Annotated in this window: 50 protein-coding genes and 1 pseudogene (1 of these 51 only partly in view); 28 read left to right on the top strand and 23 right to left on the bottom strand. The window is 71.4% G+C overall.

Annotated elements, in window-relative coordinates:
- Nucleotides 1-427 precede the first annotated feature (427 nt).
- Both ACWCQK_RS23425 and ACWCQK_RS23420 read right to left on the bottom strand, forming a co-directional pair.
- Nucleotides 428-535, bottom strand: coding sequence for a hypothetical protein (locus ACWCQK_RS23425; RefSeq protein WP_451157841.1), 108 nt, complete (start codon nt 533-535; stop codon nt 428-430).
- 360 nt (nt 536-895) lie between these two features.
- Complete coding sequence (locus ACWCQK_RS23420) at nt 896-3,025, bottom strand: zinc ribbon domain-containing protein (RefSeq protein ID WP_451157808.1); 2,130 nt, start codon at nt 3,023-3,025, stop codon at nt 896-898.
- Nucleotides 3,026-3,229: 204 nt separating this feature from the next.
- On the opposite strand from ACWCQK_RS23420, the gene ACWCQK_RS23415 reads away from it, so the two are divergent.
- The 4 genes from ACWCQK_RS23415 (at nt 3,230) to ACWCQK_RS23400 (ending at nt 6,725) form a co-directional block, all read left to right on the top strand.
- On the top strand, nt 3,230-3,478 hold the full coding sequence (locus ACWCQK_RS23415) for a hypothetical protein (RefSeq protein WP_451157806.1): 249 nt from the start codon (nt 3,230-3,232) through the stop codon (nt 3,476-3,478).
- Nucleotides 3,475-3,717 (top strand): hypothetical protein, encoded by a 243-nt coding sequence (locus ACWCQK_RS23410; RefSeq protein WP_451157804.1) that lies wholly within the window; start codon nt 3,475-3,477, stop codon nt 3,715-3,717. Before ACWCQK_RS23415 ends, ACWCQK_RS23410 begins: the two co-directional genes overlap by 4 nt.
- 423 nt (nt 3,718-4,140) lie before the next feature.
- Complete coding sequence (locus ACWCQK_RS23405; RefSeq protein WP_451157802.1) at nt 4,141-5,844, top strand: NAD-dependent malic enzyme; 1,704 nt, start codon at nt 4,141-4,143, stop codon at nt 5,842-5,844.
- 170 nt (nt 5,845-6,014) lie between these two features.
- Nucleotides 6,015-6,725 (top strand): DUF1275 family protein, encoded by a 711-nt coding sequence (locus ACWCQK_RS23400; RefSeq protein ID WP_451157800.1) that lies wholly within the window; start codon nt 6,015-6,017, stop codon nt 6,723-6,725.
- A 49-nt stretch (nt 6,726-6,774) separates the two neighbouring features.
- Here the strand turns inward: ACWCQK_RS23400 and ACWCQK_RS23395 are convergent, their stop codons facing one another.
- Together ACWCQK_RS23395 and ACWCQK_RS23390 are read right to left on the bottom strand one after the other, a co-directional pair.
- Entirely contained in the window at nt 6,775-7,626 is an 852-nt protein-coding gene (locus ACWCQK_RS23395) for an alpha/beta hydrolase (RefSeq protein WP_451157798.1), read from the bottom strand.
- Between the two features lie 204 nt (nt 7,627-7,830).
- Entirely contained in the window at nt 7,831-8,520 is a 690-nt protein-coding gene (locus ACWCQK_RS23390; protein ID WP_451157796.1) for an alpha/beta hydrolase, read from the bottom strand.
- A gap of 179 nt (nt 8,521-8,699) precedes the next feature.
- Here ACWCQK_RS23390 and ACWCQK_RS23385 point away from each other — a divergent pair, with 179 nt between their 5' ends.
- The 7 genes from ACWCQK_RS23385 to ACWCQK_RS23355 all read left to right on the top strand — a co-directional run bounded on the left by ACWCQK_RS23385 (nt 8,700) and on the right by ACWCQK_RS23355 (nt 15,203).
- Nucleotides 8,700-9,593, top strand: coding sequence for a phosphorothioated DNA-binding restriction endonuclease (locus ACWCQK_RS23385; RefSeq protein ID WP_451157794.1), 894 nt, complete (start codon nt 8,700-8,702; stop codon nt 9,591-9,593).
- A 20-nt stretch (nt 9,594-9,613) separates the two neighbouring features.
- Nucleotides 9,614-10,111, top strand: coding sequence for an N-acetyltransferase family protein (locus ACWCQK_RS23380; protein WP_451157792.1), 498 nt, complete (start codon nt 9,614-9,616; stop codon nt 10,109-10,111).
- Between the two features lie 110 nt (nt 10,112-10,221).
- Entirely contained in the window at nt 10,222-10,995 is a 774-nt protein-coding gene (locus tag ACWCQK_RS23375; protein WP_451157790.1) for a PIG-L deacetylase family protein, read from the top strand.
- A 233-nt stretch (nt 10,996-11,228) separates the two neighbouring features.
- Entirely contained in the window at nt 11,229-12,092 is an 864-nt protein-coding gene (hchA, locus tag ACWCQK_RS23370) for a glyoxalase III HchA (RefSeq protein ID WP_451157788.1), read from the top strand.
- A 124-nt stretch (nt 12,093-12,216) separates the two neighbouring features.
- Nucleotides 12,217-12,924, top strand: a complete 708-nt coding sequence (locus ACWCQK_RS23365; protein ID WP_451157786.1) for a LuxR C-terminal-related transcriptional regulator — start codon at nt 12,217-12,219, stop codon at nt 12,922-12,924.
- A gap of 179 nt (nt 12,925-13,103) precedes the next feature.
- Nucleotides 13,104-14,279, top strand: a complete 1,176-nt coding sequence (locus ACWCQK_RS23360; protein WP_451157784.1) for a M48 family metallopeptidase — start codon at nt 13,104-13,106, stop codon at nt 14,277-14,279.
- A gap of 300 nt (nt 14,280-14,579) precedes the next feature.
- The gene (locus ACWCQK_RS23355) at nt 14,580-15,203 is read left to right on the top strand and encodes a hypothetical protein (protein WP_451157782.1); all 624 of its coding nucleotides are present in this window, start codon (nt 14,580-14,582) and stop codon (nt 15,201-15,203) included.
- 46 nt (nt 15,204-15,249) lie between these two features.
- Here the strand turns inward: ACWCQK_RS23355 and ACWCQK_RS23350 are convergent, their stop codons facing one another.
- From ACWCQK_RS23350 to ACWCQK_RS23340, 3 genes are all read right to left on the bottom strand, one after another.
- Nucleotides 15,250-16,221, bottom strand: a complete 972-nt coding sequence (locus ACWCQK_RS23350; protein WP_451157780.1) for an NAD(P)H-dependent flavin oxidoreductase — start codon at nt 16,219-16,221, stop codon at nt 15,250-15,252.
- A gap of 78 nt (nt 16,222-16,299) precedes the next feature.
- Complete coding sequence (locus tag ACWCQK_RS23345; RefSeq protein WP_451157778.1) at nt 16,300-17,553, bottom strand: PP2C family protein-serine/threonine phosphatase; 1,254 nt, start codon at nt 17,551-17,553, stop codon at nt 16,300-16,302.
- A complete protein-coding gene (locus ACWCQK_RS23340) occupies nt 17,550-19,094 on the bottom strand; it encodes a sensor histidine kinase (protein WP_451157839.1) in 1,545 nt (514 codons plus the stop codon). The genes ACWCQK_RS23345 and ACWCQK_RS23340 overlap by 4 nt, the downstream gene beginning before the upstream one ends.
- A 308-nt stretch (nt 19,095-19,402) precedes the next feature.
- Between ACWCQK_RS23340 and ACWCQK_RS23335 the strand changes: the two genes are divergently transcribed.
- The 4 genes from ACWCQK_RS23335 to ACWCQK_RS23320 all read left to right on the top strand — a co-directional run bounded on the left by ACWCQK_RS23335 (nt 19,403) and on the right by ACWCQK_RS23320 (nt 24,766).
- Nucleotides 19,403-19,834, top strand: coding sequence for a response regulator (locus ACWCQK_RS23335; RefSeq protein ID WP_451157776.1), 432 nt, complete (start codon nt 19,403-19,405; stop codon nt 19,832-19,834).
- Nucleotides 19,835-20,577: 743 nt separating this feature from the next.
- A complete protein-coding gene (locus ACWCQK_RS23330; RefSeq protein ID WP_451157774.1) occupies nt 20,578-21,546 on the top strand; it encodes a Ppx/GppA phosphatase family protein in 969 nt (322 codons plus the stop codon).
- Nucleotides 21,547-21,825: 279 nt separating this feature from the next.
- Nucleotides 21,826-23,274 (top strand): MFS transporter, encoded by a 1,449-nt coding sequence (locus ACWCQK_RS23325; RefSeq protein WP_451157772.1) that lies wholly within the window; start codon nt 21,826-21,828, stop codon nt 23,272-23,274.
- A 13-nt stretch (nt 23,275-23,287) separates the two neighbouring features.
- Nucleotides 23,288-24,766, top strand: a complete 1,479-nt coding sequence (locus ACWCQK_RS23320; RefSeq protein WP_451157770.1) for a pyridoxal phosphate-dependent decarboxylase family protein — start codon at nt 23,288-23,290, stop codon at nt 24,764-24,766.
- A gap of 148 nt (nt 24,767-24,914) precedes the next feature.
- Here the strand turns inward: ACWCQK_RS23320 and ACWCQK_RS23315 are convergent, their stop codons facing one another.
- Together ACWCQK_RS23315 and ACWCQK_RS23310 are read right to left on the bottom strand one after the other, a co-directional pair.
- Nucleotides 24,915-26,504 (bottom strand): phytoene desaturase family protein, encoded by a 1,590-nt coding sequence (locus tag ACWCQK_RS23315; RefSeq protein WP_451157768.1) that lies wholly within the window; start codon nt 26,502-26,504, stop codon nt 24,915-24,917.
- A complete protein-coding gene (locus ACWCQK_RS23310) occupies nt 26,497-26,949 on the bottom strand; it encodes an SRPBCC family protein (protein WP_451157766.1) in 453 nt (150 codons plus the stop codon). The genes ACWCQK_RS23315 and ACWCQK_RS23310 overlap by 8 nt, the downstream gene beginning before the upstream one ends.
- 506 nt (nt 26,950-27,455) lie before the next feature.
- Between ACWCQK_RS23310 and ACWCQK_RS23305 the strand changes: the two genes are divergently transcribed.
- Nucleotides 27,456-28,238, top strand: a complete 783-nt coding sequence (locus tag ACWCQK_RS23305) for a ribonuclease BN (protein ID WP_451157764.1) — start codon at nt 27,456-27,458, stop codon at nt 28,236-28,238.
- 160 nt (nt 28,239-28,398) lie between these two features.
- Nucleotides 28,399-28,587 carry a DUF6381 family protein gene (locus ACWCQK_RS23300; RefSeq protein WP_451157762.1) on the top strand — a complete coding sequence of 63 codons (189 nt, stop codon included), beginning with the start codon at nt 28,399-28,401 and terminating at the stop codon, nt 28,585-28,587.
- A 186-nt stretch (nt 28,588-28,773) separates the two neighbouring features.
- On the opposite strand, the pseudogene ACWCQK_RS23295 reads toward ACWCQK_RS23300, so the two are convergent.
- A pseudogene (locus ACWCQK_RS23295) lies at nt 28,774-28,978 on the bottom strand (LLM class F420-dependent oxidoreductase); the annotation flags it as partial.
- 165 nt (nt 28,979-29,143) lie between these two features.
- Here ACWCQK_RS23295 and ACWCQK_RS23290 point away from each other — a divergent pair.
- From ACWCQK_RS23290 to ACWCQK_RS23270, 5 genes are all read left to right on the top strand, one after another.
- Nucleotides 29,144-29,662 carry a hypothetical protein gene (locus ACWCQK_RS23290; RefSeq protein WP_451157760.1) on the top strand — a complete coding sequence of 173 codons (519 nt, stop codon included), beginning with the start codon at nt 29,144-29,146 and terminating at the stop codon, nt 29,660-29,662.
- 612 nt (nt 29,663-30,274) lie between these two features.
- Nucleotides 30,275-30,463, top strand: a complete 189-nt coding sequence (locus tag ACWCQK_RS23285) for a CsbD family protein (protein WP_385780783.1) — start codon at nt 30,275-30,277, stop codon at nt 30,461-30,463.
- A 243-nt stretch (nt 30,464-30,706) separates the two neighbouring features.
- Entirely contained in the window at nt 30,707-31,099 is a 393-nt protein-coding gene (locus ACWCQK_RS23280) for a nuclear transport factor 2 family protein (RefSeq protein WP_451157758.1), read from the top strand.
- A 136-nt stretch (nt 31,100-31,235) separates the two neighbouring features.
- Nucleotides 31,236-32,495 carry an SLC13 family permease gene (locus ACWCQK_RS23275; RefSeq protein WP_451157836.1) on the top strand — a complete coding sequence of 420 codons (1,260 nt, stop codon included), beginning with the start codon at nt 31,236-31,238 and terminating at the stop codon, nt 32,493-32,495.
- A 5-nt stretch (nt 32,496-32,500) separates the two neighbouring features.
- A complete protein-coding gene (locus ACWCQK_RS23270; protein WP_451157756.1) occupies nt 32,501-32,989 on the top strand; it encodes a universal stress protein in 489 nt (162 codons plus the stop codon).
- Between the two features lie 120 nt (nt 32,990-33,109).
- Here the strand turns inward: ACWCQK_RS23270 and ACWCQK_RS23265 are convergent, their stop codons facing one another.
- From ACWCQK_RS23265 to ACWCQK_RS23250, 4 genes are all read right to left on the bottom strand, one after another.
- Nucleotides 33,110-34,099 carry a cytochrome d ubiquinol oxidase subunit II gene (locus tag ACWCQK_RS23265; RefSeq protein ID WP_451157754.1) on the bottom strand — a complete coding sequence of 330 codons (990 nt, stop codon included), beginning with the start codon at nt 34,097-34,099 and terminating at the stop codon, nt 33,110-33,112.
- Entirely contained in the window at nt 34,096-35,511 is a 1,416-nt protein-coding gene (locus ACWCQK_RS23260) for a cytochrome ubiquinol oxidase subunit I (protein ID WP_451157752.1), read from the bottom strand. Before ACWCQK_RS23260 ends, ACWCQK_RS23265 begins: the two co-directional genes overlap by 4 nt.
- 180 nt (nt 35,512-35,691) lie before the next feature.
- On the bottom strand, nt 35,692-37,095 hold the full coding sequence (locus tag ACWCQK_RS23255; protein ID WP_451157750.1) for an MFS transporter: 1,404 nt from the start codon (nt 37,093-37,095) through the stop codon (nt 35,692-35,694).
- A gap of 516 nt (nt 37,096-37,611) precedes the next feature.
- Nucleotides 37,612-38,058, bottom strand: coding sequence for a winged helix-turn-helix transcriptional regulator (locus tag ACWCQK_RS23250; RefSeq protein WP_451157748.1), 447 nt, complete (start codon nt 38,056-38,058; stop codon nt 37,612-37,614).
- A gap of 486 nt (nt 38,059-38,544) precedes the next feature.
- On the opposite strand from ACWCQK_RS23250, the gene ACWCQK_RS23245 reads away from it, so the two are divergent.
- Nucleotides 38,545-39,243 (top strand): SDR family oxidoreductase, encoded by a 699-nt coding sequence (locus ACWCQK_RS23245; protein WP_451157746.1) that lies wholly within the window; start codon nt 38,545-38,547, stop codon nt 39,241-39,243.
- A gap of 158 nt (nt 39,244-39,401) precedes the next feature.
- The gene (locus ACWCQK_RS23240; RefSeq protein ID WP_451157744.1) at nt 39,402-41,882 is read left to right on the top strand and encodes a SpoIIE family protein phosphatase; all 2,481 of its coding nucleotides are present in this window, start codon (nt 39,402-39,404) and stop codon (nt 41,880-41,882) included.
- 294 nt (nt 41,883-42,176) lie between these two features.
- Here the strand turns inward: ACWCQK_RS23240 and ACWCQK_RS23235 are convergent, their stop codons facing one another.
- A complete protein-coding gene (locus ACWCQK_RS23235; RefSeq protein ID WP_451157742.1) occupies nt 42,177-42,773 on the bottom strand; it encodes a TetR/AcrR family transcriptional regulator in 597 nt (198 codons plus the stop codon).
- Between the two features lie 213 nt (nt 42,774-42,986).
- Here ACWCQK_RS23235 and ACWCQK_RS23230 point away from each other — a divergent pair, with 213 nt between their 5' ends.
- The 3 genes from ACWCQK_RS23230 (at nt 42,987) to ACWCQK_RS23220 (ending at nt 45,820) form a co-directional block, all read left to right on the top strand.
- On the top strand, nt 42,987-43,616 hold the full coding sequence (locus ACWCQK_RS23230; RefSeq protein WP_451157740.1) for a cysteine hydrolase family protein: 630 nt from the start codon (nt 42,987-42,989) through the stop codon (nt 43,614-43,616).
- On the top strand, nt 43,613-45,190 hold the full coding sequence (locus tag ACWCQK_RS23225; protein WP_451157738.1) for an aldehyde dehydrogenase (NADP(+)): 1,578 nt from the start codon (nt 43,613-43,615) through the stop codon (nt 45,188-45,190). Before ACWCQK_RS23230 ends, ACWCQK_RS23225 begins: the two co-directional genes overlap by 4 nt.
- Nucleotides 45,191-45,334: 144 nt before the next feature.
- Nucleotides 45,335-45,820: a lipocalin-like domain-containing protein gene (locus ACWCQK_RS23220; protein ID WP_451157736.1), complete on the top strand. Its 486-nt coding sequence runs from the start codon at nt 45,335-45,337 to the stop codon at nt 45,818-45,820.
- Between the two features lie 78 nt (nt 45,821-45,898).
- Here the strand turns inward: ACWCQK_RS23220 and ACWCQK_RS23215 are convergent, their stop codons facing one another.
- The 3 genes from ACWCQK_RS23215 to ACWCQK_RS23205 form a co-directional block, all read right to left on the bottom strand.
- Nucleotides 45,899-47,179 (bottom strand): 4-hydroxybenzoate 3-monooxygenase, encoded by a 1,281-nt coding sequence (locus tag ACWCQK_RS23215; RefSeq protein WP_451157834.1) that lies wholly within the window; start codon nt 47,177-47,179, stop codon nt 45,899-45,901.
- Nucleotides 47,180-47,433: 254 nt separating this feature from the next.
- Complete coding sequence (locus tag ACWCQK_RS23210; protein WP_451157734.1) at nt 47,434-48,654, bottom strand: hypothetical protein; 1,221 nt, start codon at nt 48,652-48,654, stop codon at nt 47,434-47,436.
- Between the two features lie 577 nt (nt 48,655-49,231).
- Complete coding sequence (locus ACWCQK_RS23205; protein ID WP_451157832.1) at nt 49,232-49,876, bottom strand: TetR/AcrR family transcriptional regulator; 645 nt, start codon at nt 49,874-49,876, stop codon at nt 49,232-49,234.
- Nucleotides 49,877-50,241: 365 nt separating this feature from the next.
- On the opposite strand from ACWCQK_RS23205, the gene ACWCQK_RS23200 reads away from it, so the two are divergent.
- A complete protein-coding gene (locus ACWCQK_RS23200; protein ID WP_451157830.1) occupies nt 50,242-51,642 on the top strand; it encodes a lipase family protein in 1,401 nt (466 codons plus the stop codon).
- A gap of 172 nt (nt 51,643-51,814) precedes the next feature.
- Here the strand turns inward: ACWCQK_RS23200 and ACWCQK_RS23195 are convergent, their stop codons facing one another.
- The 5 genes from ACWCQK_RS23195 to ACWCQK_RS23175 all read right to left on the bottom strand — a co-directional run.
- The gene (locus tag ACWCQK_RS23195) at nt 51,815-53,266 is read right to left on the bottom strand and encodes a DEAD/DEAH box helicase (RefSeq protein WP_451157732.1); all 1,452 of its coding nucleotides are present in this window, start codon (nt 53,264-53,266) and stop codon (nt 51,815-51,817) included.
- Between the two features lie 176 nt (nt 53,267-53,442).
- Nucleotides 53,443-53,646 (bottom strand): cold-shock protein, encoded by a 204-nt coding sequence (locus ACWCQK_RS23190; RefSeq protein ID WP_152889447.1) that lies wholly within the window; start codon nt 53,644-53,646, stop codon nt 53,443-53,445.
- A 311-nt stretch (nt 53,647-53,957) separates the two neighbouring features.
- Nucleotides 53,958-54,305: a PRC-barrel domain containing protein gene (locus ACWCQK_RS23185; protein WP_451157729.1), complete on the bottom strand. Its 348-nt coding sequence runs from the start codon at nt 54,303-54,305 to the stop codon at nt 53,958-53,960.
- A gap of 139 nt (nt 54,306-54,444) precedes the next feature.
- Nucleotides 54,445-55,512, bottom strand: a complete 1,068-nt coding sequence (locus ACWCQK_RS23180; protein ID WP_451157727.1) for a dipeptidase — start codon at nt 55,510-55,512, stop codon at nt 54,445-54,447.
- Nucleotides 55,509-55,742 carry the 3' end of an amidohydrolase family protein gene (locus ACWCQK_RS23175; RefSeq protein ID WP_451157725.1) on the bottom strand. It continues 1,098 nt past the right edge of the window, so 234 of the gene's 1,332 nt are visible here — the last part of the coding sequence; the start codon falls outside the window, past its right edge; the stop codon is at nt 55,509-55,511. The genes ACWCQK_RS23180 and ACWCQK_RS23175 overlap by 4 nt, the downstream gene beginning before the upstream one ends.

Here is a 55,742-nt window from a genome sequence, read left to right as displayed (position 1 = left end):
GTCAGGTTCGTATGGGTGTGGGTATGTTGCGGTGGCAGGTGGGGCAGGCGCCGGTCCAGAGGGCGAGGAGTGTCTGCAGCTCGCGGACGACCTGGCACGGAGTGAAAGACCAGTGTCGGTCAGCGCATGCACCACCTCGAACAGTCGCTTCGCATGGCGGCGGGCTGAGGTGTCGGCCTGGTCGGACAGTCCCGTCGGGGACGTCGGTGACCCTGCCCATTCAGGCTGGCGTACTGCGGCGAGTAGGCACTCGCGGTGGTCGACGGCGATGTCCCCGACCCGCCTCGACAACCCCTGCAGCAACAGTGGTACACCCGGGACAGTGTCATCGGCAGCTGGTTCAACGGCTACTGGAACATGGCCTCCTCGCGGGTCCAGGGCGCGCCCGCGCAGAGCTTCCCGAACCCGCCGTACACCACTCTCCACATCACGCAGGTCTCCCGCTGCGGAATTTCTCCGGGGAAATACGGCCGTCGCCGTTGGTGTCCGACGCGTCGAAGACGGTCTCGGCGGTCGTGGTGACGTCCGCGGTCATGGCGGGCAACTCGTCGACGAGCGCGAACTCGCTCATGTCGACTGCTCCGTCACCGCCTGCGTCCCCGACTTCGAGCAGCGCCGCCCACCAGCCCATCAGCAGTGCCTCGGCCCGCGCCCGCAGATCCTTCCCGGGACCCACTCCAGGCAGTCAGCTCCAGCGGGCGACGAGCGCCCTGAAGTCCTCCTCGCGCAGATAGCCGTCACTGTCCGCGTCGAACGCGGTGAACATCCCCTTGAGCTTGCGCTCCTGAAACGCACTGCCCATGAACCGCCTCCCTCGACGCCAAACCAAACCATGTCCCGCCAGCGATTGCCCTACGAGGCGGGCGGCGCGGCGTACAGCGTGCAACTCTAAGAGTCATCCCGTGGTGGGATGCCATCCGTCCGGTTCCTGTTCGGGTGTGCCGCCTGTGGGCGGGGTGTTCCCTATTGGGGCGGCTGTTCCGACGTGGGCCTTGTGCCGCCGGGGTGCGGGTCGGGTCTCATTCGGGGTGGGCCGGTACTGGTCGGTGGTGTTTTGCCGAGCAGAGGCCCGCCGGCCGAGGGTTCCCGGGTGGCGGGCTGCCGTGTGGGTGCGGCCCCGGGTGGGGATGGCACCGCGCTGCGGTTGACTCGACAGGGCTTCTTGCAGCCCTTCTGAGAAAAGTGTCTGTGTGGTGCGGGCCTGGACTTTGTCCAGGCCCGCGGTGCCGGGGTCGGCCAGGTCGATGAGGCGGACGTGTGCGGCGAGGGCAGCGGAGACCAGGTCCCGGTCGGCGACGAGACCGCACACGCCGCAGCGGTGAATGCGTTCGGCGAGCGTCTTGTTGACATCGGTGCCGCACAGGCAAGTTTGGGACAGTTTCGTGGTGAACGTCGACGCGCGCAGCAGGCGTCCGCCGGTCTTCTCGCATTCGCGGCTGATCGCGGTGATGAGGCGACCGGGGGTGGTGGTCTGGAGGGTCTTGCCCCACAGGCGGTACCAGGTGCGGACGTCGCAGTCCTCGACGGTGAGGCGGGCACCGTGGTCGGCGACGATCTGTCCGGCGATGCGCCGTGCGCGATGGTCTTTCGCCGCGGCCGCAGTCGCAGCGGCTTCGGCGAGCTTGGCCCGGTTGAGGCGGTAGCCCGCCGACAGGTCATCGCGCCGGTACGCCTGATGAGGCACACCGGCCCTGTTCGCGGCCCGGGCCCCGCCGCGGACCTGGACGGTGCGCGCAGGCAGGCCGGCTCCTGAACGGCGCTCGTTGCGGGCCTGCTGCCGTTTCGACGGCCCGTACTGGGCCGGGTTGGCTGCCCGGCGAGACCGGTCGAGAGCGCGTCTACGGCCCTGCTCCTTCCGGCGGTCTTTCTCCAGCGCGGCGCGTTCCGTGTCGGTGAGCTCAACCCGACCGGTCTCTATTGCGCCGTCGGCGGGGTCAAGGCTTTCCGGGAAGGAGACGACGGACAGGTTGGAAACGTTGACGTCGATGCCCCCGACCCGGCCCAGCTGGGCCGCAGCGTTACGGCGGGAGCGGGTTGCCGGGGATGCGTAGCCGCCGGCGAGCACCATCAGATGCGCCTCGTACGCCCACCCGCCCGGCGCGGACGTGTCGCGGCGGCGGACTAGATCGACCTTGTGCCACGTGTCCGGGTTGTTCAGGAAGTGCACCAGGCGCGGCCAGCGTCCAGCACCGGACGGCAGTCGGACCGGGAGGACCAGGTCGCCGCGCTGCGAGCCGGCACCGCCGGCGAACACTATGGCAAGAGGGCCGATGTGGTCCCACCACGTCGCGGCCCGGGTCCTCGGCGTACCGTTCGCCGTAAACTCATCGGTCGGCACACGACCCGACGGCCGGATCGGAGCCGGCAGCCGCCGAGGCTGCTCAAGAACCTGCGTCCCCGACGGCAGCACGGCCGCCTGCTCCGGCGTCAGCGCCTCGGGGCCGAGATCCCGGTGCTGGTAGGCGGCGAGGTGCCCAGCGAGGGTGCCGTGCAGCCGAAACGTCTCCCACTTACGGACCGTCGTGTGTGACCGGGCACGTCCGGGTATCCGTGTGTAGTCCCACCAGGTGCCGGCCTTCGGCCGGCCAGACCTGCGACCGGACACGTCCTGGAACAGATGCCGGGCAAGGCTTTCCCACACTTCGGCGGCCTGATGCATCACAAGTGCTTTGGTGACGTGATGGCCAAGATGCTGGGCCCTGTCCATGTGCCGGTAACCGCGGCGTCCCATCCCCTCCCGCGACAGACCTAGCACCTGACGCCACGCCTTCGCATCCGTCTCCCGGCGCACTTCGCCGGCCCAGTACGCGTCGACCGCGGCACGCGCGTCACGCTGCAGCGCCCGTTTCACCGACCACATCGCGCAGTACAGGTTCTCGAGCCGCGACACGTCCTCAAGGCAGTGGACGACCAACGGCAGGCGAATGACCGCCAACTCGGTGTCTTCGCCCCGCTTCCAGCGCTCGCCCCTGTTCTTCCCGCGGAACCGCCGGGCCGGTGCCGCAGCAAACAGGCTCGCGCTCATAGACTTTCCCCCTCCCCTTACTAGACGCGCCGGACACATCCAGAGCTGTCCGACCGACAGCCGGATCTGCAATCACATGCAGAGTAACCACCGTCACTGACAACGGCCGCTGAGAGATATCGGGTTGGCCGGGTCATGCATCTGCGTCTCGCTCCTTGCGCCCCAGTTGGCCTTCGGGCCCGGACCGGGCTGACTGAGCCGCAGATGCACCGGCTCGCTGAACAGCTTGGGGAGAAGGCGCCGGACGCAGCGCGCGGCCGACCGTGGGCCCGGCCGTTCCCCGACCGGGTTCTCCTGCTGGAGCTCACCTACCGGACCAACCTCACCATGCAGGAACTCGGGTCCCTGTCCGGCATCTCCGACCCGGCCGTCCACCGCGCCGTCGACCGGCTCGCCGGACCACTCGCCGAACTCCTGAGTCCTCCACCCACCAACCGCCGGGAACCGGTGTGAGCGTGCAGGTCGCGTGGAAGACCCGCGACCGCATGGTCGTCGCCGTCGGCGAAGCCCGGTCCGACAACCGCAACAACATCATCGTCTTCCGCGAAACCCTCAGCAATACCCTCCCCAACCATCCGCGGGCGTCCGGTGACGACAGCTACCGCAGAAGCAGTCAGATCCGCACACCACGACGCGGACCAGCCGGTCGGATCATCAAAGATCGCAACCACCCACGGTTCCACAAACGCTGAGCTGTCGCCGAGCACACCCTCGCTCGGCTGAAGAACTACCAGATCCTCCGCCAATGCGAATGCCAAAATGGCGGGATCGACCATGCCGTCGCAGGCGTCGCCGCACACCACAACATCAAGCTTGAGATTCGGAAGCTCCACCACCCGCGACACCCCTGGCATACCTCAGACCCCATTGCGGGAAAGCTCCCACCCGGGCCCGCCCCGAGTCCGGCCCGACTGTCAACGCACGCGGCACCCGCGGCGTCTGCGTTGGACGCGGGTGCGGGCCCGGTGCAGTCTGGAAGAGCGGCGGGACGGTCTCCGCCCTCCCGTTTCCGGTGTCCCGCGGCCCGTTCCGGCTCAACGGCATCCACCGGCTGCGGACGGGGCGAAGTCCTCGCCGGGCCGGGACCTCCCGTTTTTCGCCGACCGGGGAGCGAGATGACCACGCGGTGGAACGCGCAGCTCAACCGATACGAGACGACCGCGCGCGGCCGGGCCGTACTGGCCGATCCCCGCCTCAACCGGGGAACGGCCTTCGGCATCGGCGAGCGGGAGGAGCTGGACCTCGTCGGCGTGATCCCGCCGCGGGTCCTCACCCTGGACCAGCAGGCCGACCGTGCCTACGGCCAGTACACGGCCCAGCCCAGCGACCTGGCCAAGAACGTCTACCTGACCGCGCTGCACGACCGCAACGAGGTCCTGTTCTACCGGCTCGTCGGCGACCACATCTCCGAGATGCTGCCGATCGTCTACACCCCGACCATCGGCACCGCGATCGAGCGGTACAGCAACGAGTTCCGGCGGCCGCGCGGCATCTACCTCTCGGTCGACGCGCCCCAGGACATGGAACGCGCGCTGCGCACCTCCCAGAAGACCGCATCCGACGTCGACCTCATCGTGGCGACCGACGGGGAGGCCATCCTCGGGATCGGTGACTGGGGAGTCGGCGGCATCGACATCTCGGTGGGCAAGCTCGCGGTGTACACCGCAGCCGCGGGCATCGACCCCAACCGGGTGCTCGCCGTCGTACTCGACGTCGGCACCGACCGGGAGCGGCTCCTAGCCGATCCGCTGTACCTCGGCAACCGCCACCCGCGTGTCGACACGGCGACCTACGACGTCTTCGTCGACTCCTTCGTCACGACCGCGGCGGAGCTCTTCCCCGACGCCATGCTGCACTTCGAGGACTTCGGCACCTCCAACGCGCGCCGGATCCTCGACCGCTGGCGCCACCGGCAGTTCGTCTTCAACGACGACGTCCAGGGCACCGGTGCGGTCAACCTCGCCGCCGTGCTGTCCGGGGTACGGACCAGCGGGTCTGCGCTGCGCGACCATCGTGTGGTGGTGTTCGGCGCGGGCACGGCGGGGATCGGCATCGCCGACCAGCTCCGTGACGCCATGGCCGCCGACGGCTTGTCGCCCGAGGAGGCCGTACGGCGTTTCTGGGCCGTGGACCGCTACGGGCTGATCACCGAGGGCCAGGACGGAGTCCGGGACTTCCAGGTGCCGTACGCCCGCCCGGCCGAAGAGGTCGCCGACTGGCGGCAGGACGCGGAAGTGGGCGGCATCCCGTTGGCGGAGGTGGTCCGGCGGGTCCGGCCCACCGTCCTGATCGGCACGTCCGGCCGGGGCGGCGCCTTTGACGAGGCGGTCGTCCGCGAGATGGCGGCGCATGTCGAGCGCCCCATCATCCTGCCGATGTCCAACCCGACCCGTCTGTCCGAGGCAGTCCCGGCGGACCTCCTGGAGTGGACCGACGGCCGTGCGCTCATCGCCACTGGCAGTCCGTTCGATCCCGTCACCCGGGACGGGGTCACCTACCGGATCGGGCAGGCGAACAACGCCCTGGTCTTCCCCGGACTGGGCCTCGGCGCCGTCGTGGCCCGGGCCACCCGCGTCACCGACGCCATGCTCGTCGCCGCGGCGCATGCCGTCGCCGGGCAGGCCGATCCCAGGACGCCGGGCGAGCCCCTCCTGCCGCTCACCGACGACCTGCGGCGCACGTCCGCGGCCGTCGCCGTGGCCGTCGCCCGGGCCGCGGCCGCGGACGGGGTGGCCAGGGAACCGGTGGACGACACGATCGACGAGCGCGTACGGCAGGCCATGTGGGAACCGGTCTACCGTCCCGTCACCGCGGTCTGACCCCCACCGAGCCGGCGCCGGGCCCCCTCACCCGTACGGCCGCGCCTGCGCGGGGACGCCGGGAAGAACCATGCGTACATGGACGCATATCTTCTTTCGAGGGAGGCGTCGTTGTCCGCACGGTCACCGCAGGGGGGCTCCGTGGCCCGCGGCCGGCGAAGGCCGTGCGCGTGACGCTCGTGCCCTGCGCGTCCGCGAGCCCCGGCCGAGGGCGCCTGGTCATGGTGTCCGCGCTGATGTCCTACGCGGCCGGTGCCGGTGACGCGTTCGCCTTCTCTCAGCTCGGCGGTGTGTTCACCGCGAACATGACCGGAAGCCTCGTCATGGCCGGACTCACCGCCCAGCCGGCGTACGGCGCACTCCTCTCGGGGGCGGCCACGGCTCTGGGGGCGTTTCTGCTCGCCGTGTACACGGCCTCCCGGGTCGCACCCAAGGGGCCCGTCCCGAACTGGCGTGGAATCGGCGGCGTGTTGTGGGCCGTGGTCGCCCTCGACATCGCCCTGCTGGTCATGGTCTGCGCAAGTCCGCACCCCGGCAGCGCGCTTCGGCTGGTGATGCTCGCGGCGTCAGCGGCGGCGATGGGCGCCCAGACGGCGGCCGCCAGACGCTACGAGCCCGCCTCCGGGGTGACCACGACCTTCGTCACCGGCACGTTGACCAGCATCGCCCAGGACGCGGCCGACGGCAGCGCGGCACACGCGTCCTTTCGCGCGGGGCTGGTCGCCATGCTGGTGCTGGGGGCGCTGACGACGTCGGGAGCCCTGTACCTCGACCTGCGGCTCGGCCCGGCCGTCGCGGTCGTCGCGACGGCCGCGGCCGCCCTGGTCTTCCCGATGGGCCGGGTTCCGCGACCGGTTCCGCGACCGGGTGCCCACCGCTGAACCGGTGGGCACCCGTCACCTCACGTCACCTCACCCGCGTCACCTCACGTCACCTCACCGACGCGATCGCCGACTCGATGACCTTGCTCACGGCACCGGGGTTGGAGACCAGGGTCAGATGCGAACCGCCGGGAAAGACGGTCACCTTCGACCCCGCCCGCTTCGCCATCTTCTTCTCCGACTCCGGCGTGATGATCTGGTCCCCGCTGCTGATGAAGTACCAGGACGGGATCTTCTTCCACGCGGCCGCCTTGGAGGGGGTGTTGAAGGCCACCGTGGTCGCCGCCCGCTGCGTCGCCCACAGGTTGATCGCCTGCTCGCGCGGCACACTGCTGGCGAACTTCGTGACGAAGACGTCCTTCTTCAGGTACAGGGCGGACGCCTTGGCAGGGGCGTTCGCGTACGGCACGGCGTCGTACAGCTTGGACGGCGATCCGCCCAGGACGGACGTCGGGCCGCTGAGCTGTGCGGTCGTCTCGCCCACCGCCGGCGCGGCCGCGTCGACGTACACGAGCGCCTTGACGTTGCTCACCCCGTCCGCGGCGTTCGTGATCACGGAACCGCCGTAGGAGTGCCCCACCAGCACGATCGGCCCACGGATGCTCTTGAGGAAGTCCTTGACGGTCTGCGCGTCGGTCGTCAGGTCCTGCAGCGGGTTCCCGATGGCGCGGACGGTGTAGCCCGCTTTCTGCAGGATCTTGACCTCGCCGTTCCAGCTCGACGCATCCGCCCAGGCTCCGTGCACCAGCACCACCGTGGGCTTCGTGTTCTGCCGGGCCACCGACCCGGCCGTCGTGGTGCCGTCGGGTGGGGACGCCGCGGACAGGGTCGCGACGGTCGCCGTGGCCGCCAGCACCGCCGCTATCGGGATGAACCGCCGCCGCGTGGTGGATGCCTTCATATGAGGTCTCCTCGCTCCGCTGGGGGACGCGCACTGCGTACGGCTGGAGCGGCGCACCCTGTGAAAGGGCACCGCGCGGGCACCGTCGACACGCCCCGGCTCACCCATTCACACTAATGCCTGGTCGTCGCATCGGCCTGACGAGCCCTGGCGCCGTGCTGGGCCGGCCAGGGCCCGTCCGCTCCGCCTTCCCCACGCGGCGCTCTACAGGGAGTTGGCGGCTTCTTCGATCAGGTCGGTGACCGGGCCGGGACGGGACGCCAACGACGCGTGGCCGGTGTCCAGTTCGATGACCTTGCGGGCGTTCATGCGCTGGGCCATGCGGCGTTCGTTGTCCGGGTGGATCATGCGGTCGCCCGTGGAGACCTGGTACCAGGACGGCTTCACCCGCCAGGCCGGCGCCGTGACGTCGTCACCGAACGTCGACCCCAGCGGGGCCTTCTGGGTCACCGCCATGACGAGCGCCTCCTCCGGCGACAGGTCCTGGGCGAAGCTCTCGTGGAACTTGTCCTGCTTGATCCACAGGTAGCCGTCGGAGTCCGCGACGATGTTCTCGAACGCGGCCGGCGGCGCCTCCTGGCTGATCTGCCCGGCGCTCTCTCCCGCGTCCGGGGCGAAGGCGGCGACGTAGACCAGCCCGGACACGTTCGGCAGGTCCCCGGCCTCGGTGATGACGGCGCCGCCGTAGGAGTGCCCGACCAGCAGTACGGGGCCGTCGATCTGCCGCACCATCTTGCGGGTGCGTTCGGCGTCCTCGGCCAGGGAGGTCAGCGGGTTCTCCACCGCGTGCAGCGAGCCGAATCCGCGTCCGTGGAGCTCGGTGGTCACCTTGGCCCAGTGCGCGGCGCCGCCCCAGAAACCGTGGACCAGCACGATGGAAGGCTTGTCGGACATGAGGTCGCACCCTCTCTCTCAGCGGAGCCCGGCCCCTCGGCCACGCTAGGCGGGCCACCGGCCCACCGCCACCGCTCCGCTGCCACCGGCGTACCGGGTCGTCACCGCCCCATTCCCCCGCCCCTGCTCCCCTGTCCCGCCTGTCATGGTTTCGGTGTGCGCCATTAGGATCAGCGGCCATGGACTGGCTCGAGCGCACGGCGAAGCTGAGGCAGTGGGCCCGGAACGGGACGCGCGCTCCCCACAAGCCACTGCTGTTCCTCTACGCACTCGGCAGGTTCCAGGAGGACGCCGAGGGCGAGCTGCGCTACAGCGCCGTGGAGGCGGACCTCCAGCGGCTGCTGACCGAGTACGGCCCCCCGAACAAGACGACTCCGGCCTACCCGTTCCACCATCTGGTCAACGACGGTGTCTGGGAGGTGCGCACCGACCGCGGGCCCGGCAGCCCCGGAACGGGCCTGCGCGAGCTCCGGGAGGCGGGCGCCGCCGGACGGCTCGCTCCCGAACTGCGCCGTGCGCTGGGGCGCGACCCCCGGTTGCTCGGGCGGATCGCGCGCGTACTGCTCGACCTGCACTTCCCGCCCTCGCTGCACGGCGAGTTGTGCGAGGCCGTCGGTCTGGGACCGGAGCCCGCGGAGAGCGTAGGGATTCCGGCGGCACGACGGCAGCGGGACCGGCGGATGCGTGAACTGGTGCTGACGGCCTACGAGTACCAGTGTGCCTTCTGCGGGTACGACGGCAGGATCGGCGCCATGCCGGTCGGGCTGGAGGCCGCGCACGTGCGCTGGTGGGCCTTCGCCGGCCCGGACGACGTCGACAACGGCCTGTGCCTGTGCTCACTGCACCACAAACTCTTCGACAAGGGCGTCCTCGGTGTCGGCGACGGCCACCGCATCCTGGTCTCGCAGCGCTTCGTCGGCCGCAGCGCCGCCGCCCGTGAGCATGTCATCGCGCTCGCGGGCCGTCCGCTCACAGGTCCGCAACCCGGCAGCCGACCCGTCGCCACCGCGCACCGCCTGTGGCACACCGCCCAGGTGTTCCACGGCGTTCCACGCCCCGCCGAGGCCGGCTGAGCAGGTCGCGGGGGCAGCGGATGATCGAGGTGCGTCGTGCCCGGCCGGCGGACGGTGACGCGCTGGGCGAGATCCACTCCGCGTCCTGGGAGGCGTCCCACGCCCCCTTCTTCTCGGCGGAGTTCGCCGCGCGTGCCGTCGAGAGCAGGCGCACGAGGTGGCACGAGCGGATCGCGGGGGGCACGGGCACGATTCTGCTCGCCGTACGGGACGGCCGTCCCTTGGCCCTGTGCCTCCTGCGCCCGTCACCGGCCGGAGCGGGGTCGGCGGAGATCTTCAGCTTCTACTGCCATCCGGACGGCTGGGGCAGCGGCGTCGCCGCCGCGCTGATGACCGCGTCACTGCGGCGGCTTCGCGGCGACGGGTTCACGCAGGTACACCTGTGGACGCTGCGCGACACCCCGCGGTCCCGCCGCTTCTACACCAAGTGCGGCTTCACCGAGTCCGGCGCCACCCGCGCGTACGACTACGGCGACGGCAACCCCGTGGACCAGGTGGAATACCAGCGATCCTGTTGACCACGAGTGACCGCGACGTGAGTGACCATGAGCAACCGCGACGCGAGTAACCACAGGTGAACGCGTGGCGAGTGACCACGCGTGACCCCCGACAGGAAGGCGAAGCCGCCGTGATCGCATCCCGCCCCTCGCTCCAGCCGTGCCTGCTCGGCGTGTTCGCCCACCCGGACGACGAATCCCTTCTGGCCGGCGGCGTCCTCGCGCGGCACGCGGCCGCGGGCGCGCGGACCGCCGTCGTCACCGCCACCTGGGGCCCGGACACTCATCGGGCCGCCGAACTGGCCGACGCCCTGGCGGTCCTGGGGGCCGGGCGGCCGCGGATGCTCGGGTTCGCCGACGCCCGTATCCCCGAGTCGGCCCCCGGCCGGCCACGGTTGTGCGACGCGCCGTTCGACGAGGTCGTGGGCCTGCTCGTCCGGCACATCCGCGAGGTCAGACCGGAGATCGTCGTCACGCATGACGCGTACGGCCAGCTGACGGGCCACCCCGATCACGTCCGTACCCACCAGGCGACGATGATCGCTGTGCACGCCGCGGGACTCGAACACCTTTATCCGGATGCGGGCGAACCCTGGCGGTCGACGGCTCTGCATCTGGCCACGCATCCGCGTTCAGGCGTCGGAGAGCTGGCTCCTCTGCTGACCCGGGTCGGCAAGCAGGTGCTGAGTGTGCCGGACGAGTTCGTCACCGCGACGGTCGACGTGAGTGCCTGGATCCAGCGGAAGTGGGACGCCGTCCTGGCCCACCGCAGCGAAGTGGCCCGGGAGCGGTCCTTGCCCGGCATCCTCTCCCGCCTGCCGGCCGATCGAAGGAACCGGGTCATCTCGACCGAGTACTTCACCCACCTCGACCCCGGAGTCACGCCGCCGCGTGGGCCGCGGTGACGATCTCGCGATCCGGTGTCCTCTTCGGCGCCGCGGCGGAGGAAGGGAGCCGCCCCTGGCTCGACCTGCCGGGCCGGGTCAGTGGCGATAGCATCGTCATAAATCATCTCAAAGTGGTCGCCTGCCGCGCCCTCTTCCCGTCGGCGCACCCGGCTCATGACCACTACCGAGAGTCCGGGACTTTCCGTCGGTGACGAAAGCAGGTCGTCGGCATGGCATCTGCCGCAGAAGGTTTGAGCAGGGATCCCACGCCGGATCCGGCCGAGGACAACGCGTTCTTCCCGTCGCCGTATTCGCTGAGTCGGTACACCTCCCCGAGGACCGACTTCGGCGGGGTGCGGCACAAGGGCGCCTACACCGGGGGAAGGTGGAAGGTGCTCATGATCGCGGCCGCGGAGCGCTACGTCCTGGTGGAGAACGGCACCATGTTCTCCACCGGAAACCATCCGGTGGAGATGCTGCTCCCCCTGCACCACCTGATGGAAGCGGGCTTCGACGTCGATGTCGCCACCGTGGGGGGCTACCCGGCGAAGCTCGAGATGTGGGCCATGCCGGAAGAGGACGAGGCGGTCCAGGCGACCTTCGCCGCCATCAGGCCGAAGCTGAAGAATCCCATGGATCTCGCCGATGTCGTCGCCAACCGCCTGGGGGACGACTCGGAGTACATCGCCGTCTTCATCCCCGGCGGACACGGGGCGGTCGTAGGGCTGCCCACCAGTCAGGCTGTCAGTGAGACGCTCGACTGGGCCCTGTCGAACGACAAGTTCGTCATCACCTTGTGCCACGGCCCGGCCTCGCTGCTCGCCGCCTCGCTGGGCAAGGAGGAGTCGCCGTTCAAGGGGTACTCGGTCTGCGTCTTCCCCGACTCGCTCGACGAAGGACCCAACCTGGAGATCGGCTATCTCCCCGGCCGCCTGCCATGGCTCGTCGCCGGCCTGTTGGCAGAGCAGGGGTTGAACGTCGTCAACGACGACATGACCGGCAGGACGCACCGGGACCGCAAGCTCCTGACGGGCGACAGCCCCTTGGCCTCCAACAATCTCGGCCTGCTGGCGGCCGACGCGCTCGTCGAGGCGGTCCAGCCCGTTCGCGGATAGGACGCGCGGTGCACAAGGGGGCGCCGGCACCGGAGTCCTGCGGCTACCATGTGAACGAAACAGTTTCGTTCACACAGCGTATCGACCCCTCCCTCGGCGCCCCCTCAGCATGGAGAAGACAGGCATGGTCTCCGTACTCGTCGTCCACGACCACTCCCTCCAGCGCCTCGCCCTGCGCATGCTCCTGTCCGCCGAGCCCGATCTGACCGTCGTCGGGGAAGTGGCGGGTGGGGGCGAGGCGGTCCGTGCGAGCGCGCTGCTCCGTCCCGACGTCGTCCTCCTGGACGACGGCCACCTGTCCAGGACGAACACCCTCGACACCGTCCGGCGCATCGCACGGGCCCCACGTATCCCTCACTCCCCCGCGGCCACACCCGCAGAAGCGGCGCTCTCCACTCCGCGCGTACTGGTGTTGACGCCGGCCGGCCGAGAGGCCCACGCCTACGCCACCCTGCGCGCCGGAGCCGACGGGTTCCTCCTCGACGACGTCGCCCCGACCGAACTGACCGCCGCCCTGCGGATCGTGGCCTCCGGGGACGCGGTCATCACTCCCGCTCTGACGCGCGCGCTCATCGACACCGTCCGCCAGGAACGCGCCACCCGGCCTCCTCGTCGAGTCACCGGGCTCGACCACCTCACCGGACGTGAACGTGACGTCCTCATCGCGGTCGCCTCCGGCTGGTCGAACGCCGAGATCGCCGAGTGGCTGTCCATCGCCACGACCACCGTCAAGTCCCACGTCAGCAACGTCCTCGCCAAGATCGGCGCCCGCGCCCGCGTACAAGCGGTGACCTTCGCCTACGAGTCCGGCCTCATCCGGCCCGCGGCCTGATCCGGTCGACTGTCGCGGTCGGTTCGCCCTTGTGCCGAGGCGCTACGGGGACGAGGCACGCGGTTATCCGGGGCCCAGCTCAGATGTTGCTCAGACGGCTTGCAGGTCCCCTGCCGTCCTGGTCAGCTCTACGCACGCCTGAGCGACACCGTGCGCCCAGCGCGAAGAATGGGGGACCCATGGACAGTGACCGCAGGATTCCACCCGAAAGCCCTGCACTGCGCAGGTGTGCGACTGTCGGCGCGTACGCCGTCGCCGGCGTGGTCCATCTCGCGACGGCGGCGATGGTGATCGGCGGCACGCTGCTGATCGTGCTCGGCCTGCGCACAGTGATACAGCCACTGTTGGGCGTGGTGCTGCTGGCACTTGCCCTCTCGCTTCGCCCACGCCCCGGCAGGCTGGACGCCGACCTGCCCACCCTGCGGCACTCGGACGCACCGGCACTCTTCGCGCTGTTGGACCGCATGGCGGACGAGGCCGGCGTACGACGCTTCGACGCGGTCCAGCTCAGTCCGGAATTCTCCGTCACCGTCACCCACTACGGGATACGCCGCAAGCGATGCCTCGTCCTCGGTCTCCCGCTCTGGACCGCCCACGCCGGTCAGCCACCCCTGGCCGCGATCGCCCACGCCATGGGCCGCCTGGCCGGCCACGACCTGCGTGACGACGCGTTCGTCGGTACCGCGCTCAACTCCCTGACCGCTGGATCCTGGACGTTGCGCGCCAGAAGCAACGGCGATATCACGGCGCAGACTTCCGTTCTCTCCCTGCGCGCGGATGCCGTGATGTATGGCGCACGACGATTCAACGCCCGCAGCCGGAGGGGACAGTGGGTGCTCTGGATCTCGAGGGCGGCCATGGCCGCGGCGGCCCGCCTGCTGCTGTGGCTCACCGAGCCGGCGGCACGGCGCGCGGTCTTCGAGGCGGACGCCGCCGCCGCCCGTACGGCCTCCACCGAGGCGGCCGTCGCCGCGTTGCGGGACCGGCACCTGTCCGACGCGGTGGCCAGGGAAACGCACCGCCTGGCCATCAAGGCAAGGACGTTGACAGGCAACCGCTCCGTGACCGCCGCGCAGGAGGAATTCTGGGACGAGATCGCCCGCCATGCCGGGACGCTGCGCGCGCAGTGGGACGGTGAGCGGACTTCCGCACCCGAGAACCCCGTGGCCGTCGACGGCGCCGCCGGCCTCCCCTCCGACGCCCTGCGTATCGCTCGACTCACCCGCGCCCCGATCCACCACGCCACGGTCACCCTCGAAGAGCCCGACCGCGACCGCATCGAAGCCGAACTCCTGCTTCCCAAGCGGGCAGTGGCGCACCAGGTGATACAGGATTGTGTGCCCCTGGCACGCTGAACGGCCGCGGATCGCGGACGGGCCGCCGCCCGCGCCTCGTGGTACCAGACACGCCGCTCCCACCAGCGACGCTTCGGTGGGAGCGGCTGAGGCGTCGGTCCGACCGCCGTGAAGTCCGCCGGGGCGTCCGGGGGAGGGTGCGCAGAACGGCGCGGATGCGGTCGAAGGTCGCGACCGGGTGGTGACCGGCGCCGGACAGGGCCGCGCGGCCCTGTCCACACGCCTGCGCGGGACTTTCGTGCCCCCGTCGATGAAGGCCGCAGCTCAGTGGCCCGAAGAGCACTGCTAAGGTGCGGCGCCGTGAGTACGGACATTCATGGTGGCATCGAGTTTCGTCATCCCGGCGTCGGCACCGACTTCGACGACGGCGAGCCGTGGACGGCCGCCATGGATCTCTGGCCGCTGTACGCCGAGATAGACCACGCGGCCTTCGGCTGCCTCTTCGGAGTACGCAACCACGCGGGCTTCCCACCGCTCGCACCAGGCCGTGGCCTGCCCGCCGACCTGTCGAGCGGAATGCGCTCGCAGCTGGCTCCCTGGGTCGAAGCGGGTGACCTGCACAGCCCGAGTTGGGTCAGCTGGGCGGAAGTCGCCTCACTCGACCCGACGGCCGCGCCCGACCACTTCATCGGCCGCCTCACCTGGCACACGAGATCACTCCCCTCGGTACTGCATCAGCGCCTCGTGTCCGAGCCGTTTCCGTCGGAAGCCTTTTCCACGGTGGGCGAGCCGCCGAAGGACCTGCACACGGCGACAGGGCGCGTGCGGTGGACCACCGGCGAACTGACCTGCGTGTACGAGCCGTTGACGGTCGGCTCCGTCCTTGGCCCCGACACGCACTGGTCACATGTCTTCGCGGTGATGCAGGCTCTGGCAGGCCGCTTCGGTGACGACGGCGTCCGCCTGGTCGTGGCCTTCGAGTGACGGCGCGCAACCGATACCTGGACGATGCGGGTGTCCCGCGCTGCGGCTACAGCCGGCCGGCCCGGGCCAGTGCCCTCTCCGCCTGCTCGGCGAGAACACCGACGAGATCGGCGGCCGAGGGCAGGTCGTCGATGAGGTCGACGGCCTCGCCGGCCCACACCGGCAGCAGGGGGACGTCGCCGCGTGCCACGGCGTCGCGATAGTCCTGCCGCGCCTGGGGATCGGCGGCGAGTTCGGCCTCCCGGCCCCGCCACTGTTCGAGGAAGGGGTGGCCGAGGGTGCGCGCGGTCCAGCGCGACGGCCACGGGGAGCTCCGGGCGATGTCCAGCACCCTGCTCCGTTCGGTGTCCTGCGCGCGCCCGGCCAGGATCGCCTTGGTGACCGAGGGATCGACGAGTGCCTCGGACGTGGCCTGGAAGCGGGTCCCGAGGAGCGCCCCGGCGGCCCCCAGGGCGAGGACCGCCGCCACACCACGCCCGTCGGCGATCCCGCCCGCCGCCAGCACGGGTACTCCCGCGGCCAGGTCGACGACGACCGGCACGAACGGCAGGGTGGACCGCCCGCTGCGGGCACCGTGCCCTCCGCTCTCCGTGCCCTGCGCGACGATGACATCGGCGCCCAGGTCCACCGCCTGCCGGGCCTCCTCCAGATCGGTGACCTGAATGATCAGTGCCGCGCCCGCCGCGCGGACGCGCGCGGCGAACGGGCTCGGATCACCGAAGGACAGCATCACCGCCCGCGGCTCGTGCTCCAGCACCCGGTCGACCGTGTTCGCATCGATCGCCCAGGTCAGGAAGCCGACACCCCATGGCTTCCCCTCGTCCTCCGCGCTCCGCGCGAGAAGCGGCAGTTCTCGGGCCAGCCACCGCGGATCGCCAGCGCCCGCGCCCAGCATTCCCAGCCCGCCGCCGCGCGAGACGGCCGCGGCCAGCGCGCCGCCGGCCGAACCCCCCATGGGTGCCAGCGCGATCGGATAGCGCACCCCGAACAATCGGGTGAACGACGTCGCCCATTCCATGGCAGACATCATCACCCGCACGCGCCGTGGCGCCGGGCGCGAACACCGCCGCCCCACCGGAGAGGGCCGGTGCGCGGCCTAGCGGTCCGCTGTCTTCGAGCGGGATCGCGGCTCGGCGTTCTTCTGGTCGGGTACCCGCGTGCCGTTTCCGGGGCGGCGCACGTCGGACCAGTCGAGACGGAGGATGGCCAGGTCGTCCGTGTGCCGGTCGGCGTTCAGGGAGCGTGCCTCGGCGATCAGGTGGTCGAGCTGTTCGCCGGTGTCGTGGGAGCGCGTCTCGCTGAGGATGGCGAGCACTCCCTCGACGCCGAGGCGGGCGTCGTCGCCGCCCGCGTAGCCCTCGATCAGTCCGTCCGTGTACACGATCAGACTGCCGCTCGGCGGCAGCGGTACGGTGGTCGCGGGCCAGTTGCCCAGGCCGGGGACGATGCCGAGGGCGATGCCGTGGGTGGATTCCAGGACCCGTGGGCCGCCGGGGGTCACGATCAGCGGCTCGTGATGGCCGACCAGGTGGAGCGTGAGCACGCCGCGGGCCGGCTCCAGGGTGATGAGCGTGCACGTGGTGAAGAGGTCACTGCCGGTTCGCTCGGCGGTGTGCATCCGCTCCAGCAGGTCCAGGAGTTGAGCACCGCGGTGACCGCCGAGCGTCAGCGCGCGCCACGCGATGCGCAGGCAGACACCGAGCGCGGCGGCGTCCGGGCCGTGTCCGCTGACGTCTCCGACGATCGCGTGCACCTGCCCGTCCTCGGTCTGTACGACATCGAGGAAGTCGCCGCCCAGCAGTGCCTGCTCCCGACCGGGGAAGTAGCGCGTGGTGACCGTCACCGACGGCGAGGCGAGGATCGGCTCGGGCAGCAGGCCCCGTTCCAGCCGGGCGTTCTCCTCCGCCCGCACACGTCCGACCTGGAGGGCCGCGCTGGCCCGTTCGGACTGCTTGCGCTGCACCGCGTACCGCACGGCACGCTGGAGCAGTTCATGGTCGACCTTGCCCTTGACGAGGTAGTCCTGCGCGCCCGCGGCGAGCGCGTCGACGCCCGCGCGGGACTCCGCCAGGCCCGTCAGGACGATCACCGCGGCATGCGGATCCACCTGCCGAATGGCCTCGACACTGCCCAGGCCGGACATGTCGGGCAGGTGCAGGTCGAGCAGGACGCAGTCGAAGCTTCGCTCGCCCAGCTCACGGCGCGCCTCGGCCATCGTCCTGCTGCGCAGGAGGGAGTGCGGCAGACCGGTGTCGTAGAGCAGTTCCTCGACGAGCAGCGCGTCCCCTTCGTCGTCCTCGACCAGGAGGATGGCGTAACTCATCTCGTCACGCGGGGGCGGTTGTGTCATGACTGCGACTCTCTCGCCGAAGCCTCGTCGAGCGTGTCCACGACGGGAAGGGTGAACACGACCCGGGTGCCGGGGGTGTGGTCGGCGTCGATCCGGATCGTACCGTCGTGGAACTCCACGACCTTCTTGCACATGGCCAGGCCGATGCCGGTACCGGGATAGGACTCGCGGGTGTGCAGCCGCTGGAAGATGACGAACACCTTGTCCGCGAACTCCGGACCGATCCCTATGCCGTTGTCGCTGACGGCGAACTCCCAGACGTCGCCGTCGCGCGTCACGCCGATGTGGATCACCGGCCGCCGGTCGGGGGCGCGGAACTTCAGGGAGTTCGACAGCAGGTTCTGCCAGAGCATGCCGAGTTGGGTCGCGTCGCCGACCGCCTCGGGCAGGGGATCGTGGGTGATCTCCGCGCCCGTCTCCTCGATCGGCACGCTGAGCGTGTCCAGCGTGCGGTTCAGGATCTCCTCCAGGTCCACCCTGGCGTGGTCGTTGTGCACACGGCCCACCCGGGAGAAGGCGAGGAGGTCGTTGATGAGGATCTGCATGCGGTTGGCGCCGTCCACGGCGAAGCCGATGTACTGGTCCGCCCGTTCGTCCAGCTGGCTGCCGTACCGTCGTTGCAGCAGCTGGGTGAAGCTGGACACCTTCCGCAACGGTTCCTGGAGATCGTGCGAGGCGACGTAGGCGAACTGTTCGAGTTCGGTGTTGGAACGCTTGAGTTCGGCCGTCTGCTCGTCGAGGAGACGGCGGGATTCCTCACTGAAGGCGAGTTCGTCCACCAGGCGGGTGCGCATCCCGTCGACGTCGGCGGCGAGTTGCCGGATGTCCGAGGGGCCGGTGGCCGCGATGCGCTGGTCGAACGTGCCGCGCGCCACCGCGCGCGCTCCGGCACTCACTTGCTCCAGCGGACCGGTGACGCCCCGGCGCAGTCCCTCGAAGACGAAGGCCGCCACCGCGACGATGACGAGGACGTCCACGGCGAGGGTCCAGTTGCGCAGGTTCGTGGCGCCGCGCAGCGCGGCGGCCGCGTCGGTGCGCTCCTCCTGGAGACGCTCCTGCTGGCTGTCGATTGCTGTGCGTACGGCGTCGAACTCGGTCTTGCCCTCTTCCGCGCGCTGCGTCGAGAGCGCCTGCGCCTCCCGCGCGGACGCGCCGGAGATGGGGCGGGCGAACCGCTCCTGCCAGGTGTCGGCGGCCTTCAGGACGGCCGTGAGATCGGCCCAGTCCTCGTCGTCGCCGCGCAGCAGGAGTTCCAGCCTCTCCTTGGCGACCTTCTCCGCCGCCACGCCGTCGGTGTACGGCGCGAGGAACTCCGTGCGTCCGGTCAGTCCGTACCCCCGGACACCGGTCTCCTGGTTGACGAGGGCCGCTTCCAGGCGCACCGCGTTCACCAGTGCCGGACTGCGCGTTTCGACCAGTTCGTCGGAAATGCGGGTGGATCGGAGCATCGCCCACGCTCCGACCGATCCGAGCACGGCCAGGACCACCAGGGTCACCGCCACCCCCGTGCGCAGCCAGCGCCGGGTGGTCCAGCCCGCCATCGGGCCGACGTCGGCGGCGGACGCGGCGTTCTGCACGAGGTGGCACTCCTTCTGGATCCGAACACTCAGCCGAACCGGGTGCGCGGCAGGCACACTTTAGCCTGGCGGGACAACGGCTGTTGTCGACTCCCGCAACCGACATCTAGGGTGACGGCATGCCTGGCTCCGTCTTTGCCCCGCACGCCCGGACCGCGCCGCGTCCGAGATGCGACTGAACCGCCAGGGAGCTCGACGGCGGTGGCCCGGCGCGGCCACCCCCGCGGCCTCAGATTCTTCCGCCTCACCCCAGCCGACCAGGAGCTCTGCACATGGCAGCCGCCGCCCTCCCCCGTCCCTATGACGTCCTGCTGGTCGAAGACGACGCGGCCGACGCGTTGCTGATCCAGGACGCCCTGACCGAACGCGGCGCCCGCAACCTCACCCAGGTCTCCGACGGTGTCCAGGCGCTGGAGTACCTGCGTGATCCGGCCCACACGCGGCCCGACCTCATCGTCCTGGATCTGAACATGCCACGCATGAACGGCCGCGAGTTCCTCGCGATCGTCAAGGACGACGAGCAGCTGCGCACCATTCCGGTGGTCGTGCTGACCACCTCGGCGGCGCCCGACGACGTCTCGGGGGCGTACCAGCAGCATGCGAACGCCTACGTGACCAAGCCGGTCAACCTGGACCAGTTCGAGGACGCCGTACGCAGCATCGACGCCTTCTACCTGGACGTCGCCGTCAAGCCGCGCCCGTGACCGGGCATCCGGGGGCCTGTCGCCGAGCCGTTATGTCATGACGTAACGGCTCGGCCGAGCGAGGGGAGGCCCTGGCGGAGGCGACGCCGGTCGCCCTGGTCCGGCCCCCGAGAATGCGGACGACCGCTTACCCCGCGAGCGGCGCGGTGACCGCGCGGCCGTCCCGCCCGCGACGCGGTGCGCGCGCCACGCGAACGAGGCGAGCGGGGCGAGCGGGTGGCATCCCTGTGCACCGACGCTTCGTCCAGACCGCCGCCGGCCCGCTGGACGGGAGGCGCGCGAGCACCCGGCCCCCGCCGTTTCCCGACCGCGCCCCGCACCACGCCGCCGAAGCCGCTGCCGCTGCCGACTTAACGGATGCGCCGGGCAGCGGAGTTGCTGGAGAACACGGACGCCGGTGTCGCGGCGATCGCGGCGGCCACGAGGACGGGCACCGCAACCGGCGCCGCGCAGGCACTTCGACCGGACGGCCGGGGTACCCCCGCACGCCTGCCGCCATCCGCCGCCGCACCTTTCGCACGCATCCCCCGCGCGACCCGGCCACTACCGCGACGGCGGTCGGCGAGAGCGATCCGCCTGTGCGGTTGACCACTGGATGACCAAAAGATGAACTAAAGGTGAAACCATGGGTACTCGAAGGAGTACGCGCGGTGTCTCCGCCGGGCCGAGCGTCAGCCCGCGGCGCGAGCGCCGCTATCGTCACTCTACGGAACACAGCAGCTCAGCGAGGAAGGGCGGGTGCGATGCGGCAGGCGGGGGTGCTCGATGTCGGCTGCCACAGTGCGTTGCTGACCGTGGCACGGGGGCGGACGGGGACACAACTTGACCCCGTGTTCTCCCGCAAGGTCCGGCTGAGTCTGCACAAGTGTCTCGAACCGGACGGGCGGCTGACCGAGCTCGGTATGCGCAGCGTGCAGCGGGCGGTGGCCGAGGCGCTCGCCGAGGAGCTGAGCCTTCCCCGGTCGGAGGTCTTCGCGTTCGCGACCTCCGTCATCCGGGACGCGCCCAACCGTCATGAGGTAGTCGCCCGGGTGGCCCGGGCGACCGGTGTCCGGTTGCAGATGCTGTCCGGCGAGGAAGAGGCCCGGCTGGCCTACGTGGCCGCGCGGAAGTGGACCGGCCCCACAGTGAGCCCGCTGCTGGTCCTGGACATCGGCGGCGGCACCGTGGAGATCGCCCACGGCAGCGGAGCCGAGCCGCACACCGTGCTCTCGCTGCCCCTCGGCGCCCGTACCGTCACCCGGTCCTGGCTCCCGGGCGGAGTCGTCACCTCCAAGCGGCACCTCGCCAAGGTGCGGCGCCGCCTGCGCGAGAGACTGAGCGCGGTCCCCGGCCTGCCCCGGGCCGAACCGGGCGAACGCGTCCTTGCCTCGTCCAGGACCTTCGCCCAGCTCGCCCGGCTCGCCACCGACCCCGGCGCGGCACGGCAGGCGCCACGCTCGCTGACCCTGCCCGAACTGCGGGCCGCGATCCGGCTGCTGGTCGCCACGAGTCCAGCCCGGCGCGGCGATCTTCCGGGCATCTCCCGGCACCGCGCCGAACAGTCCCTCGCCGGCGCGCTGGTGGCCGAAGCCCTCCTGGAGACCTGCGGAGCGGACAGCGTGGTGACCTGTCCCTGGTCCACCCGCGAAGGGCTGCTCCTGGAACGCCTCGCCACAGCGAGCCGACGACCGGCCGGTACGACGCGGCAGGGGGCGGCGCTGGCCGGCTGAGTGCCGCGGGTGCCGCCCTGACGGAACTGAACGGAGCCTTGGCGGGGCTGAGCGCGGTCCCGCCGGACCGGAGCGCGGTCCTGCCGGGACTGAGCGGCACCTGCCCTCGCCCCGGCACGGGACCTTGGGCGACCTCACCGACCTCTCCGGGGCTGAAGGGCCGGGCCTTGCCAGGAGGGGCACGGCTGCCCCATGCTCGGCCGCGTGCGCAACGGGGGACGAAGACACGCGGCACGCGGGGCGGAGCCACGCCCGCACGGCCCGGCCGCCGGTTCACCGGTGACCGGGCCGCCACTGCCGCGCTCGGTGCGGATCGGGTACGGACTCGGTTCGCTGGCCACCGGCACCTTCGGCACCGTGCCGGGCCTGATCCTGCTCTACTACCTGACGGACGTCCTCGCGGTCCCCGCGGCGCTCGCCGGGGCCGCCGTCTTCCTGCCCAAGGCCTGGGACGTCCTCATCAACCCACTGGTCGGCGCCGCGGCCGACCGCAGCAAGGTCCAGGGCGGCTCCCGCCGGCCCTTCCTGCTGGCCGGCGCGCTGACCCTGCCGCCGCTGTTCGCGCTGATCTTCGCCGCTCCCCCGCTGCGCGGCGGCGCGGCCGCCGGTTACGTGGCCGTGCTGTTCCTGCTCGCCGCGACCGCGTACGCGGTGTTCCAGGTGCCGTACGTGACCCTGCCGGCCGAGATGACGGAGGACCCCGCCGAACGCGGCCGGGTGCTGGCCTGGCGGGTGGGCTTCCTGGGCGTGGCCATCCTGCTGTCGGGGGCGCTGGCCCCGGCCATCGCCCACGCGGACGGCGACACCCCGGCGAGTTACCGGACCATGGGCGTGGTCGTCGCGGCTCTCCTCGCCGTCGGCATGCTGGGCGCGTGGCGCGCGCTCCGGCACGCTCCGACGGTGGCGCGCAGCGCGGCGGAGCCCTCCCTGCGGGCCCAGTTGGCGGTCGCCCGGGACAACCCCGCCTTCACCGCGCTGGCCGGTATGTGGACGGTGCAGGCGCTGGCGGTGGGCGTGATGCTGGCGGGCGTGCAGTACTTCGCGACCTACGTCGTCGGCTCGCCGAAGGCCGTCACCCCGCTGTTCGCCTGCATGATCGGTCCGTTGGTGCTGGTGATGCCCGTGTGGAACCGCCTCGCACGGGCACGCGGCACGGTCTTCGCGCAGTGGTGCGCCTCGCTGCTGTTCACCGCGGCGGCCGCGCTGGTGTTCCTGACCCGCTACACCTCCTCCGTCGTGGGGTACGCGGCCGTGGCGCTGGTCGGAGTGGCGTACGCGGGGCTCCAGTTGCTGCCGCTGACCATGCTCGCGGACACCCTGGCGGCGGACACCGCACGCACCGGACGGCGCCGGGCCGCCACCTTCACGGGACTGTGGACGGCGGCGGAGACGCTCGCACTGGCCCTGGGCAGCGGTGTGTTCGCCGCCGTGCTGGCACTGACCGGCTTCCGCTCCTCGGACGCGTCCGAGGAGGTGGCCCAGCCCGCCGCGGCACTCAGCGGCATCAACGCGGGGATGAGCCTGCTGCCCGCGCTGCTCGCACTCGCCTCCTGCGTACTGCTGAACACCTACGAACGCCGTTCCACCACAACCGACTTCGCCCCGGAAGGCCCGGAGAACCCGGACTCCCCGGACTCCCCAGGCTCTCCGGGTTCCCCGGACGCCCCGCTCACCGGCCCCACCGCATCGCGGCCGTCCCCACCACCCGCACCGCCCGTCACCTCGTAGAAGGGCAGCCTCCGTGTCCGCTGAACCCGCCTCCCCCTCCGCCGCGCTGCCGGCCGGCCGCCCGGCCGAAGCGTTGCTGGCCGAGCTACGGGAGTTGCGCGCCGGTGACGCGCCGACCCGGGGCGGCCGCACCTTCGCCTACGTCTACGACTCGGGACTGGCCGGTCTCGACGAACTGGCCGGCGCCGCGTACACGGCGTTCGCCACCGTCAACGGCCTCGACCCCACGGTGTTCCCGAGCGTGGCCCGGCTGGAGAACGACGTCGTGGCGGCGGTGTCCGCGGTCCTCGGCGCACCCGGTGCGCAGGGCACCTTCACCAGTGGCGGCACCGAGTCGATCCTGCTGGCGGTCAAGACCGCGCGGGACCACGCCCGTGCGCGACGCGGGGTGACAGCACCGCAGTTGGTGCTGCCGTCCACCGCGCACGCGGCGTTCCACAAGGCCGCCCACTACCTCGGGGTGGAGAGCGTGGTGGTACCGGTCTCACCGACGAGCTTCCGGGCCGACCCGCGGGCCGTCGCGGCGGCGATGACCGACCGCACCGTCCTGGTGGTGGCGTCGGCGCCGTCCTACGCGCACGGGGTGCTGGACCCGGTGGCGGAGATCGCGGCGGCCGCCGCCGCGCGCGGAGTGCTGTGCCATGTCGACGCCTGCATCGGCGGGTGGTTCCTGCCCTTCCTGCGCCGGGCGGGCCGTGCCGTACCGCGGTTCGACCTCTCGGTGCCGGGAGTGACCTCGCTCTCGGTCGACCTGCACAAGTACGGGTACGCCGACAAGGGCGCCTCGGTGATCCTGTACCGGGACGCCGAGTTGCGCCGTCACCAGTACTTCGCCCACGCCGACTGGCCCGGCTACCCGGTGGTCAACCCGACGGCACAGGGCACCAAGTCCGCGGGCCTGCTCGCCCAGGCGTGGGCGGTCCTGCGGCACATCGGCGACGACGGGTACACCACGCTGGCCCGCCGGGTGGCCGACGCGGCCGACCGGCTGGTGCCGGGGCTGCGCGCGCTGCCGGGCGTGCGGGTCCTGGGTGAACCGGCGGGCAGCCTGGTCGCGTTCACCGTCACGGACACCGACGGCGCGCCGGACCTGTCCCTCGTCCTGCACGTGGCGGACGAGATGCGCGAGCGCGGCTGGTACCTCCAGCCGCAGCTCTCGTACGACGCTCTGCCGCCGAACCTGCATCTGACGCTGACGCCGGCGACCGGCGACCGGGTGGACGCGCTGCTGGCGGACCTGGGACAGGCGCTGAGTGCCGCGCGCGACGCCGGGCCCCTGACCGTGGATCCGGAGCTGGTCCGACTCGCGGCCGCGCTGGACCCCGACACGCTGACGCCCGAGGAGGTGAGCGGGGTCCTCGCCTTCGCCGGGCTGATCGGCGAGGGGTTGCCGACGAGGATGGCGCCGGTCCTGGTGTTGCTGGACGCGCTGCCGGGACCGCTCAAGGAACGGTTGCTGACCGAGTTCGTCGGGTCGCTCTTCCGTATCTGAGGCGTCCGCGCGCCCCCGTCCACGGCGCCCGCGCGTCCCCGCGTCCCCGCGTCCCCGGGAAACGCTCGCCGCGCCACCGGCCGCCCCGTACGGGGCGGCCGGGCCGTCCTGGCCGTGCGGCAGTGAGGCGTGAGGTGGGTGGGGCGGGTCAGACGCGCTGGGCGCGATGGGCGAGGGTGCGCAGCGCGCGCGAACGCAGTGCGGCTCGGGCGGCGTTGGCCCCGGGCGCGCCGTGGACTCCGCCGCCGGGGTGAGCGGCCGCGGAGGCGAGGTAGAGGCCGTCGACGGGTGTCTCGGGCCGGCCGGTGCCGGGGGTGGGACGGAAGACCGCCTGCTGGTGGAGCGCGGTGGTGCCGTTGTTGATGGCGCCGTTGTGGAGGTTCTCGTCCATGGCCTGGAGCGTGGTGGGGGCCAGGATCCTGCGGGCGCCGATCAGGGCGCGGAACCCGGGCGCGAAGCGCTCCACCTGTGCCTCGACGCGGTCGGCCATGGCTTCCTGTTCGTGCACGCGCCAGCGGCCGGTGATGCCGTCGGGACCCGCGTCGGACGTGATGTGCTGCGGAAGGTGGGTGTAGGCCCACGCGGACTCCGTACCGGCGGGTGAGCGGCTGGGATCCGCCGTGGTCATCTGGCCGACCAGCGCGAACGGCTCGTCGGGGACCTGCCCCATGGCGAGCTGCGCGGCGAACCGCGTCAGGCCGTCGACGCCGTCGGCCACATGGACCGTGCCGGCACCGGCCGCCTGCGGTGCCGTCCACGGCACGGGTCCCGTCAGCGCCCAGTCGACCTTGAAGGTCGCGAAGTCCCACTGGAAGCGTTCCAGATCCCGCAGCAGCCGGGACGGGAGGTGTTCCTCGCCCACGAGTTCCCGGTACAGGACCGGCGCCGACGTGTCGGCCAGTACGGCGCGCCGCGCCCCGACGGCTTCCCCGCCCGCGGTCCTGACACCCACGGCCCTGCCACCCCGTACGACGACGGACGCGACGCGCTCTCCGCAGCGCAGGGCACCGCCCCGGCGCCGCAGGCGGTTCACCAGCGCCGCGGTCAGGGCGCCGGAACCGCCGACCGGGACGGGGAAGCCGTGGCTCTGCCCGAGCATCGACATCAGCCAGCCGAAGCCTCCGCTGCCGGAGGCCTCGGGCGCCAGGTCCGCGTGCAGGGCGTTGCCGGCCAGCAGGAGCCGGCCGCCCTCCCCCGCGAACTCCTCCTCGCCCAGGCGGCGCACCGGCAGGGCGAGGTTCCGGGCCAGTCGCAGTCCGCCCGCGGCCCGGAGCCTCGCGGCCAGGAGCAGCCCGGCGCGTACCGGGGGGAAGGGGGTGAACAGCGACCGCAGCAGGTCCGGTCCGACCTGGCTCCACACCGAGTAGAGGTCCTGCCACGCCTGCGCGTCGACCGCCGCGAACCCGGCCAGCCCGGCCGCGGTCTCCTCGACGCGGCGCTCCAGCACCGCGCACCGGCCGTCCAGCAGGGGATGGGCCACGACGGCCGGGGCGCGGCTCCAACGCAGTCCCTCGGCGGCGAGGTCGAGGCGGGCGAGGACCGGGGAGGCGGCGGCCAGCGGATAGAAGGCGCTGAAGAGGTCCGAGACGTAGTCGGGGTGCACGCCCCTGTCGCTGCGCACGGCGCCTCCGGGTTCCGCCTGCGCCTCCAGCACCTCCACGGACCAGCCGGCGTCGACCAGCAGGTTCGCGGCCACCAGCCCGTTCGGGCCGGCGCCGATCACCACCGCGTCAGGCATGACGGACCCCCCTGCTCCGCTGCTCCACGGCCTTGGCCAGGCGGGCCAGCATGCCCCGGTGGCGCAGCTGGAGGAGCGTCTCGCTGACCGGGTTGTGGAGGGTTCCGCCCAGGCCACGCAGCGGGTGCTCGTCACAGATGACCAGGGTCTCCTCACCCCACGGTCTGAGCTCGATGAGGATTCTCGCGGTGCCCAGCGACTTGAACGAGGCCTCCAGTTCCAGCTCCGTACCGGGCTCGCTGTGACGGACGGTCGTCACGCCCTCCGCCGACCAGGGGCCCAGTCGTACGGTGTAGCGGAGCCGCGACCCGGTGCGGGGCCAGTCCTGGTCGAGCGGCACGGACCTCGTGGGGCCCACCACCCACTCGCCGTACTGGCCCGGATCGGCGAGGACGGCCCACACCTCTCCCGGAGGGCGCCGGATCAGCTGATGACGAACGGCCATGGGCGACGTCCTTCCGCGTTCCCTGTCCTCGGTGGCTCTCCCCGTTAGCGGCCCCCGGGCTGGGCGCCCGGATCGGATCGGTGCCCGCGGGGCCGGAGACGCCGCGTCGACGGGCCGAGGAGTACTGGCGGCGGCCGGCGGAGTACCGGCGGCTGCCGCACGGACAGGGTGCGGGTACCCGGATACCCTCGCGTCTCACTTGTCCCGCCTCGCGCCTCCTGAACCACGCGCCTCCCGGACCCCACTCCCCCTGAATCACCCGCCTCCCGGACCATCCGCCTCCAGGGCTTCCGCCGCACGGTGGAGTCCCGGTCCGGGAAGTCCTACCGTGGAGACAGCAGCAGCTGGAGCGGCCATGCTCGTCACCCCGCGTTTCCCTCCTCGTATCCGCAGAAGAGAATCCCGCCGGCCAGGCGCCGACAGGGTCCGTGAGCGGGGGCGTCCGCGTGCCCCCGGCCGAGATGGCCGGTTCTGAGCGGCCCGGGCGGCTGTCGCCCGTCGGGCGGGTGCGCAGCGCGATTCGCCGCGCGCGAGCCGGACACCATTGGGTACGGGTACAGAAGCTGGGGCTGTGGCAACGCTCGCTGGGGTTCGCGGCGCTCGGGTTCCTGACGCTCGCACCGCTGCTGATCGTCGTCGCGGCGGCCGACGCGTCCAAGGGGCAGGGTTTCGCGCAGTGGCTCGGGGACTGGCTCGGCGTGTCGGCGCCCGCCCGGCGTGACATCGAAAAGCTCTTCGCCCTGCCCGGCGAGGCGTGGCGGACCACGACGGCGCTCGGCCTCGCCCTGCTCACCGTGTTCGGCCTGTCCTTCGGAACCATGCTCCAGAACGGCTACGAAAGCATCTGGGACCTGCCGCCCACCCGCTGGTGGGCCCAGTGGCGGCACGTCCTGTGGCTCGCCGCGCTCATCGGAGTGCTGTACCTGTCGGCGATCTCCCCGCCGTGGCGCGACTCCCCCGCCCGCGGCGTCGTCGCGGTCGTCATCGGCGTCCTGTTCTTCTGGTGGTCGCAGCGACTGCTGCTCGCCGGCCGCGTGTCCTGGGCCGCTCTGTTCCCGGGCGCGGTGGCCACCGTGGTGGGACTCCTCGGGCTCCGGGTCTTCTCCCGGTTCGTCTTCTCCCCGCTGATCGCGTCCAGCGCCATCACCTACGGCCCGTTCGGCACCGTCCTCGTCGTCCAGTCCTGGCTCGTCGGCGTCGGCGTCGTCGTCTACGGCGGCGCGCTCGTGGGACGCCTGCTGCACGACGAGGTGCTGCACCGCTCGAACTCGGCGGGCGAGAGTCTGTGAGGGCCCCGGCCTGCCGCCCCCCTCTCGGTGAACCGAGCCGCCCCGCGAGATCCGCAGGCGATCCGCACGCACCACGGCATCGCCCGCTCGCTACGGTGGCGGGTGCAACCCGATCCTGTTTCGCTGGGAGGGTCCCCCTCCCCCGACCCGAGGACGGAACATGAGCGCGGAGAACCAGCCGAGCGAGCGGGCCCGGCAGATACGTGAGAAGGCCCAGCAGCTGGAACAGGCCGCACAGCGCGCGACGGACCCCGCCGAGCGCCGACGGCTGACGAACAAGGCCACGCACATCCGCGAGAAGAGCGAGCAGACGAACAGCGCGGGCGAGGGAACCGTGGAGGCCCTGTAGCCGCGCGGGACGGTGACGGGCCCGTCGGCCCCCTGTAGAGCCGTTCTTCGCCGACGGGGGGCGGGCAGGCGCCCTCACCGCACGGGACCGGCCCGACAGCGCAGGACCAGGTGCCCATGGCTGCCCCTCGGCGTCGGGTCGCCATTTTGGCGTCGAGCCGTCGACGCGACCGGTCACGCCCGGCGTGTGCGTGTCGCGGTGGGTGGTCTGCTCGCCGGTGAACAGCCGGCGCATCACCTGCACCGCCTCCTCCAGCATCTCCATGCGCCGGGGTGCCTCGGGCCACGCGTCGCCGAGGATGTGCTCGCTGAGCGCCTCACCGCCGCCCAGGCCGAACGGCGGCCGTGTCGGCCGTGGCGGCCGCCTGCGCGTTGACCGCCTGGTGCGTGCGGCCTTTCCAGGAAGTTGGTCGCGCGGCGGTCTCACGGTGCGGGCGGCGCACAAGACATCAGCCCACGTAAATGTTGAACGTGTTCAATTCTTCTGTCAGGGTGTACCTGCCAAAGCGCTCGCCCACACCGGTGGGCCGCTTCGGGCTGCGGTCAGGAGGCTGCCGGTGGGACGGAACAGGCCGCGGGGACGGAGGGTCGCCCTCGGGAGTACGGCCGCGGGGCTGACCGTACTGAGTGCGTGCGCCGGTCCGTACCAGTACTACACGGGAACGGGGCTTCACGACGCCACGGTGGCCGAGGCCGCCGGGAGTTGGGCGAACATCGAGGACACGCGACTGACGCTCCGCCGAGACGGGACGGCCCTGTTCCGGCAACTCGACGGCCAGGACTTCGACTTCGACGACGGCTGGCGCGTCTCCGGCACGGGGACCTGGGAACTCACCGACGACGTAGGCGGCCAGGACATCCACCTCACCATGACCAGCCGCACCGCGTTCGACACGCGCGCCCCTGCGGCAGCGGCCGACACCCCGGTCTCCACTCCCCCACCCACGACGTACACGTGGAACTTCTACGTACGCCGGGATCAACGCAAGGCGCTGGAGCTGTTCTTCATGTACGGCGACCCCGACATCGGCAACACCTACGTGATGACCCGGGCGACCTCGACAGCCGCCGGGTAGCACTCGGACGGGACATGACCGCCCGCGGCGACGGCGCCGGGAGGGACAGCGGCGGAGTGCGCGCGGCCGACCTTTGTGCCCGTGGCTCGCCGCACACGCCGACGCTCCTTCCCCGCCGAGCGGACGCGGTCGCCGTCAGAGCGGGGAGCCGGGGCCTCGGGCGGGATGCGACCACGCCAGGCACCGGTCTCACCGCCGCGGCCCTCGACATAGTCCTTGGTGAGCTCCACGCGGTTGTGCACGTCGTCCAGTTGCCTCGCACCGCACCGATCCGCGCTGCCGGGTGTCGCCCTCGATCGCACGCCAAGTGATCCGGCCGTCCGGCCCCCCGCGCGTCCGCGGGACACCGGGCACCCGGCCCGCACGGAAGGAAGACCCTCAACCCCGCGCTTCCTTACGGCCACCAGCCCCCGATCATGCCGCCGCACCCGGGACATGGGAGGCGGCCGGATCGTGAACTCGGCGACGCGCCCCGGCATTCGGGCTGGTCACAGCCTTCGACCACACGACAGCAACTACACAACGTGACGGCCGGGGACGCTCCGGATGCGGCACGCCCAGAACGGTCATAGCGTTACAGACGTACCAGCCAGCACAACCAATGGAGTGATCATGGGTAACGGCGCCAAGGACAAGGCCAAGGGCAAGGCCAAGGAAATGATCGGCAAGACCACCGGCAACGAGCGCATGGAGGCCGAGGGCAAGACCGACCAGGCCAAGGGCCACGCCCGCGACGCGGCGCACACCGCTCGCGAAAAGGCCGCCGGCGTCCGCGACTCCGCCAAGCGCGACGAGCGGTAGTTCACAGCACCGGCACCACACGAGCGCCTGCCCCGAAAGGGGTGGGCGCTCCGTGTCTTTCGGGCCCGTCACATTCTTGACGGTTCATCAATTGCCTTATGCACAGGCCGTTCTCCATCGACGGCGGGGACGTCGAGACCGTACGGCGTTGATTTCCCGACCACTTCCCCTCAGCAGGGACATCGTGGCCGGTCGCCTTCCCGCGCTCGCGGCGCGTCCGGTCTCATCGAGAGGATCCCACCCATGTCCGAGTCCGCAGGCATCGCCGTCGTCCGCAGGATCTACGAGTCCAAGCTCGACCCGGCCGTACTCCAGGAGGTCATCCACCCGGAGATCGTCTGGGATGTCACCCCGGGCTTTCCCGGCGGCGGTGTCTACCACGGTTCCGACAGCGTGGGCAGGGACTTCTTCGCCCCGTTCCTGGAGCGGTTCGACGCCTTCTACCCCGTGGGCGAGGAGTACTACGCGGACGGCGACGACCACGTGTCCGTCTTCGGGCACTACCACGCCGTGACCAAGGCGGGAGAGAGCACCGACGTACGGTTCATCCACCTGTGGACCGTCCGCGACGGCAGGCTCACCCAGCTGCGGCAGGTCGCCGACAGCCTCGTCCTCGACCGGGCACTGCACGGCTGACGGCGGCCCGCTGCCCACCTCCCCACCCGCCGTAACGACACAGCGACGGCGTGCGGCATGATCGAACGGGCCCACGGCTAGGGTGGGCCCCTGCGTCGATGTGGCCCGTGTACGGCTGCTGTCGGAAGGACTGGGCCTGAACACCCCGCTCGCTGAGACCCTGTCGGTGGCCCTGCTGGTGCTCGTGCTGGCAGGTGCCGTCGTACGTCCCTTCGGCTGGCCGGAAGCCGTGATCGCCGTCCCGGCCGCGGCCTTGGCGATCGCCGTCGGAGCCATCTCCCTGGACCACGCCCGCGCCGAGGCCGCACAGCTGGGGCCGGTGATCGGGTTCCTGGCGGCGGTACTGGTGCTGGCCCAGCTGTGTGACGACGAGGGCCTGTTCCACGCGTGCGGGGCCTGGATGGCCCGCGGCGCGGCCGGCCGGCCGCGGCGGCTGCTGGTCCAGGTGTTCGTCATCGCCTCGGTGATCACGGCGGCCCTGAGCCTGGACGCCACGGTGGTGCTGCTGACCCCGGTGGTGTTCGCGACCGCCGCGCGGCTCGGGGTACGGCCCAAGCCGCATGTGTACGCGTGCACGCATCTGTCGAACACGGCGTCCCTGTTGCTGCCGGTGTCCAACTTGACGAACCTGCTGGCGTTCGCGGCCAGTGGGCTGAGCTTCACCCGGTTCGCCGGGCTGATGGCGTTGCCCTGGCTGGTCGCCATCGCCACCGAGTACGCGGTGTTCCGGTTCTTCTTCGCCACGGACCTGGACGCCGGCGCGCAGCCCTCGCCCGCTGTCGAGCCGCCCGCGGTGCCGGTGTTCGCGGTGGTCACGGTGGCCTGCACGCTGGCCGGGTTCGTGCTGGCCTCCGCCGTCGGGATCGACCCGGCGTGGGCGGCGTTCGCGGGCGCGCTCGTCATGGCCGTCCGGGCCCTGGCGTACCGCCGCACCACGTGGGGGGCGCTGGTGCGCTCCGCCTCCCTGCCCTTCCTGGCGTTCGTCCTGGCCCTGGGCGTCGTGGTGCGCGCGGTGGTCGACAACGGGCTCGACACGGCGCTGGGCCGGCTGATCCCGGCGGGCACCGCGCTCCCCGCCCTGTTCGCCGTCGCGGCGCTGGCCGCCGTACTGGCCAACGTGATCAACAACCTGCCCGCCGTGCTGGTCCTGCTGCCGCTGACCGCGCCCTCGGGCGCGGGCGCCGTCCTCGCGGTGCTGATCGGGGTGAACATCGGCCCCAATCTCACCTACGCCGGATCGCTGGCCACGCTGCTGTGGCGGCGTATCGTGCAGGCCCACGACACTGAGGTGGACCTGCGGGAGTTCACCCGGCTCGGGCTGCTCGCCGTCCCGGCGGGGCTGGTGCTCGCCGTGCCGGCCCTGTGGGTCTCGCTGGCCGTGATCGGAGGAGGCTGAAGGCGATGGCCGTGGTCGTCTGGATCGTCGAGGGCACCTGGCCCGCGTGTGTGGACGCCGCTCGCGCCCGCACCCCGGACAGTGCCGAGATCGTCCTGCTGCATGTCAGTCCGCCCGATGTCCCCGGTGCCGCGCACGGCGCGTTCGCGGTGCTGCTGGGCCGTGGCCATCCCGAACGTGATCCCGGTACGGCCGTGGAACACCTGGCCGCCACCTCCGCCTCGCGACTCCTCGCGCAGGCTGCGGAGCGGCTGGGGCGGCCGTGCGGCCAGGTGGAGCGCACCGGCCGCGTCGAGCGGGAAGTCGTGGCCGCCGCCGACGGCGCCGATCTGCTCATCGTCGCCCGGGACGGTGACCGCGGCCACCTCGGCCCCCGCAGCCTCGGCCCGGCCGGCCGTTTCGTCGTCGACCACGCCCCCTGCCCCGTCCTGCTCGTCTGGCCCGAGCCCGCCCCCGGCATCGGCACCATCCCGCCCCCGCCGCACCACCGCTGACACGGGGCGGCAAGCGGGGGGGGCTGCCGGGTTCGCCAGGATCAGCCGCGAGCCGACTACCGGCGGCCGAGCGACGCGCCCGCTCCGACGTCTCCATGAACCGCGGTCGATGACGGAGCGTCAGCCGAGGTTGCGTCGCAGTTGCAGGCTGTACAGCAGCATGAGCGACGGTGCGATCAGGGCCGCGGCGACGCAGGTGACCACGAAGAGCACCCACAAGGTGGCCTGTGGGGCCGCCGCCTGACCGATGGTCAGATGGGTGCCGAGCAGGTAGGGGTACTGGGCCACTCCCCATCCCGCGACGACCGTGGCGATCGCGGCCGCGGCCAGCGTGCGGACGACGGCCGGACTGCCGCGGCGCAGAAGGAGCAGCGCGGCGAGACCGCACAGGGCGGAGACGATCAGAAGCGGCGCCCCCACCCTGCTCAGCTGCCGGAACAGCCGAGGAGCGTCCGTGTTCAGCACGAACACGCCGGCCAGCGCGACCAGCCCCGCGCAGATCCCTGCGCCGAAGGCCCGGCGGCGGAACGCCAGTTCCATCCGCGGGTCCGAGCGGCGCCGGGCTTCTCCGGTGAGGAACACGGCCGCCAGATAGGAGCACACGGCGACCGCGAGCAGGCCGCCGAGGACGGAGGTCGGATTCAGCCAGCTGGTCACCGGATCGCCGTGCCCGGCGGACGGGACGCGCCCGGAGGCGATCCCGCCCGCCACGGTTCCGAAGAAGAACGGGGTCAGCACCGAGGAGCAGGCGAAGACGACACCGCTGACATGCTCTCCCCGGCTGTCGGTCAGCGCGTGGTGGAAGGCGAATCCGGCTCCTCGGGTCACGATCCCCAGCGCCGCCAGGCCGAGCGGGATGTACAGGGTGGTGGTGATGGCCGTGAAGGCCTGCGGAAAGCCCGTCCAGATCGTGACCAGGCAGAAGATCAGCCAGGTGTGGTTGGCCTCCCACACCGGGCCGAGCGACAGGTTGACCAGCTCGCGGGTGCGGCGTCCGCGCGTGATGCCGCCGGCCGTCAGATCCCAGAACCCGGCCCCGTAGTCGGCCCCGCCGAAGAGGGCGTAGGAGATGACACCGACGAACAGGACCGCGGCGATCAGCGTGCTCATGCGTCACCAGCTCCCGGCGTGTTCCCGCCGCCGACCGGTGCCGGCTTGGGGCCGTACGGCACAGCCACCGCGTCGGTGCTCTCGTCCCGCCAGCGGCGGCGCATCGAACGCAGCACGAACATGGCTCCCGCGGCGACGCAGACATAGATCGCGACGACCATGGCGAACAGGGGCCACAGGTTGCCCTGAGTGGCCACCGCGTCCTTCGTCAGCAGCAGACCCACGACCGTCCAGGGCTGCCGGCCGACCTCGGTGACGACCCAGCCGCTTTCCAGGGACGCGATCGCGACGAGTCCGGCCACGGACGCGACACGCAGGAACCAGCGGTTCGTGGGCACCTCGCGCCGCCGCCACCACAGCCATCCGAACCAGAGCGACAGCAGGAGCAGCAGTGAACCGGTGCCGACCATCACGTCGAAGGCGAGGTGGACGACGTTGACGACCGCGGCGTCGGGGCGTACCGCCGCCGGGATGGCGTCGAAGCCCTTGATCTCGGTGGAGGGGCGGAATCCGGCGAGGATCGACGCGACGTCGGGCAGCGGGATGCCGTAGCGCACCTTGCCGTCGACGAAGACGCCGCCGAGGATCTCGGGGACGTGGTCACCGGTCTTCGGTACGAGTTCGATGGCGGCGAACTTGGCCGGCTCCCTGTCGTACACCTGGCGGGCGATGGTGTCCCCGACGATGAACTGGAGCGGCATGGCGACGGCCGCGACGGTGAAGGGGACCAGGAAGCCCAGCCGGTGGTACCGGTCACGCCGGTCCTTGAGCAGACCCCACGCGTAGACACCCGCGACGGCGAAGCCCGCGACGATGTAGGCGGCGAGGAACATGTGCACCGCCTCCCACCAGAAGGCGCCGTTGAAGAAGACCTTCGACGGGATCATGTCCACCACATAGCCGTTCTTGACGACGATGCCCGCGGGCTGGTTCATCCAGCTGTTGGCCGCGACGACGGAGGCCGTCCCGCCGAGGCCCGAGAGGGTCACCACGACTCCGGTGAGGAAGTGCGGCCAGGGCGGGAGTCTCTTCCAGCCGTAGATGTAGATGGCCATGAAGATGGCTTCGAGAAAAAAGAAGAGCCCTTCGATGGCGAAGGGAAATCCGAATGCCGGTCCATATCTGCCCATGAGCCCCGGCCACAGCAGCCCCAACTCGAAGGTGAGCACTGTGCCGGACACGGCTCCCACGGCGAAAAGCACCGCGGCCACCTTCGACCAGCGCTGCGCCAGGAGCAGGGCCACCTGGTCACCACCGCGCAGCGCGCGGTAGTGACAGATCAGCATCATGAAGGTGAATGCGACGCCGAAGGGAACCAGAATGATGTGGAATCCCAGGGTGAAGGCCATCTGCTCACGGGCGGGGAGGAGTTGCGGCGGGTCAGCGGCTCCCATCAGGGCAGACAGCACCATGAATTCCCTTCCAGCGTAGACGTCGACGGACGATTCGGTCGATCGTCTGCAAGCAGATTGCTGCTGCCGGAACCCATGCGCAACGGATCATCAGCCAGATGGCGGCCCCCGCATCCGGAGTGGCCCCATTCGGGTGTCGCGGTCGCCCGTCAGGTGCGTGACGAGCCCGTACGCGTCTTGTCAGCGGCCACCGGCATCCGTCCCGGACGTGGCCGGTTCGGACAGACCGGCGTCCACTGCGGCCCGCCCGGAGACGACGCGCTCCTGGCCGTCGGCGGCCAGGCTCGCGGAGGAGGCCACGACGGTAGACGGCGAGACGGCGGTCCCGCGCAGGGCTCCGGCGAGGGCGGCGAGCAGCGCGAGCGCGATCACCACGACGCCGTACACCGTGGCGGTGGCGCGAAGGCCGTGCGAGGGGACTTCGAGGCCGGCCACCACGGCGGGGACGCTGAGGGCCAGGTAGCTGACGAGGTACACCGAGGCGAAGAGCTCCGCTCGCTCGGTGGGGCCGGCCAGTACCGCGAGGGAGCGGAAGGCGCCCAGGAAGGAGCTTCCGAAACCCGCGCCGGCGACGGCGGTCCCGACGAAGAACAGCGGTGTCGAGGGGCCCACGAGGGCAAGCAGTGTGAGGCCGGTACCGACGGCGAGCACCAGCGAACCCGTGGCCGTCACCCGCCGCGGCGCCAGGTCACGTACGAGCAGCGAGGCGACGGCTCCCGCGCCGAAGAGCGTGGTCACGACCAGACCGCCCACCAGATGGCTGCCGAGGTGCAGGACGCCCGCGACGACCGAGGGGCCCAGCGCGAGGTAGAGCCCGCCCATCGCCCAGGTGGCGACGAGGCTGGGCGTGGCGGCCAGGAACTCCCTGCGGGCCCCGGACGGCACGGCCACTCTGGGCCGCAGCGAGGCAAGGGCCCCCGGGCGGGGCGTGACCGGCTCGGGCAGGAACGCCACCGCCACGACCAGCAGGACGAAGACGCCCGCGAACAGGGCGAAGACCAGCACCGTGGGGGCGGGAGCGTACTCGACCAGCGCGCCCGTGCCCAGCGCTCCGGCGGCCAGCCCCGCGGCCGGTGCGACGGAGTTCAGCAGCGGCCCGAGCGGGGACCGGGGGGACGGCTCCAGATCGAGCAGACCGGCGCCGATGGCCCCCACCGCCGCACCGGTCGCCAGTCCTTGCAAGGTCCGTGCCAGCAGCAGCGGCCCGACGCCGTCGGCCGCGAGGAACACGACCATGGAAGCGGCCTCCACCACCAGCGCGGCGGCGAGCACGGGCCGCCGGCCGATGAAGTCGGACAGCCCTCCCACGATCAGCAGCGCGACCAACAGCGCCACCACGTAGACCGCGAAAATCGTGGTCAGCATGGCGGGCGAGAAGTTCCAGCGGTGCTGGTACACGACGTAGAGCGGGGACGGCGCGGCGGACGCGGCCAGGATCGCGAGCAGGGTCACGGCGAGCAGCCAGAAGCCGACCGGCCGCGGCACCCGTCGCGCCGGGAACGGCGTCGCACGCGCATCCTTCGCGTGCCGACCGCCGTGCTCCTGTCGTAGGCCCGCCCGGCTCGTCGCGCCGTTTCGGATCATGGGTCCTGTCTCCTTCGCACCTGACTTTAGATTCACAATCTAGGTGCCAGCTTACCGCCACACTTGCAATGTGCAAGTGGCATGGTCCGGGAGCTGCCAGGAGAGGGGGTGTCGGTGGTGTGAGCTGGGCGTTCACCCGCACATCCCCCGCCGAAGGCGGCCGCCCGGACACCGGCACCGGCGGGCGCGCCTTCCCCGAGGCTTGGCGCCGGGAGTGGACGGCGAGCAGCGCCAAGAAGGCAGCAGACGACGGCCAGCCGACAGCGGGGCGGCAGGGCAGGTGTCGACGAGACCCGGAGACGAGCCCCGGCAGGCTGGGGAAGCGGGTGATCACACCCGGAGGAGCGCACCGCGTCGATGTGGAGATGACCTGCGGGTCCGCGCCCACCAGCGCACGTCAACCCTCACCCCGGGGCACGGTCGACGCACACAGCGGGCGACACCGCCGACGCGATCGAGAGACGTCGACAGTCCCATCGTCACCGGCCGGCCGGGGCGGTCGGCCCGCGGCTTCGGTCAGGTGTCGACGATGTCGTTCGCGACGGCGACCACCTCGGTACCGGCCACTTCGCGGCCCTCCTCGTCGATGAATCCGACGCGGACGGGCCGGCCCGTGGCTCGAGTCTGGCGCATCGCCGAGGGGCCCGAGGGACGCGGGCGATGACGGTCGCCCCACTGCTGGAGCGCGCCCAGCACCACCTGGAGGTCACGCCCCGACTCCGTCAGGTGGTAACTCTGCCGCGGTCGGGAGCCCGGCTCCTGATAGCTCCGCGTGCACAGCACACCGGCCTCGACGAGCAGCTTGAGGCGGGCACTGAGCAGATTCGACGCGATGCCCAGGGACGACTGGATCTCGGCGAACTTGTGCCTGCCGAGGAAGATCTCGCGGAGCACGAGGAAGGACCAGCGTTCACCGAGGATCTGCAGGCTGCGCTCGATCGAGCAGGCCGGCTCGTCACTCACGGGACCCGCCGACCGCCGTTCCGTTGCCACTGCCGACCTCCCACGAGTCGCCGATCACGTACGGAGACATCCACCGCACACTGGAGAGCGTACGCCCCTGAGTTTCATATTGCCATCCAGGTACCGACCCCGGCCTCGATCTGTAGGTCACATGCCGTCGCGGCCTCGACCTCGGCCCCGACCTGTGGTCACATGCCGCCGCGGCCCCGACCTCTCGGCCATACGTCGCCGCCGCTCCGGCTTCCCGGCCACGCATCGCCGCCACCCCGGCCTGTCGGCCGCACATCACCGTCGCTCCGGCCGCGCACCCACACATCACCGTCGCTCCGGCCTCGCGGCCACGAATCGTCGAATCGGCGCCACTCCGGCGACACCCTGTCTTGCATATTTAAATCCAGCCGCTAACCTGAAAGCGTCCCGCCCGGTCGACAGACGGCCACTTGCCAAACCCGCCCGAACCGGGCGTCCCGTGGGAGAGGAAGCACGATGAGGATCGAAGGATCGGTCGCCCTGGTGACCGGAGCCAATCGCGGTATCGGCCGCGCGTTCGCCCGTTCACTGATCGAGCACGGCGCGGCGAAGGTCTACGCCGGCGTCCGCGACCCCGCCACCGTGACGGACCCCGACCTGGTCCCGCTGCGCCTGGACGTCACCGACCACGAGACCGTCACCGCGGCCGCCGACCTCGCGGGCGACGTCTCGATCGTGATCAACAACGCGGGGGTCGGGAGCGGGCGTACCCATCTCCTGGACGGCGCCTTCGACGGCGCGCGCCACGCGATGGAGGTCAACTACTTCGGCACCTGGGCGATGGCTCGGGCCTTCGCCCCGGTCCTCGCCCGCAACGGGGGTGGAGCACTGGTCAACATGCTGTCGCTCGCTTCCTGGGCCGGTCAGCCGCAGTTTCCCGGATACGCCGCCTCCAAGGCCGCGCAGTGGTCACTGACCGACTCCCTGCGCCAGGCCCTGCACGCGCAGGGAACGCTCGTGGTCGCAGTGCACGCCGGATTCGTGGAGACGGATCTCAGCACCTGGATCGACGCGCCCAAGATCAGCCCCGCCACCGTGGCCGAGCTGACCATGGACGCCCTGACCGGCAACCGGTTCGAAGTCCTCGCCGACGACGACACCCGGCGCGTCAAGGAGGCGCTGTCGCGTCCGGTCGCCGCGCCGACCGACGCCTGACGCGTCACGTCCGGGGGCCGGCGCGTACGCGCGCGGTCGGACACCCGGCGCACCCCGGCCGCACGACGGCTGAACGGGACGCGATGGCTGAACAGGACGCGATGGACGCACGACGCAGGGGGATACGGACCCAGGGGGGCTACGGACAAGGACGATCGATGAGCAGTTCCGTGGCAGCGGCCTTCACCGCGGCCCAGACCGATGGCGAGGCGGCCGGTATCGGCGCGGTCATCGCCCTGCTGGACGCGGACGCGCGGGTGGTCGGCTGGACACAGGACGCCGAGCGGCTCCTGGGCTACGCCCCCGCGGACGTGGTGGGCCACTCCGCCGTACCCCTGCTCGCGGACGACGCGGCCCGGGCGACCGCGTCGCCGTACCTCGCACCGGGCGCCGCCCCGGCTCTCTGGTCCGGCTTCGCCAAGGTCCGGCACCGCGCCGGCCACACCACCGACGTACACCTGTGCGTGCAGTCGGTGTCCGGGCGGAACGGCCGGGCCCAGTGGGTCGTCTCGGCGACCGGCAGGAGAACGTCTCCCGCCGCGGAGACGGACGGAGCCGCACCGCGGTCGCTGCCCGGGGCGCTGCGGCTTCCGGAACATCTGCCCATCGGCGTCGTGATCCGGGACACCGAACTGCGCTGCACCTGGGCGAACGACGCCCAGGGCGTCAAGGACGGCGTCCCCCTCGCCCAGCGGCTGGGACAAAGGTTGTCGGAGGCGGTTCCCGGCACTGAGGCCGAGACGCTGGAGACGCTGATGCGCCAGGTCCTGCGCAGCGGGGTGCCGATACTCAACGTGGAATACCAGTCCTTGGTGCCGGGCCGGGCGCGCAAGGAACGGACGCTGACGGCCTCCCTCTTCCGTCTCGACGACGGGGAGGGGCGCGCCCTGGGCGTGTGTCTGGTGAGCGTGGATGTCACCGCCAGCCGCCGGGCACGGGAGCGGCTGGCGATCCTCGGCGACGCCGGCAAGCGGATCGGAACCACCCTGGATGTGACACAGACCGGTCAGGAACTGGCCGATCTCGCGGTGCCGCTCCTCGCGGACTACGCCACCGTCGACCTGGCGGAGTCGGTGCTCCTCGGCAACGAGCCTCTGAGCGGCCTGAGCCTGCGGGGCGGTCGCACCCCCGCCTTCCGCCGCGCCGGCCTGGCCTCGGTCCACCAGGGGATCCAGAGCTCTCTGGCCGTACGGGGAGAGCGGGTCGTCGTTCCGCCGAAGTCGCCCTTCTACGGCGTTCTGCGCTCGGGCAGGTCGCACTTCGAGCCGATACTGAACACCTCGCCCGGAACCTGGGTGGAGCAGCACACCGCGACCCGGGCGGCGATCCACGCGTACGGGGCGCACTCACTGATGGTCGTCCCGATCCACGCGCGGGGTGCCGTCCTGGGAATGGCGCTGTTCGCGCGGACGCACGACCGGGCGCCTTTCGAGGAGGACGACCTGCTCCTGGCCGAAGAAGTGGTCAGCTGGGCCGCGCTGTCCCTGGACAACGCACGCCAGTACGCGCGCGAACGCCTCGCCGCCCTCGCTCTTCAGCGCCACTTGCTCCCCCACCACGCGACGGGCGGGTCCGCCGCCGACGTGGCCTCCCGTTATCTGCCTGCGGACAGTCACCACGGCGTCGGAGGCGACTGGTTCGATGTGATCCAGCTGTCGGGTGCCCGCATCGCCCTGGTCGTCGGGGACGTGGTCGGACACGGCATCAACGCGGCGGCGACCATGGGCCAACTCCGCGCCGCCGTACGCACCCTGGCCGCCATGGACGTACCTCCCGACGAGTTGCTGGCCCGCCTGGACGAACAGGTCGTGCGGCTCTGCGAGGCGGATGCCGACGCGGAGGACCCGGCCGGCGCGGTCATGGCCGCCACCTGTCTCTACGCCGTGTACGACCCGGTCACCCGGTGCTGCACGATGGCGCGGGCCGGCCACCCGCCGCCCGCGATCGTCGCCCCGGACGGTGCCGTCACCTTTCCCCCGCTGCCCGCGGGGGCGCCGCTCGGCCTGGGGCTCGGGGTGGTCCCCTTCGAGTCCGTGACCGTGCGGCTGCCCGAGCACACCACGCTCGCCTTCTACAGCGACGGGCTGATCGAGGGCCGCGACCACGACATCGACGTCGGAATGGACCGTCTGGCGGCCGCCCTGGCACAGCCCGGCCTCCCGCTGGACGAACTCAGCGCGTCGGTGGTGGACACCCTGGCGGCCGGGGCACCGGGCGACGACGTCACCCTGCTCCTCGCCCGGACCCGTGCGCTCGGCCCGGACCAGGTCGCCTCGTGGCGGCTTCCGGCCACTCCGGCCGTCGTCCACGACGCCCGCGCCCTGGCCACGGGGCAGCTGTCCCGCTGGGGCCTGGATCACCTGGCCGCGTCCACCGAACTCATCGTGAGCGAACTGGTCACCAACGCCATCCGGCACAGTGACGGCACGATCGGTCTGCGCCTGATCCGGCACGAGGCGCTGACCTGCGAGGTCCACGACACGAGCAACAGCCACCCGTGCCCGCGCCGGCCCCGCGTCACCGATGAGAACGGTCGCGGCCTTCTCCTCGTCAAGCAACTGTCGCGCAGGTGGGGAACCCGCAACACGTCGGGCGGCAAGCTCATCTGGGCCGAACAGCGACTGACTCCCGGCCTATGACATCGCGCCCCGCCGACACTGGGTCCAGGTGTCGTTGAGGCGCGCGACCTTGAGTCCGGGTGTCGGTGACGCGCGCGACCTTGAGTCCGGGTGCCGGTGACGCGCGCGACCTTGAGTCCAGGTGTCGGTGACGCGCGCGACCTTGAGTCCAGGTGTCGGTGAGGCGCGCGACCTTGAGTCCAGGTGTCGGTGAGGCGCGCGCCTCACCTGGCGAAGACCGGCGGAACCGTGCCGCTCGGACGCGGCCCGGTGCCCTCGCCCGGCGGCACGGGATCCGCCGTCCCCGCGTAGACGTCAGACGGCCGCAGCCGTAGCCGTAGCTCCTGACGTGTGTCGCTTGAGCTGGTCGGCCACCGTCTCCAGGAGTTCGTCGGAGAGCTCGGGGTCGGCCATGGCCCGGGACATGAGCGTGGCACCGACCAGTGCGCTGAGGGTGAGCATCGCCTCGGCGCGCGCCTCCCCGCCGCTGTCGTCGAGACCGGCGATCAGGTCGAGGTAGGCGCGGACCTGTTCCTCGTAGGCCTCTTTGAAGTGCTGGTCGCCGCGTCCGGCGGCGGCGCCGAGGGTGACCAGGGCGCAGCCGGTGGCCGGTGCGTCGCGATGCTGTTTGGCCAGGTAGGCGTCGATCAGGCCGGCTCGCGGATCCTGCTCGTTCTTCCGCGCGGCCCTCTCCATCTTCGCCGTGCCCTCGGCGAGGGCCACGGCCGACGCCTGGGAGATCAGGTCGTCCCGGGAGGCGAAGTGCTTGTAGAAGCCGCCGTGCGTGAGCCCGGCCTCCTTCATGAGGTCCGCGACTCCGGGGCGGGTCACGCCCTCGGCGCGGACCTTGCGGGCCGCGATCCGCAGCACCCGCTCACGGGACGCCGCCTTTTCCGCCTGCGAGTGCCCCATGCCGGGCCTCCCCTTCGAGGAGCGGCGCGTGCCGCCGCCGGACAAGTCGCCGGACACCAGTCGACAGGCGACCGGTCGGCGGACAAGTAGATGACGTCCATCATACACATGCCGCTCGAACGCGTTTCTGGGCTGCCCGCATTTGACTTTCAGGATGATGAGGATAATCCTGATGTCTAGATGTTGCTCATCATCCAGATTCGAGGAGACACCATGACCGGAACATACGAAGCCCGCCGTACGGCGGTGCTGCTGGTGGACCCCTACAACGACTTCATCTCCGAGGGCGGCAAGGCCTGGCCGCTGCTGGCGGCGGTGGCGGGCGAGGTCGGCCTGCTGGACCACCTGCGGACCGTGGTGGCCTCCGCGCGGGCGGCCGGCGTCCAGATGGCCTTCGTCCCGCACCGCCGCTGGGAGCCGGGCGACTACGACACCTGGGAGCACCCCAGCCCCACCCAGCGCAAGGTCCAGCTGCGGCACACCTTCGCCCGCGGCACCTGGGGCGGCGAGTTCCACCCCGACTTCCAGCCCCAGCCCGGCGACATCGTCGCCCATGAGCACTGGGGACAGAGCGGGTTCGCCAACACCGACCTCGACCTCCAGCTCAGGCAGCACGGCATCACCCACGTCGTACTCATCGGCCTGCTCGCCAACACCTGCATCGAATCCACCGGCCGGTACGCCATGGAACTCGGCTACCACGTCACCCTCGTCCGCGACGCCACCGCGGCCTTCCTCCCCGAGGAGATGCACTCCGCCCACGAACTGAACGGCCCCACCTTCGCCCACGCCATCGTCGCCACGGACGAACTCACCACCGCACTCAAGGGAGCCCAGGCATGACACTGACCGGAGAACTGCTGCTCGGAGCAACCGCCGTGGCCGCCACCGCGGGAACGATGAGGGCGCTCGATCCCGCCACCGGTGAACTCCTGGAACCCGAGTTCGCGTTCGGCGGGCAGGCCGAGGTCGACCGTGCCCTCCGGCTCGCCGACGCGGCCTTCGACAGCTACAGCCACACCGGCCTGACCGAGCGGGCCGCGTTCCTCGACCTGATCGCGGACGAACTCGAAGCGGTCAAGGAGGAACTCGCCGCGCGCGCCGCGCTGGAGACGGGCCTGGCCGCCGGCCAACTCGCGGCCGAGACCCTGAGGGCCGCGGACCATTTCCGCAAGTTCGCCACCGTCGTACGGCAGGGCCGGTTCCTCCAGGCGGCGATCGACCCCGCGCAGCCGGACCGGCAGCCCGCGCCGCGCATGGACCACCGGATGCAGAAGGTGGCCCTCGGTCCCGTGGTGATCTTCGGCGCCAGCAACTTCCCGATCTCGTACTCCGTCGCGGGCGGTGACACCGCCTCCGCCCTGGCCGCCGGTTGCCCCGTCGTCCTCAAGGCGCACAACGCCCATCCCGGCGCCTCCGAGATCCAGGGCCGCGCGATACAGCGGGCCGTCGCCGGGGCGGGACTGCATGAAGGCGTCTTCTCCCTGGTCCGGGGCGCGGGCAACGACATCGGCGAGGCGCTGGTGTCGCACCCCCTGGTCCGGGCGGTGACCTTCACCGGCTCCGAAGGTGGCGGCATGGCCCTCTTCCGCCGGGCCCAGCAACGTCCGGACCCCATCCCGGTGTTCACCGAGATGACCAGCGTCAACCCGACCTTCGTCCTGCCCGCCGCGCTGGCCGCACGGGGTGCGGAGATCGGCGCCGGTGTCGCCCTGCGCGCGCAGTACAACGTGGGGCAGGCCTGTCTGAAGCCCGCCGTCCTCCTCGCCGTGGACGGGCCCGGCTTCACGGAGTTGCGGGACGCGGCGACGGCCGAGGTGGAGAAGACGGCGGCGCGAGCCATGCTCACGCCCGGCATTCACGACGCCTACACCCGCAATGTACGGCGGTTGGAGGAGGACGGCGCCACCCGGATCGCCGCGGGACCGGCCCCGACCGGCGCGTGGGACGGGCAGTCCCTGCTGTACGAGGTCACCGGTGAGCAGGTGCTGGCCGAACCGGCCCTGCGCGACGAGGTCTTCGGTCCGTCCGTCCTGCTGGTGCGGCTGACCGATCTGGACCAACTGCACGAGGTGGCCCGCGCCTTCAGGGGACAGCTGTCGGCCACCGTGCACGCGGAGGCAGCCGATCGGGGCGCCGCCGCGCACCTGCTGCCGACCCTGGAGCGGCGCACCGGCCGTATCGTGTTCAACGCCTTCTCCATGCCGCAGGAGGTCTCCTACGCCTCCGTCCACACAGGCCCGTTCCCGGCCACCTCCGACAGCCGGTTCACCTCCGTCGGCATGAGCGCGATCGAGCGGTTCCTGCGGCCGGTCACCTACCAGGGCTTCCCGGACGAACTGCTGCCCGAGCCCCTGCGCGAGGCCAACACGCTGCGCGTCTGGCGGCTGGTCGACGGCGAACTCACCCGTGGCTGAACCGTCTTCGGTGGCCTGTGCCCACAGCGGGAACGCTCGGTCGCGAGCCGCGACGCCCCGACTCCTCGACCCGCGGCCCGCACAGGCCCTGGCCGCGCTCCCCTCCCTCTTCCCGACTGACCCCGAACGAAAGGAAACAGCGCGATGAGAACCGACGACCAGGTGGCACCGCGCAGCGATCACGAGGCGTGCGAGGCGGTGCGCGTGAGGCTGCTGGGCGCGTGGGAACTCGTGTCCTACGACGCCACCGGCGGCGACGGCCGGATCGTCCACCCCCTCGGCCCCCGGCCGCACGGACTGATCGTCTACAGCCCGCAGGGCTACATGTCCGCCCAACTGGGCCGAGGCGATCGCCCCCGCGCCCAGTCCGAGCGTCTCGAAGAAGCCACGGCGCGGGAGCTGGCACAGGCAGCGGTGAGCTACGTCGCCTACGGCGGCCCCTTCCGCGTGGTCGACCCGACGACCGTCGAGCATCACGTCACGACCAGCCTCTTCCCGAACTGGGTCGGAAAGCCCCAGGTCAGGAAGGTCAGTTTCGAAGCCGAGCTGCTGAAGCTGAGCCTTGCCACCCCCACCCGACTCTGGGGCACGGACCGCACGGCCGAACTCACCTGGCGCCGATCGCGCTGACGACCCGACGGCGGGCGGAGGGCCGGTGGCCTGTGCGCCCTGTGCGTCCTGCGCGTCCTGGCTCCGCCTGGACGGGCTCTAGGCGTCGGTGTCCGCCGTCTTCTGAGCCTCGCCGTCCGCCTTCAGGTCCAGGTGCAGGTCCAAGTCCATGTCCACGCCCGTCGTGAGTTCCGCGAAGGCCTGTGCGGCGGTGGGGGAGGTGAAGAGGCGGTCGAGTCGGGCGCGGGCCAGGCCACGGTGGAAGGCGCCACGGTGGGTGTCGTCACCGGCGTCATGGAGCGTGCGTGTCAGCCAGTGCGAGAACTCCTGGTCGCTCCAGACGCGGCGGAGGCAGCGCTCGGAGTAGGTCCGCAGGGCGGTGTCGTCCTGGGCGTGGACGAAGTCCCGGACGGCACGGACGAAGAGGTCGGCGTCGTAGAGGGCGAGGTTCATGCCCTTGCCGCCCATGGGAGAGACGATGTGGGCGGCGTCGCCGACGAGGAACAGACGGCCGTACCGCATGGGGTCGTGGACGAGGCTGCGGAGCCGGAAGACCTCGCGGTCGGTGATCGGACCGGAGACGAGGGCGGGGTCCGCGAGCCGGGTGCGCAGCGCCTCCCAGACACGGGAGTCGGACCAGTCGCCGGGGTGGTCGTCGGGCGGACACTGGAGGTAGTAGCGGCTGCTGTGCGGGCCACGGGGGAAGTGGGCGGCGAAGCCGTGCGTGCTGACCGCCAGAAGAGGATGGGCCGGAGGCGGGGCGTCGGCGAGGACGGTGAGCCAGCCGATGCCGTGGTCGAAGGCGTGCGCGGTGAGGACGCCGTCGGGGACTGCGGAGCGGCTCACGCCGTGGTCACCGTCGCAGCCGGCGACGAAGGCGCACGTGATGGTGTGGACGGTGCCGTCGGCGGCACGGTAGCGGACCGTGGGGCGTTCGCCCGTCAGCTCGTGCAGGGAGACGTCGGCTGCCTCGAAGCGCAGGTCACCGCCGTCGGCGAGGTACGCGGCGGTGAGCTTCTGGACCAGCACCTGCTGCGGGCACAGGCGCGCCGCCGGGCCCTCGGAGCCGTCGCCGTCGGACACGAGGTGGCTCTCGCCGTCCACCCGGAACTCCAGGACACCGTCCGACGGAACACCACCGAGGACCCGGTCCGCCAGGCCCCAGGAGTCGAACATCCGCACGGCACGGGTCTCGACGATTCCGGCCCGCTGGCGCTGTGCCACGTGCTCGCGCGTCCGGCGTTCCAGGACGACGCACGCGATACCGCTGCGCCGCAGCAGATTGGCGACGGTCAGACCGGCCGGGCCCGCGCCGATCACCACGACGGTGGTGGATTCCGGGGCCGCCGCGGACTCGGGCGTCTCGGGCGACTCGGGCAGCCCAGGCGACTCGGGCGGCTGCTTCGAGGGACTCGACGGACTGGACGGACTCGACGGCTCGGGTGGCTTCGACGGCTCCGGCAATTCCAGCAACTCCCCTGCGCCTAAAGCAACTTGGTCATTTTTGAAGCCAGCGTAGCCGGGAGGTCCGGTCTCCGGGCGGTGAGTGGGGTCTACGGTGAGTGGGTCTGCGATGAGTGGGTCTGCGATGAGTGGGTCTGCGGTAGGCGCGTCCGTGGTGAGCCGGTCCGCACTCACCTCACCGGGTTTCCGGGCAGGCCGCCGTCCTCACAAGGCCAGATGCCGCTGTCCAGTGGTCCGAGTCCCGTCGAGCGCACGATGAGGAGCTCGTCGTCCAGGGCGAAGGCCAGTTGCCCCCGGTCGAGCAGCAGGACTCTGCTCATCACCGCGCGTTTGTCGTCCTCCAGGGCGAACAGCTCCCGCATCCGGAAGTCGGCGTCGACCGCCAGCAGCCGGCCGTCCCGCCAGAAGGCCGCGGTGCCCTCGTCGTCGAGCGCCGGGTAGGCGGTGTAGTAGCCGGACAGCGCGGGTCCGCGGCGCACCGTGCCGTCGGGGTCGAGCCGGACGAAGCGCGATCGGGACGGGAGGATGTTCTCGGACTCGGGGCCACTGAGCCCGCCGTGCCGGTCGACCAGCGGCATCGTCTGCGTCGGCCACCGCCGCACGACCGCGCCGGAGGAGTCGTGGCGTGCCGTGCTGAAGGCGCCGTAGCCCTGGGATCCGATGACGAACTCGCCCGGTCCGATGATGGCCAGGTGGCCGCTGGGCCCGGGACGGCTCGCGGCGACGGGCTGTCCGGTGCCGGTGCCCAGGAAGAACGTGACGGCGATGCCACTGCCGCCGTCCACGAATGTCGCCGCGACGCGCCGGCCGGAGACCAGCAGTGGCGTCCTGCGGTGGACCTCGACCGTTCGAGGCGTCCACGGCTTCAAAGGCCGCGGCTCCCCTTGCGTCTCCGCGCTGATTCCGGCACAGCCCGGGAACGACAGGTCGTCCAGGACGGCCGGCGTCGCCCACCGCACCACACCCTCCTCGTCGTGACGTGCGACCCGGGGGTGGCGACCCACCGGCACGAGGTGGCTCCGCTCGGCCGGGAGCCAGGACACGCAGATGCCGTCGGGCAGTACGGCGAAGGCTCCGAGACGTTCGAACGGCTCGTGCTCGGGGGTGACCGAGCACAAGACCGAGCCGGCGGCGTCCAGTTCCGTCAGGACAGCGCCCGTCGGTCCGCGATGGGCGACCCACACGGACCCACCCGTACTGACACGCGGCCGGTCCGGGTGCCCGTCGAACTCGCGTCGCCACAACACCGTTCCGGCGACGTCCACGGCCAGCAGCACGGTGGTGGACAGGTCGCCGCCGCCGTCACAGGTGACGAAGACGGGGCCCGCACCGTCCGCCGCCGCCAGCCCCCGGACCTGACCGGGCATCGGCACGCGCTGCGGTTCACCCAAGGTTCGGATCCGTTCGTGTCGCGTCGGGCGAGCCCGCCAGTGGTGGCCACGCCGGCGGCCGGGGCCCGGCCCGACCGGTGGGCGGCGTTACGTTGCCGTTGGCGCCGTCGGTCGGCGGTCAGCGATGCGCGCGGGGCGTCGTACGAGGGCATCCTGCCGTCGCCGCCGGTCCACGGCCAGGGCTTCTCGCGTTCCCTCGCGTCGCCGCACGATCGGCCACCCTGTCAGCCGGTCAGCCGGTCAGCCGGTCAGCCGGTCACCGAGGAACTCGTACCGCCCGCCGACGACTTGCTCCGTTCGCGCGGACCCGGGTCCAGCGGGCGCAGAGGGCCGCGGACCCACCTCACCGCGGCCGATCGATGGTCGCGGAGCACGTGCGCGTCGATCTCGCGCGCCCCCGTGCCCGTGCCCATGACCACGTGGGCATGCGCGGGGGGAAATGCGCGAGCCTCCGCGTCGGCTCGGGGGAATCACGACGCGAAGGCCCGCACCCTCATTCTCCGCTCCGGTGCCCGCGTCCGCCTCCCCAGCGCCGTGGTGCGGCTGACCGGCCGCAGCCATCCGTGGCGGAGCCCCGTCAGTACGGGAGGCCTTCGGCCGCCGCGCACAGGGCCGTATGCAGCGAGGCGGTCAGCCCGGTTCCCGAACGGGGTCCGGCGGGGTCCATGAGGCAGTCCTCCACCGCCGCCCGCAGCGCGCCGTTGAACATCGCGGCGTGCACCTTCACCCGGAGACTGTCCGGGCTGCCGCCGGACCGCCGGGCGAACAGCTCGGCGAAGACCGGCAGCGCGTCATCGTGCACCTGAAGCCACACCGCGCGCAGCCCCGGTTCGGTACGGATCATGGAAATGAGGTCCCAGACGACCTCCGGAGGGTCGAAGACCTCGCCCCATGTGCGCGGATCCTCCAGGTAGAGCCGTAGCGGGATGTCCGGGGGCCAGGCACGCAGTGCCTCCGCCATGAACTCCAGGCCCGCGGTCAGCAGGGGTCCGACGCAGCTCTCCTTGGTCGGGAAGTGCCGCCAGAGGGTTCGGGCCGAAATGCCGACGGCCTGGGCGATCTCCTCCCCCGTGGTCGCCGTGACGCCCTGCGCGGTGAAGAGACCGATGGCCTCCTGGGCTATCTCCAGGCGGAGCGCGGACCTACGCCGCTCGCCGAGCGTCGGCCGTCGCGCGACCGGTTCCGCCGGAGCCGAGCGCCGTCCGACCGTTGCCTCGTGCACTGCCGTCACACCACCTATGCGTCGGGTCGACGCAGCATAGCGACAGCGGGATTTGACGCGTGCAGACATCTTGTCACTCAGTGACACACGGTCCTACTCTGCCGATGTGACTACCGAGTAACTGACTTGCGAGTCATAAGTCATGACCCGAGCGGGCGGAGCAGGAAGCAGGCCGCCGCACCGGAGTGAGTCACCCAGCAGTACGTCACTGCCCCACGCACCCACCCGAGCCCGGGCGGCCACCTGACACGGCCCTCCCGGTGGTCGGCATGCGCGACGCACCACCTCGAAGGACTCCAGGGGCCGCCATCCGCCCCGAACTCCGTCTGCCATCAGGAGTGAGCCGCATGAAGCGATCGAACAGGATGTCCGAGCGGAGAGCCGCCTCCGTCGCCGTCTCCGCGACCCTCACGACCGGCGCGACCCGTGGCCGGCTGCCGGCCACCGTGCTGGCGGCCGCCCTGGTCGCCGCGTGCGGCCTGGGCGCGACGGCCGGGCCCGCCTCGGCGGCCTCGGCCACCGCGGAGTCGGCTGGATCACTCACCCCGGCCGCGGCCGTCCCGCCCTTCTACACCCCGCCCGCCGAACTGCCCGACGCCGACGGCACACTGGTGCGCACCGAACCGCTTCCCCTCGCGCTGAGCCTGCCCGGCCTCGACGGCCCACTGCCCGGCACGGCGACCAGGCTGATGTACAAGTCGACCGACTCGGCCGGCCGGCCCGTCGCCGTGACCGGCGCGTACATCGAGCCGTCGGCCGCCTGGACGGGCAGGGGTCCCCGCCCCCTGGTGGCCTTCGCCCCCGGCACGATGGGGCAGGGCGACCAGTGCTCCGCCTCGCTCGCCCTCGAACACCCCATCGCCCTGAACGAGGGCTCCGTGTCCGTCGGCTACGAGGCCCTGGCCGTCTACCGGATCCTCAGCCGGGGCGTCGCCGTCGTCCTCACCGACTACGCGGGCCTCGGCACGACCGACCGCGTCCACACCTATGTCAACCGTGTCGACGAGGGCCACGCGCTCCTCGACGCAGCGCGCGCCGCCCGCACGGTGGCCGGGGCGACCGTCACCGCCACCTCACGCGTCGGCCTGTACGGCTACAGCCAGGGCGGCGGCGCCAGTGCCGCGGCCGCCGAACTCCAGCGTTCCTACGCACCGGACGTGCCCCTGGCGGGGACCTATTCGGGAGCGCCGCCCGCCGACCTCGACGCGGTGATGAAGGGCGTAGACGGCAGTTCCCTGGCAGCCGCCATCGGCTGGTCGGTCAACGGCTTCCGGCAGAGCGACCCGGACCTCGGACCCGTCGTCGACGCCCATCTCAACGCGGCCGGCCGGGCCGCGCTGGGCGCCACCTCGACCATGTGCGTCGGCGACGCGCTCCTGTCGTACGGGGCCGTGTCGAGCACGGAATGGACGAACGACGGCTCCTCCGTCGCGCAGGTCGTCGACGCCGAGCCCCGGCTGAAGTCCTTCATCGACGCCCAGCGCATCGGCACCCTCAAGCCCACGGGGCCGGTGCGGGTGGTCAGCGGCGTCAACGACGACGTGGTCCCCCACGCGCAGGTCCGCCGGCTCGCGGCCGCCTGGTGCGGCAAGGGCGCGGACGTCACCTACGTACCGGTCAACCTACCGAGCCTCGGGGAGAAGAACATCGTCAACCACTTCGCCCCGCTGCTCACGGACCAGGGCACCGCCATCTCCTGGCTGGTCGACCGGCTCTCCGGCAGGACCACGGCCTCCAACTGCCGGCTGCTGCCGATCCTCCCCTGAGCCCAACACCGGCCTGACCGGATCTAGGTCCCGCCGGCTCTCATCACCGGAAGGATCCGGGCGGCGCTGGACAGCGGATACGGGCAGCCCTGATCGCCACGACGGACACGGGCAACTCGGATCACCACGACGGAAACGGGAAACCCTGATCGCCGCGACGATGCGGGCGGCGCTAATCTCCGCGACGGATACGGGCGGCCTTGCGGGCCTCGGCGAGTCGGCGCGCCTCGGCGGACCGGCGGGAGTCGCCGCCGGCGCGGCCGTCCTGTCCCGGGCGGGTGCCCATGCCACGGAAGGGGGCGCCGCCGCGCTTCGGGCGCTCCACGACGGGCTTGCCGCCGGCCAAGGGGACACCGGAGGGCGCCTGCGCTCCGGTGATGCGGCTCAGCTCGGCCTCACCGGAGCGGACCTGCGTGACCTGCGGCCGGATGCCCGCGTCGGACAGCAGACGGGCCATGTCACGGCGCTGGTCGGGCAGCACCAGCGTGACGACGGTGCCGGACTCGCCCGCACGGGCCGTACGGCCGCCGCGGTGCAGGTAGTCCTTGTGGTCGCTGGGCGGGTCGACGTTGACGACCAGGTCGAGGTCGTCGACGTGAATGCCGCGGGCCGCCACGTTGGTGGCCACCAGCACCGTCACCTGGCCGTCCTTGAACTGGGCCAGGGTGCGGGTGCGCTGGGGCTGCGACTTGCCGCCGTGCAGGGCCGCGGCCCTCACGCCACTGCCCAGCAGATGTCTGGTGAACTGGTCGACGGCGTGCTTGGTGTCCAGGAACATCATCACGCGCCCGTCGCGCGCGGCGATCTCCGTGGCGGCGGCGTACTTGTCGGGGCCGTGCACGTGCAGCACATGGTGCTCCATCGTGGTGACCGCGCCCGCCGACGGGTCGACCGAGTGGACCACCGGATCATGGAGATAGCCACGGACCAGGAGGTCGATGTTGCGGTCCAGGGTGGCCGAGAACAGCATCCGCTGCCCCTCGGGGCGGACCTGGTCCAGCAGTTCGGTGACCTGCGGCATGAAGCCCATGTCGGCCATCTGGTCGGCCTCGTCCAGGACGGTGATGCCCACCCGGTCCAGACGGCAGGCCTTGCGCTCGACGAGGTCCATGAGGCGGCCGGGGGTCGCGACGACGACCTCGGCCCCGTCGCGCAGCGCGCTCGCCTGCCGGCCGATCGACACACCGCCGACCACCGTGGCCAGGCGCAGTCTCAGCAACCTGGCGTACGGGGTGAGCGCGTCGGTGACCTGCTGGGCCAGCTCGCGGGTGGGGACGAGGATCAGGGCCAGCGGCTTGCGCGCGTCGGCGCGCTGTCCGGCCGTCCGCACGAGGAGCGCCAGACCGAAGGCGAGCGTCTTGCCGGATCCGGTGCGCCCGCGTCCCAGGACGTCACGCCCCGCGAGGGCGTTCGGCAGGGTGGCGGCCTGGATCGGGAACGGTTCGTGCAGGCCGAGGTCGGAGAGCATCGTCAACAGCTCGCCGGGCATGTCCAGTTCGCCGAAGGTCGCAGCCGCGGGGAGGGCCGGGGTGACGCTGACCGGCGGCGCGAACTCTCCCTGGGGGCCGGAGGGGCGACGTCCGTCGCCTTCTGAACCGGCGCCGGAACGAACCGGACGACTCATACACAACCTTCCTCGACAGGGCACGCATCAAGGAATGTCGCGGCAGGAATGAGCCGGACGAATTGCGACAATGCGAGCTGAAAACCTAGACCGGACAAATTCCATGGAAATACACAAAAACGAAGTTGGGACCCCACCCTGAGGTGCGGGTCCCAACTGCGTCAAACGCCTCAGCGTCAGGCGGGGGTGATGTTCTCCGCCTGCGGGCCCTTCTGGCCCTGCGTGACGTCGAAGTTCACCTTCTGGCCCTCCTGAAGCTCACGGAAGCCGGAGGTGGCGATGTTCGAGTAGTGCGCGAAGACGTCGGGGCCGCCGCCGTCCTGCTCGATGAAGCCGAAGCCCTTTTCCGCGTTGAACCACTTGACGGTGCCAGTAGCCATGTCACATCTCCTTCGGGGCAGTGCCCGCGAACCCGCACTGTGCGAGTCCCTGCGTCGCCACAATGAACCCCGTCCGGATAAGCACCGGAAATACATAAATGCCTGACGACATCCAACCGTCGAGACATTTGAAGTTTCGGGAACCACAACTGCAACTACTTCCAGCCTAGCACGGCGCATACATTCGCACCGGTTTCCCGCCGCTACGCCGCGCCGCGCCGCGCCTGGGCGCGGCACGGCGCGGTGTCCCGCCACGTCTTGGCGAGGCGCGGCACGGTGTCAGGAGTGGCCACGGCGGGGCGGCGGCGGTGTCAGTGGCCCGAGCCGTGACGGCCGCCCAGTTGGTCCCGGTGGCGTGGGTCGCCGAGGTAGGTGTCGACGTCGAAGTCCTGCGCGGACTTGACCTGATCCTTCGTACGCGCCACCTGCACGATGCGGGCGTCGTGGTCGACGCCCATGACGGTGTCCGAGGGGATCACCACGTCCTTGCCGAAGACCCAGACGCCGGTGCGGACCACCAGGAACCGCGGGCCGAGGTCCCTGGAGTACTTGCTGACCTTGCCGACATGGCCGTCCGTGGCGTCCACCTGGTATCCGGTGAGGTCGTCGTCCGGGGTGTGGCCGGCGGTCGGCACCTGGCGTGGGCGGTAGTCGCTCACGTTGTCCTCCCTGTCCTCGCTGACGTCGCTGTCGTCGCTGGTGATGCCTGTCCTGGTCCTGCGTGTGCCCGCTGTGGAGCGCGACAGACGTGCGAGGGACGTCACCCGTGCCGAGCGCGCAGGTCCGGGCGGCCGTCGGCTACGGCGCCCACACCCGTTCGGCGTAGTCGACGAAGTTGCGCCCCATGATCTTCTCGATGCGGCCGGAGGAGTAGCCACGCCGCTCCAGCAGGCGGATCAGCTCGCGAAACTGGTCGACGCCCCGCAGATCGACCACGAAGGGCAGCGTGTCCGCCCGCTCGCCCGCCGCCGACACCCCCGCCTCCTGGCGCTGGGCCACGTGCTCCGCCAGCCGGGCCCGGTACGCGTCCAGGTCGTCGATGGCGGTGACCGGCCCGTCGGTGCCGATGCCGACGTGGTCCTCTCCGCAGACGTCCACGGCGTGCGCGATGTGCTCGACGACGTCGGCGGCACGCGCGTGGCCGGTGGGGCTGAGGAACGGCATGAAGTAGATGCCGACGAATCCGCCGCGGGAGGCGACCAGGCGCAGTTCCTCGTCCGTCTTGTTGCGGGGCAGATCGGTCAGGGCGCGGCACCCCGTGTGGTTGATCGACACGGGTACGCGGGAGTACGTCGCCGCGTCCAGACAGGTCCGCTCGCCGCTGTGCGACAGGTCGACCATGAGGTGGTGGTCGTTGAGGGCGTCGACCACCTCGTGCCCGAAGGCGGTCAGTCCGGTGCCGGCCGGCGCCGACGAACCGCCGCCGAGGTGGTTGGCCTGGTTGTAGGTCAACTGCACCACGCGTACGCCGCGTTCGGCGAAGGTGGCGACACGGTCGGCATCGTCTCCGACGGCCACCGCGTTCTGGAATCCGTAGATGACGCCGACCCGACCGTCGCGCGCCGCCGTGTGGATGTCCGCGACGGTGGTCACCTTCAGCAGGTCGTCGGGGTGCCGGGCGATGACGCCGTCCCAGACGTCGATCTCGTGCAGGGTGTGGGCGTAGGGAGGCACATCCCCCATCACGTAGCCCAGAGTGATGTTGACGGCGGTCAGGCCCGAGGCTCGTGCCTCCGTCAGGGTCCGGGGGTCGACGGTGAACTGCTCGCTGCTCGGGTTCAGTTCGGCCGCCGCCGCCATCGACCGCGGGGAGTTGGGGTTGTCGAGCTGGCCGAGGGCGTTGATGATCAGGGGCGCGCCGGTCAACGGATCTCCCGGGGAGCGGTGGTGGCGTAGGCGCTCCGCGGGAAGCGGCGCCCTCGCTTGACGGTCAGGGTGATCGTGCGCAGGTCGTCGATGTCGACCAGCGGGTCCCGCGCGAAGACGGCGAAGTCGGCCAGCTTGCCCGGCTCGACGCTGCCCGTGAGGTGTTCCACGCCGGCGCTGCGGGCCCCGACGAGCGTCGCGGAGCGCAGCACGTCCGGGGCCGGGATGCC

The organism is Streptomyces sp. NPDC002306, assembly GCF_053593435.1.
Note: the sequence above shows the minus strand (reverse complement) of the source record. Positions and strands in the feature narration are given on the sequence as shown.

Excerpts from the sequence above, each read along its gene's own strand:
- ACWCQK_RS23315 (WP_451157768.1), bottom strand. The coding sequence starts at position 26,504 with ATGCCTGACGCGGTGGTGATCGGCGCCGGCCCGAACGGGCTGGTGGCC.
- ACWCQK_RS23405 (WP_451157802.1), top strand. The coding sequence starts at position 4,141 with ATGACCACGCGGTGGAACGCGCAGCTCAACCGATACGAGACGACCGCG.
- ACWCQK_RS23230 (WP_451157740.1), top strand. The coding sequence starts at position 42,987 with ATGACCGGAACATACGAAGCCCGCCGTACGGCGGTGCTGCTGGTGGAC.
- ACWCQK_RS23190 (WP_152889447.1), bottom strand. The coding sequence starts at position 53,646 with ATGGCTACTGGCACCGTCAAGTGGTTCAACGCGGAAAAGGGCTTCGGC.
- ACWCQK_RS23265 (WP_451157754.1), bottom strand. The coding sequence starts at position 34,099 with ATGAGCACGCTGATCGCCGCGGTCCTGTTCGTCGGTGTCATCTCCTAC.
- ACWCQK_RS23360 (WP_451157784.1), top strand. The coding sequence starts at position 13,104 with ATGGACAGTGACCGCAGGATTCCACCCGAAAGCCCTGCACTGCGCAGG.
- ACWCQK_RS23270 (WP_451157756.1), top strand. The coding sequence starts at position 32,501 with ATGGCCGTGGTCGTCTGGATCGTCGAGGGCACCTGGCCCGCGTGTGTG.
- ACWCQK_RS23330 (WP_451157774.1), top strand. The coding sequence starts at position 20,578 with ATGCGGCAGGCGGGGGTGCTCGATGTCGGCTGCCACAGTGCGTTGCTG.
- ACWCQK_RS23415 (WP_451157806.1), top strand. The coding sequence starts at position 3,230 with ATGCACCGGCTCGCTGAACAGCTTGGGGAGAAGGCGCCGGACGCAGCG.
- ACWCQK_RS23235 (WP_451157742.1), bottom strand. The coding sequence starts at position 42,773 with ATGGGGCACTCGCAGGCGGAAAAGGCGGCGTCCCGTGAGCGGGTGCTG.
- ACWCQK_RS23350 (WP_451157780.1), bottom strand. The coding sequence starts at position 16,221 with ATGGAATGGGCGACGTCGTTCACCCGATTGTTCGGGGTGCGCTATCCG.
- ACWCQK_RS23260 (WP_451157752.1), bottom strand. The coding sequence starts at position 35,511 with ATGGTGCTGTCTGCCCTGATGGGAGCCGCTGACCCGCCGCAACTCCTC.
- ACWCQK_RS23240 (WP_451157744.1), top strand. The coding sequence starts at position 39,402 with ATGAGCAGTTCCGTGGCAGCGGCCTTCACCGCGGCCCAGACCGATGGC.
- ACWCQK_RS23195 (WP_451157732.1), bottom strand. The coding sequence starts at position 53,266 with ATGAGTCGTCCGGTTCGTTCCGGCGCCGGTTCAGAAGGCGACGGACGT.
- ACWCQK_RS23300 (WP_451157762.1), top strand. The coding sequence starts at position 28,399 with ATGAGCGCGGAGAACCAGCCGAGCGAGCGGGCCCGGCAGATACGTGAG.
- ACWCQK_RS23225 (WP_451157738.1), top strand. The coding sequence starts at position 43,613 with ATGACACTGACCGGAGAACTGCTGCTCGGAGCAACCGCCGTGGCCGCC.
- ACWCQK_RS23200 (WP_451157830.1), top strand. The coding sequence starts at position 50,242 with ATGTCCGAGCGGAGAGCCGCCTCCGTCGCCGTCTCCGCGACCCTCACG.
- ACWCQK_RS23420 (WP_451157808.1), bottom strand. The coding sequence starts at position 3,025 with ATGAGCGCGAGCCTGTTTGCTGCGGCACCGGCCCGGCGGTTCCGCGGG.
- ACWCQK_RS23395 (WP_451157798.1), bottom strand. The coding sequence starts at position 7,626 with ATGAAGGCATCCACCACGCGGCGGCGGTTCATCCCGATAGCGGCGGTG.
- ACWCQK_RS23280 (WP_451157758.1), top strand. The coding sequence starts at position 30,707 with ATGTCCGAGTCCGCAGGCATCGCCGTCGTCCGCAGGATCTACGAGTCC.
- ACWCQK_RS23245 (WP_451157746.1), top strand. The coding sequence starts at position 38,545 with ATGAGGATCGAAGGATCGGTCGCCCTGGTGACCGGAGCCAATCGCGGT.
- ACWCQK_RS23390 (WP_451157796.1), bottom strand. The coding sequence starts at position 8,520 with ATGTCCGACAAGCCTTCCATCGTGCTGGTCCACGGTTTCTGGGGCGGC.
- ACWCQK_RS23285 (WP_385780783.1), top strand. The coding sequence starts at position 30,275 with ATGGGTAACGGCGCCAAGGACAAGGCCAAGGGCAAGGCCAAGGAAATG.
- ACWCQK_RS23425 (WP_451157841.1), bottom strand. The coding sequence starts at position 535 with ATGACCGCGGACGTCACCACGACCGCCGAGACCGTCTTCGACGCGTCG.
- ACWCQK_RS23365 (WP_451157786.1), top strand. The coding sequence starts at position 12,217 with ATGGTCTCCGTACTCGTCGTCCACGACCACTCCCTCCAGCGCCTCGCC.
- ACWCQK_RS23380 (WP_451157792.1), top strand. The coding sequence starts at position 9,614 with ATGATCGAGGTGCGTCGTGCCCGGCCGGCGGACGGTGACGCGCTGGGC.
- ACWCQK_RS23255 (WP_451157750.1), bottom strand. The coding sequence starts at position 37,095 with ATGATCCGAAACGGCGCGACGAGCCGGGCGGGCCTACGACAGGAGCAC.
- ACWCQK_RS23220 (WP_451157736.1), top strand. The coding sequence starts at position 45,335 with ATGAGAACCGACGACCAGGTGGCACCGCGCAGCGATCACGAGGCGTGC.
- ACWCQK_RS23335 (WP_451157776.1), top strand. The coding sequence starts at position 19,403 with ATGGCAGCCGCCGCCCTCCCCCGTCCCTATGACGTCCTGCTGGTCGAA.
- ACWCQK_RS23345 (WP_451157778.1), bottom strand. The coding sequence starts at position 17,553 with ATGACACAACCGCCCCCGCGTGACGAGATGAGTTACGCCATCCTCCTG.
- ACWCQK_RS23310 (WP_451157766.1), bottom strand. The coding sequence starts at position 26,949 with ATGGCCGTTCGTCATCAGCTGATCCGGCGCCCTCCGGGAGAGGTGTGG.
- ACWCQK_RS23385 (WP_451157794.1), top strand. The coding sequence starts at position 8,700 with ATGGACTGGCTCGAGCGCACGGCGAAGCTGAGGCAGTGGGCCCGGAAC.
- ACWCQK_RS23340 (WP_451157839.1), bottom strand. The coding sequence starts at position 19,094 with ATGGCGGGCTGGACCACCCGGCGCTGGCTGCGCACGGGGGTGGCGGTG.